The sequence below is a fragment of the Paenibacillus sp. FSL R5-0908 genome (assembly GCF_038006245.1).
In the GTDB taxonomy this organism is placed as follows: Bacteria; Bacillota; Bacilli; order Paenibacillales; family Paenibacillaceae; genus Paenibacillus_AQ; species Paenibacillus_AQ odorifer.
The window spans coordinates 3,748,140-3,805,810 of sequence record NZ_JBBOUV010000001.1 but is presented as its reverse complement, the minus strand read 5'-3'; the positions used below and the strand labels follow the sequence as shown (position 1 = coordinate 3,805,810).

49 protein-coding genes and 1 pseudogene (2 of these 50 cut by a window edge) are annotated in these 57,671 nt (G+C 41.7%); 10 read left to right on the top strand and 40 right to left on the bottom strand.

Features of this window, described 5'->3' with window-relative positions; translation table 11 throughout:
* From MKZ09_RS17365 to MKZ09_RS17355, 3 genes are all read right to left on the bottom strand, one after another.
* Nucleotides 1-669, bottom strand: partial view of a hypothetical protein gene (locus tag MKZ09_RS17365; protein WP_256715047.1) — the 5' portion only. The gene continues 237 nt to the left of window position 1, outside the view; the window shows 669 of its 906 coding nt (coding positions 1-669); it begins with the start codon at nt 667-669; its stop codon lies off the left edge, out of view.
* Nucleotides 666-1,223 carry an RNA polymerase sigma factor gene (locus MKZ09_RS17360; RefSeq protein ID WP_076099234.1) on the bottom strand — a complete coding sequence of 186 codons (558 nt, stop codon included), beginning with the start codon at nt 1,221-1,223 and terminating at the stop codon, nt 666-668. The genes MKZ09_RS17365 and MKZ09_RS17360 overlap by 4 nt, the downstream gene beginning before the upstream one ends.
* Before the next feature lie 216 nt (nt 1,224-1,439).
* A complete protein-coding gene (locus MKZ09_RS17355) occupies nt 1,440-2,072 on the bottom strand; it encodes a hypothetical protein (RefSeq protein ID WP_076203842.1) in 633 nt (210 codons plus the stop codon).
* 176 nt (nt 2,073-2,248) lie between these two features.
* Here MKZ09_RS17355 and MKZ09_RS17350 point away from each other — a divergent pair, with 176 nt between their 5' ends.
* Nucleotides 2,249-3,028: a GNAT family N-acetyltransferase gene (locus MKZ09_RS17350; RefSeq protein WP_076204140.1), complete on the top strand. Its 780-nt coding sequence runs from the start codon at nt 2,249-2,251 to the stop codon at nt 3,026-3,028.
* 68 nt (nt 3,029-3,096) lie between these two features.
* Here the strand turns inward: MKZ09_RS17350 and dhaK are convergent, their stop codons facing one another.
* Together dhaK and MKZ09_RS17340 are read right to left on the bottom strand one after the other, a co-directional pair.
* Nucleotides 3,097-4,857: a dihydroxyacetone kinase subunit DhaK gene (dhaK, locus tag MKZ09_RS17345; protein ID WP_076203846.1), complete on the bottom strand. Its 1,761-nt coding sequence runs from the start codon at nt 4,855-4,857 to the stop codon at nt 3,097-3,099.
* Nucleotide 4,858: 1 nt separating this feature from the next.
* Complete coding sequence (locus tag MKZ09_RS17340; protein ID WP_076099237.1) at nt 4,859-5,995, bottom strand: glycerol dehydrogenase; 1,137 nt, start codon at nt 5,993-5,995, stop codon at nt 4,859-4,861.
* 203 nt (nt 5,996-6,198) lie between these two features.
* Here MKZ09_RS17340 and MKZ09_RS17335 point away from each other — a divergent pair, with 203 nt between their 5' ends.
* Nucleotides 6,199-7,257 (top strand): PocR ligand-binding domain-containing protein, encoded by a 1,059-nt coding sequence (locus MKZ09_RS17335; RefSeq protein WP_076203850.1) that lies wholly within the window; start codon nt 6,199-6,201, stop codon nt 7,255-7,257.
* Nucleotides 7,258-7,281: 24 nt separating this feature from the next.
* On the opposite strand, the gene MKZ09_RS17330 is transcribed toward MKZ09_RS17335, so the two are convergent.
* From MKZ09_RS17330 to MKZ09_RS17320, 3 genes are all read right to left on the bottom strand, one after another.
* Nucleotides 7,282-8,208 (bottom strand): VanZ family protein, encoded by a 927-nt coding sequence (locus MKZ09_RS17330; protein WP_076203853.1) that lies wholly within the window; start codon nt 8,206-8,208, stop codon nt 7,282-7,284.
* 159 nt (nt 8,209-8,367) lie between these two features.
* Entirely contained in the window at nt 8,368-10,326 is a 1,959-nt protein-coding gene (locus MKZ09_RS17325) for an RICIN domain-containing protein (RefSeq protein ID WP_081394236.1), read from the bottom strand.
* Between the two features lie 229 nt (nt 10,327-10,555).
* A complete protein-coding gene (locus MKZ09_RS17320) occupies nt 10,556-11,407 on the bottom strand; it encodes an aldo/keto reductase (protein WP_076203859.1) in 852 nt (283 codons plus the stop codon).
* Nucleotides 11,408-11,529: 122 nt separating this feature from the next.
* Between MKZ09_RS17320 and MKZ09_RS17315 the strand changes: the two genes are divergently transcribed.
* Nucleotides 11,530-11,931, top strand: a complete 402-nt coding sequence (locus MKZ09_RS17315) for a MerR family transcriptional regulator (RefSeq protein WP_076099241.1) — start codon at nt 11,530-11,532, stop codon at nt 11,929-11,931.
* Between the two features lie 59 nt (nt 11,932-11,990).
* Here the strand turns inward: MKZ09_RS17315 and MKZ09_RS17310 are convergent, their stop codons facing one another.
* A complete protein-coding gene (locus MKZ09_RS17310; RefSeq protein ID WP_076099242.1) occupies nt 11,991-12,416 on the bottom strand; it encodes a MerR family transcriptional regulator in 426 nt (141 codons plus the stop codon).
* A 169-nt stretch (nt 12,417-12,585) separates the two neighbouring features.
* Between MKZ09_RS17310 and MKZ09_RS17305 the strand changes: the two genes are divergently transcribed.
* Together MKZ09_RS17305 and MKZ09_RS17300 are read left to right on the top strand one after the other, a co-directional pair.
* Nucleotides 12,586-12,906, top strand: a complete 321-nt coding sequence (locus tag MKZ09_RS17305) for a carboxymuconolactone decarboxylase family protein (RefSeq protein ID WP_076133295.1) — start codon at nt 12,586-12,588, stop codon at nt 12,904-12,906.
* A gap of 18 nt (nt 12,907-12,924) precedes the next feature.
* On the top strand, nt 12,925-13,320 hold the full coding sequence (locus MKZ09_RS17300; protein WP_076133297.1) for a cupin domain-containing protein: 396 nt from the start codon (nt 12,925-12,927) through the stop codon (nt 13,318-13,320).
* Between the two features lie 50 nt (nt 13,321-13,370).
* On the opposite strand, the gene MKZ09_RS17295 is transcribed toward MKZ09_RS17300, so the two are convergent.
* Complete coding sequence (locus tag MKZ09_RS17295; RefSeq protein WP_076203863.1) at nt 13,371-14,540, bottom strand: MFS transporter; 1,170 nt, start codon at nt 14,538-14,540, stop codon at nt 13,371-13,373.
* A 185-nt stretch (nt 14,541-14,725) separates the two neighbouring features.
* Between MKZ09_RS17295 and MKZ09_RS17290 the strand changes: the two genes are divergently transcribed.
* Complete coding sequence (locus MKZ09_RS17290) at nt 14,726-15,274, top strand: TetR/AcrR family transcriptional regulator (protein ID WP_076133301.1); 549 nt, start codon at nt 14,726-14,728, stop codon at nt 15,272-15,274.
* Between the two features lie 58 nt (nt 15,275-15,332).
* Here the strand turns inward: MKZ09_RS17290 and MKZ09_RS17285 are convergent, their stop codons facing one another.
* From MKZ09_RS17285 to MKZ09_RS17165, 25 genes are all read right to left on the bottom strand, one after another.
* Nucleotides 15,333-18,503, bottom strand: a complete 3,171-nt coding sequence (locus MKZ09_RS17285; RefSeq protein WP_076203866.1) for an ATP-binding cassette domain-containing protein — start codon at nt 18,501-18,503, stop codon at nt 15,333-15,335.
* Nucleotides 18,504-18,605: 102 nt separating this feature from the next.
* Nucleotides 18,606-19,022: an SRPBCC family protein gene (locus tag MKZ09_RS17280; RefSeq protein WP_076133304.1), complete on the bottom strand. Its 417-nt coding sequence runs from the start codon at nt 19,020-19,022 to the stop codon at nt 18,606-18,608.
* Between the two features lie 2 nt (nt 19,023-19,024).
* Nucleotides 19,025-19,345, bottom strand: a complete 321-nt coding sequence (locus tag MKZ09_RS17275) for an ArsR/SmtB family transcription factor (RefSeq protein WP_038571021.1) — start codon at nt 19,343-19,345, stop codon at nt 19,025-19,027.
* A 216-nt stretch (nt 19,346-19,561) separates the two neighbouring features.
* Nucleotides 19,562-21,067, bottom strand: a complete 1,506-nt coding sequence (locus MKZ09_RS17270; RefSeq protein WP_076203870.1) for a glycoside hydrolase family 1 protein — start codon at nt 21,065-21,067, stop codon at nt 19,562-19,564.
* 41 nt (nt 21,068-21,108) lie between these two features.
* Nucleotides 21,109-22,422 carry a PTS cellobiose transporter subunit IIC gene (celB, locus tag MKZ09_RS17265; protein ID WP_076133308.1) on the bottom strand — a complete coding sequence of 438 codons (1,314 nt, stop codon included), beginning with the start codon at nt 22,420-22,422 and terminating at the stop codon, nt 21,109-21,111.
* A 51-nt stretch (nt 22,423-22,473) separates the two neighbouring features.
* Nucleotides 22,474-22,797: a PTS lactose/cellobiose transporter subunit IIA gene (locus MKZ09_RS17260; protein ID WP_076105685.1), complete on the bottom strand. Its 324-nt coding sequence runs from the start codon at nt 22,795-22,797 to the stop codon at nt 22,474-22,476.
* A 41-nt stretch (nt 22,798-22,838) separates the two neighbouring features.
* Nucleotides 22,839-23,156, bottom strand: coding sequence for a PTS sugar transporter subunit IIB (locus MKZ09_RS17255; RefSeq protein WP_076203874.1), 318 nt, complete (start codon nt 23,154-23,156; stop codon nt 22,839-22,841).
* 126 nt (nt 23,157-23,282) lie between these two features.
* Complete coding sequence (locus tag MKZ09_RS17250) at nt 23,283-25,205, bottom strand: BglG family transcription antiterminator (RefSeq protein WP_256719185.1); 1,923 nt, start codon at nt 25,203-25,205, stop codon at nt 23,283-23,285.
* 222 nt (nt 25,206-25,427) lie between these two features.
* Nucleotides 25,428-26,318, bottom strand: a complete 891-nt coding sequence (locus MKZ09_RS17245) for a hypothetical protein (RefSeq protein ID WP_076203881.1) — start codon at nt 26,316-26,318, stop codon at nt 25,428-25,430.
* Nucleotides 26,319-26,530: 212 nt separating this feature from the next.
* A complete protein-coding gene (locus tag MKZ09_RS17240; protein ID WP_076203884.1) occupies nt 26,531-27,451 on the bottom strand; it encodes a metal ABC transporter substrate-binding protein in 921 nt (306 codons plus the stop codon).
* Entirely contained in the window at nt 27,448-28,290 is an 843-nt protein-coding gene (locus tag MKZ09_RS17235) for a metal ABC transporter permease (protein ID WP_036677866.1), read from the bottom strand. Before MKZ09_RS17235 ends, MKZ09_RS17240 begins: the two co-directional genes overlap by 4 nt.
* Entirely contained in the window at nt 28,283-29,026 is a 744-nt protein-coding gene (locus tag MKZ09_RS17230) for a metal ABC transporter ATP-binding protein (RefSeq protein ID WP_305953768.1), read from the bottom strand. Before MKZ09_RS17230 ends, MKZ09_RS17235 begins: the two co-directional genes overlap by 8 nt.
* A gap of 239 nt (nt 29,027-29,265) precedes the next feature.
* Nucleotides 29,266-31,068 carry an alpha-L-fucosidase gene (locus tag MKZ09_RS17225; RefSeq protein ID WP_076133317.1) on the bottom strand — a complete coding sequence of 601 codons (1,803 nt, stop codon included), beginning with the start codon at nt 31,066-31,068 and terminating at the stop codon, nt 29,266-29,268.
* On the bottom strand, nt 31,062-32,228 hold the full coding sequence (locus MKZ09_RS17220) for a glycoside hydrolase family 88 protein (RefSeq protein ID WP_076133320.1): 1,167 nt from the start codon (nt 32,226-32,228) through the stop codon (nt 31,062-31,064). Before MKZ09_RS17220 ends, MKZ09_RS17225 begins: the two co-directional genes overlap by 7 nt.
* A gap of 47 nt (nt 32,229-32,275) precedes the next feature.
* A complete protein-coding gene (locus MKZ09_RS17215) occupies nt 32,276-33,307 on the bottom strand; it encodes a glycoside hydrolase family protein (protein WP_179088850.1) in 1,032 nt (343 codons plus the stop codon).
* A gap of 16 nt (nt 33,308-33,323) precedes the next feature.
* Nucleotides 33,324-34,523, bottom strand: coding sequence for a glucuronate isomerase (locus MKZ09_RS17210; protein WP_076133322.1), 1,200 nt, complete (start codon nt 34,521-34,523; stop codon nt 33,324-33,326).
* Nucleotides 34,524-34,582: 59 nt separating this feature from the next.
* Nucleotides 34,583-36,145, bottom strand: a complete 1,563-nt coding sequence (locus tag MKZ09_RS17205) for an extracellular solute-binding protein (protein WP_076203889.1) — start codon at nt 36,143-36,145, stop codon at nt 34,583-34,585.
* Between the two features lie 208 nt (nt 36,146-36,353).
* Nucleotides 36,354-38,180 (bottom strand): cache domain-containing sensor histidine kinase, encoded by a 1,827-nt coding sequence (locus MKZ09_RS17200; RefSeq protein ID WP_076203892.1) that lies wholly within the window; start codon nt 38,178-38,180, stop codon nt 36,354-36,356.
* Nucleotides 38,180-39,205: a response regulator transcription factor gene (locus tag MKZ09_RS17195; protein WP_076203895.1), complete on the bottom strand. Its 1,026-nt coding sequence runs from the start codon at nt 39,203-39,205 to the stop codon at nt 38,180-38,182. Before MKZ09_RS17195 ends, MKZ09_RS17200 begins: the two co-directional genes overlap by 1 nt.
* Before the next feature lie 170 nt (nt 39,206-39,375).
* Complete coding sequence (locus MKZ09_RS17190) at nt 39,376-40,239, bottom strand: carbohydrate ABC transporter permease (RefSeq protein ID WP_076125649.1); 864 nt, start codon at nt 40,237-40,239, stop codon at nt 39,376-39,378.
* 18 nt (nt 40,240-40,257) lie between these two features.
* Complete coding sequence (locus tag MKZ09_RS17185; protein ID WP_051491014.1) at nt 40,258-41,151, bottom strand: ABC transporter permease; 894 nt, start codon at nt 41,149-41,151, stop codon at nt 40,258-40,260.
* A 179-nt stretch (nt 41,152-41,330) separates the two neighbouring features.
* Nucleotides 41,331-43,691, bottom strand: a complete 2,361-nt coding sequence (locus MKZ09_RS17180; protein ID WP_256719186.1) for a glycoside hydrolase family 95 protein — start codon at nt 43,689-43,691, stop codon at nt 41,331-41,333.
* A 170-nt stretch (nt 43,692-43,861) separates the two neighbouring features.
* Nucleotides 43,862-45,676: a hypothetical protein gene (locus MKZ09_RS17175; RefSeq protein ID WP_143767318.1), complete on the bottom strand. Its 1,815-nt coding sequence runs from the start codon at nt 45,674-45,676 to the stop codon at nt 43,862-43,864.
* A 290-nt stretch (nt 45,677-45,966) separates the two neighbouring features.
* On the bottom strand, nt 45,967-46,950 hold the full coding sequence (locus MKZ09_RS17170; protein WP_076203901.1) for an aldo/keto reductase: 984 nt from the start codon (nt 46,948-46,950) through the stop codon (nt 45,967-45,969).
* 15 nt (nt 46,951-46,965) lie between these two features.
* Nucleotides 46,966-47,556, bottom strand: coding sequence for an NAD(P)H-binding protein (locus tag MKZ09_RS17165; protein ID WP_076203904.1), 591 nt, complete (start codon nt 47,554-47,556; stop codon nt 46,966-46,968).
* A 156-nt stretch (nt 47,557-47,712) separates the two neighbouring features.
* Here MKZ09_RS17165 and MKZ09_RS17160 point away from each other — a divergent pair, with 156 nt between their 5' ends.
* Complete coding sequence (locus MKZ09_RS17160; RefSeq protein WP_076133338.1) at nt 47,713-48,621, top strand: AraC family transcriptional regulator; 909 nt, start codon at nt 47,713-47,715, stop codon at nt 48,619-48,621.
* A 490-nt stretch (nt 48,622-49,111) separates the two neighbouring features.
* On the opposite strand, the gene MKZ09_RS17155 is transcribed toward MKZ09_RS17160, so the two are convergent.
* A complete protein-coding gene (locus tag MKZ09_RS17155) occupies nt 49,112-50,608 on the bottom strand; it encodes a glycoside hydrolase family 43 protein (protein WP_076203908.1) in 1,497 nt (498 codons plus the stop codon).
* A gap of 142 nt (nt 50,609-50,750) precedes the next feature.
* Here MKZ09_RS17155 and MKZ09_RS17150 point away from each other — a divergent pair, with 142 nt between their 5' ends.
* On the top strand, nt 50,751-51,614 hold the full coding sequence (locus MKZ09_RS17150; RefSeq protein WP_076203911.1) for a helix-turn-helix domain-containing protein: 864 nt from the start codon (nt 50,751-50,753) through the stop codon (nt 51,612-51,614).
* Between the two features lie 459 nt (nt 51,615-52,073).
* Here the strand turns inward: MKZ09_RS17150 and MKZ09_RS17145 are convergent, their stop codons facing one another.
* Complete coding sequence (locus MKZ09_RS17145) at nt 52,074-53,054, bottom strand: aldo/keto reductase (protein ID WP_076203914.1); 981 nt, start codon at nt 53,052-53,054, stop codon at nt 52,074-52,076.
* A 353-nt stretch (nt 53,055-53,407) separates the two neighbouring features.
* On the opposite strand from MKZ09_RS17145, the gene MKZ09_RS17140 reads away from it, so the two are divergent.
* The gene (locus tag MKZ09_RS17140; RefSeq protein WP_081394237.1) at nt 53,408-54,538 is read left to right on the top strand and encodes a glycosyltransferase family 61 protein; all 1,131 of its coding nucleotides are present in this window, start codon (nt 53,408-53,410) and stop codon (nt 54,536-54,538) included.
* Nucleotides 54,539-54,637: 99 nt separating this feature from the next.
* On the opposite strand, the gene MKZ09_RS34470 is transcribed toward MKZ09_RS17140, so the two are convergent.
* On the bottom strand, nt 54,638-54,841 hold the full coding sequence (locus tag MKZ09_RS34470; RefSeq protein WP_076203921.1) for a dihydrofolate reductase family protein: 204 nt from the start codon (nt 54,839-54,841) through the stop codon (nt 54,638-54,640).
* A 67-nt stretch (nt 54,842-54,908) separates the two neighbouring features.
* On the opposite strand from MKZ09_RS34470, the pseudogene MKZ09_RS17135 reads away from it, so the two are divergent.
* A pseudogene (locus MKZ09_RS17135) lies at nt 54,909-55,448 on the top strand (TetR-like C-terminal domain-containing protein).
* Nucleotides 55,449-55,765: 317 nt separating this feature from the next.
* On the opposite strand, the gene MKZ09_RS17130 reads toward MKZ09_RS17135, so the two are convergent.
* Entirely contained in the window at nt 55,766-57,625 is a 1,860-nt protein-coding gene (locus tag MKZ09_RS17130) for an ABC transporter ATP-binding protein (RefSeq protein WP_076203924.1), read from the bottom strand.
* On the bottom strand, nt 57,612-57,671 hold the 3' end of the coding sequence (locus tag MKZ09_RS17125) for an ABC transporter ATP-binding protein (RefSeq protein ID WP_076203927.1). Its footprint extends 1,680 nt past the window's final position; the window shows 60 of its 1,740 coding nt (coding positions 1,681-1,740); its start codon lies beyond the right edge, outside the window; its stop codon occupies nt 57,612-57,614. Before MKZ09_RS17125 ends, MKZ09_RS17130 begins: the two co-directional genes overlap by 14 nt.

The following is a 57,671-nucleotide window of genomic DNA, read 5'->3' as shown; positions in this document are numbered from 1 at the left end:
TGCGCTGTACAAACCTTCGATAATGGACTCAACAATAGGATGATCAGTGATAGTCTTTTGCACGTCATTCCCCACATGATTCAGAATATAGATATCTTTTGCATGCTCCTTCAGATTAGCCAGATCTAGATACTCCTTCGCGCTCATTGCAGAATCGTCTACCTTCGCCACAATTTCAGCTAGATAATAATATTGCTCATCCTTAACTGCAATACGAAAATGGGATGGGTATGTTGGGATTTCATACAGCTTTCCACCCATAGCGAACGTAGCGGTATAATCCTTTTCCGCATTCTTATCCCCGTCATTCTTTCCGGGCTCTTGGTTGAGATCAAACTCTAATGCACCAAGCGATTTGTCAGGCTCCATACCTGTGAACTTAAACTGAGCGCCATCTGCTACGAATGCATAACGGTATCCATTGTAATTCAGAATTTTGCGAACCCCTGTGGGAGACGAGACTGGTGTCTGCTGCGATATTTGTGGTGAATTAGGTAACGGCGTCTGCGGAAATTTATAAACGGCCACACCTAATACCAATGCAGCACAAGCTGCGAGTGAGCCCCACTTTACATAAGCTTTTTTATTAGTGCTTCTCGCGGAGTTGGCTTTTTCTATCAGATTTTCGTCTATGTAACCGATTGTTTTGAAGAGCTCTTTATTATTCAAAGGAAATAACCCTCTTTCTGAAGATATATTTGGAGTTTTTTGCGTGTTCTGAAAAGAATTGATTTGGTTTTGCTTTCACTGATTGAGAAGCGTGCGGCAATATCGGCCAAAGAATCAGAATACCAGTAACGCCTCAAAAAAATATTCCGCTGATCTTCCTTAATGTTGTGTAGAAATTTACTTATAGATTCGGCTATTTGTGCTTCCTCGTATTGGGTTTCAACGTTGTCTGAAGAGGATAAACAATCGTTTAATTCATCAAGAATCGTATCGAATTTTTTATTCCGTTTTTTAGCCATGTAATAATCATATTTGTTCAAAGCAATATTTCGTGTGATTCTCCCCAGAAAAGAGGACAGCTTTGCAGGAGACTTCGGCGGTATGGCTTCCCATGCACCAAGAAAGGTATCGTTAACACATTCTTCCGAATCTTCAGCATTAGACAAAATGTTATGAGCGATCCGAGTACAATAATTTCTATATTTTTTCGATGTTTCTTCTACTGCCCTTTCATTACGTGCAAAATACAATTGTATGATTTCACTATCTTCCACTCCATCACTTCCGTTCGATTTGATTAAGCATTCACTTATAAAGTAGGAAAAGAAGTGTTTAGGTTGCATAAAAATATAATTTTCTATAAGCTTCGGCATTCAACGCTGATAATATGACATAAAAATACAAATAACCCCTCATCCTATGGGATAAGGGGAAGTTATAATATCTTCTAATTTTTAATTAATTCTACTTCCTTCATTGGAGCCTTTGTCTTACGTAGCATCATCCAGATCCCCCCCAGACAAAATAAAAAGCTGCATCCCATGCCAAACAACGCGCTGGCGTTTAATGCCTGAAGGTGAGCCTTTCATCGTAAGCACAGCCATTTGAGTGACAACAATGGAGACTACGGCATCAGTAAAGCTAATCATTTTTAATGTTGATATAATGGGATTATTGAGATGACGGTTAACAATGTTTCCATGAATGGCAAAACCAAGTTTTGTAAAAGCGATCAGTGCTACCAGATATACAATGTAACCTTCATAAACCAAAGCGTCCCCGACTAGATAAATCCGCAGGCAGACCAACAGATATGAAACACCTAGAAGACAAAGAAAAACACCGCCACGCTTATAAACATAAAGCTCCATGGAATACCTTTGCTGTGGTGAACTGACTTTTTTAGCTAATGTATATTTATGAAGCACCTGTCCTTTGGCTATACAAAGGATCAGATAATAAAGTGCATTTGTGATGAACCATCCGGACAATAGATATAACCCAAGAATTAACTTGCCTATACCAATAAAAGCATTGATGACTAGGGAAGCAGCGTTGAACATGGCGGTTCGATCTTGCGGATTTCCGAAGTACCGAACTAAGATTGCCTTAATATATATCATCCTTTCAAGAAAACCTTCATATCTCATTTTATGTTTCTAAGGGGACAATAGTATCATACTTGGCTCAACCCAGCAATAAAGCAATTAAAGTTCTGATTTATGATATATTAGAAAAGGTTGTGCTAATTCGGCAAGAGGAAATAGCAACAGCAATTGTTAATGGAGGCAGGTCGTATATGTATAGAAAATTAACAGCAGCAGAGTTGGATGTTATTTTAAGCTCGATTAATAAGGAACAGCATTTTTTATATTATTCATACCTCACTTTTCGCAGACCAAACACAGTGCATTACGGTCAATATTCTGACCAGGGCGAGTTGCTTGGAGTATTAGCCTTTTTAAGTGGCCTTCCGTTTAATGCTTTTTCTGTATATCCAGTTCAGCAATCCTTTTGTCTCAGCTCAATGTTGGCGTTCATGAAAGATGAATTACATCTACATAACCATGCGGTGGGTAGCTTTATTATTAACGAACAAGAGCTGCAGGTCTTTGCTTCGCAGCTTGAGTTCTACAGCCCTCCCAAAAAATTGCTTCTTATGAAACATATTCATGAAGATGTTCTACCAACAGCGGACAAGCATGTTATGCACTTAGGACCTGCTCATTTCCAGCGAATTGAAGCAAAGATGAACGAGCTGCAAACCATGGCTTTTTCAAAAGAAGAATTACAGAATCCGTTCTATGGTGTGATGGCACAAGACGAGCTGATTGCTGTAGGAGGATACCACATATATAGTGAGGATTACGTTGAACTAGGAAATATCGGAACGGATGTGGCCTGGAGAAGAAATGGATATGGAAAAAAAGTCTGTGCAGAGCTAACACGCCAAGGACATGCCATTTCAGCTAACGTATATTTGAATGTTTTTGAGGAGAATGTTGGAGCCATTTCTCTATATCAATCGCTGGGATATGAACTCATTTGCCAACAATACATCGTTGAATTTATTATTTAATCAAAAAACGTACTGCATAAGCTGCAGTACGTTTTTTTAATTTTAGGTGATACGCCAATTAACCTTGTTTATTTCATTGCTTTTGCCAGCTCTGTGAAAATAACCCCCAGCGCATGAGCACCCGCATCTGGATATCCTATGCTGCGTTCCCCTACTGTGCCGGCTCTTCCCATACGGGCAACGATTTCTATAGTATTTTTTGAACCTTGGACAGCTGCTTCCGCTGCTTTACTTGCCGCCACTTTGATATCGTCGCCTTGTTTTGCACTCTGAGTCCAAGCATCAGCGAACGGTACGAGTGCATCAATCAATGTCTTATCTCCGACAACAGCCCCTCTGCCAAAAGATCTTTCCCCGGTATCTTGAATCCCTTTGACAACAGCTTGCATCATATCAGCAAAATCCTGAATGGTCAGCTCTTCCTTCTGCTGAACATTTTTACTCGCTGCGCGGAAGCCTGATCCCCAGATCGGTCCGGATGCTCCGCCGCAGTATTCCATAATGACCATGGAGCAGGCGTCAAGGAACTCACCGATATTAGTGAGATGGTGAGCTAAAATATCCTCCCACTCGACTTTCAGCTGTTTAAAGCCCTTAGCTACACTCATCCCGAAATCGCCGTCTCCAGCGTGGGAGTCAAGCTCACAGAACGGAACCTCTTTCTCGATAATGACCTGGCTCATTTGATCGAGCAGATAGACGATATTTTGCAAAGTAAACCGATTGTTCTTAATCACCGCTGCAGCAGCATCCGTATTATTCTTAAAGGATACATTGCTGTCTGTTTTCTCTTCTTGGATTACTTCAGTATAGTTCACAGGCTCAAAAGGGCCTTTAATCGACAAGGCTGGTGTATCACAAGGCGCAGATAACCATTTCTTCAGTGTCTCATCCAGCTTCATTATCGTCACCGATGCACCTGCCATGTCAATGCTGGTCATGTAGTTACCAACAAACACTTTAAACACTTGTTTATTCTTAGCGGTTAATTCGCGGATGACAGAATTGTTCAGCAAATATAACTCTTGCAGCGGGGTGCCGCCAAATCCATTAATTAATACGGCTACTTCCTCCTGCTTCTGATCATTCATTTGGAAGTTGTCTAGCAAAGAGGTAACCATTCGCTGTGCTAATTCATCTGCGGGTACAATTTTCTCCCTGCGTATTCCAGGTTCTCCATGGATGCCAACCCCGTATTCCATCTCGTTCTCTTCAATATGAAATGTCGGAGTACCTTTGGCAGGCACGGTACAAGAGGTATAGGCGAAGCCTATGCTGCGCACATGATCAATTGCATGTTGCGCCGCTTCTTTCACTTCCGCTAAGGACAATCCAGCTTCTGCTGCTGCTCCGGCTACCTTATGAACAAGCACTGTTCCGGCTACGCCTCTTCTTCCTACTGTATAAAGGCTGTCTTCAACGGCAATGTCGTCGTCTACTTTGACATAATCCACTTCGATGCCGTCTTCAGTGGCTAGATGGGCCGCATTTTTAAAGTTCATGATGTCACCGCTATAATTCTTGATAATAAGCAGCGAACCTTTGGTGCTTGCTGTGCGGCGAATCGCTTGATAAACCTGAATTTGGGATGGAGAAGCAAACACATCACCGCATACAGCTGCATCCAGCATCCCGGTTCCTACAAACCCGGCATGAGCCGGCTCATGCCCGCTTCCGCCACCACTGATCAGGGTAACTTTATCTTGATTAATCTCTTTCTTAGAAATCACTTTGAATTTAGGATCGAAATCCAGCTCGGGATGCGCCAAGACAAGCCCGTTACACATTTCCCTAACCAGAGTCTCCGGCTTGTTTATGATTTTTTTCATTTTAAAGCTCCTTACTTGATTTATATTGACGGCCTAATTGATCGGCTGCCATAATTGCTGATGCAACCGCATCCTCCGTAATTGGGAACGGCATCGAATGGATAGATTCCTCAGCAATGCAAGCTTTTTTAGCAACCTCAAGCAGTTCCTCATAGGTTACATGCTCAACGCCAATATCCGCTAAGCATACTGGGAGACCAATCGAAAGACAGAAGTCCAACACTTCTTTTAATTCAGTCCGGTCTGCGTTTTCAAGAACCAGTTGAGCAATCGTGCTGAAGGCTACCTTTTCACCATGATAATAATGATGAGTTCCTTCCAAAGCAGTTAACCCATTATGAATCGCATGAATCGCTGCCAAACCACCACTTTCAAACCCAAGACCCGATAAAAGAATATTCGTCTCAATTATATTCTCCAAAGCTGGGGTTACGATATTCAGATCGCAAGCTTGCTTCGCCTTGAATCCATTCTCAAGTAATGTCTCATAGCAGAGCTTCGCAAGTCCCAACGCTGTTACTGTCCCTTTAGCTTCACCGCAAACCCCTTCACGAACTCCGCAAGGTAAACCTGCATTCACGTTGGAATACGAATTTGCAGTAGCTCTTGCTTCAAAATAGGTTGAAAGTGCATCTCCCATGCCTGCCACAAGAAATCTTGTAGGTGCATTGGCAATAACTGTTGTATCAATCATGACTACACTCGGGCTTTGCTTGAAATAAGCATAATCATCGAATTCACCTTCCGGAGTATAGAGCACCGCTGAGTGGCTTGTCGGAGCATCAGTTGCTGCTATCGTTGGAACGATAATCAATGCTTCTCCTTCAGCTACACATTTTGCCGTATCAATCGCCTTACCTCCACCCAAGCCAATCGTACATGCACATTGATGCTCTTTGGCTAGCGCTTGTAATCTGGCGACTTCTTGTCTTGAGCATTCCCCGTGGAAGCCGCTTTCAACAAGAGTGATATTAAATTTCTGTTTAGTTGACTCCAGTTTGTCTTTCACACGTGTTACATCATCTGGATGGGCAATTAACAAAGCAGAATCACCGAATGTTTTTACGAAGTATCCTAAGTTCAATAATTCATTTTCACCTTGTACATATTTCGTCGGACTGATAAACGCTCTTCTCATTTTTCGTTCCTCCTCAGTTGTTTATAGTTATCATTATAGATTGCTCTAATTTAAGAAACATGAAACAATAAAAGCTTATTAAAGCGTTTTCTTATCGTATTTTTTTGTCATAATCGTGAAAAATCGAACTTTCATGTCATTCTGTTGAATTATTCTGTATAATGTTCATTAAGATTCTATAACTTACATAGGAGAATTTTGTGATGTCAAAATCCCGGTTCAATCTAGAAGAAATTATTGATTTGAAGAAATGGGAAAAGCTCCAGGATTCCTTATCTCTTGTAACCAAAATGGCTATTCTTACTGTTGATTACAAGGGTGTTCCCGTGACCAAGCACAGCTATTGTCAGCCTTTCTGTCAAGGTGTGCGCCAGGACTCCCATCTCTCTCAATATTGTCAAAAATGTGATGCCCGCGCTGGGATTGAAGCAGTTCGCCAGAACAAACCGTTTATTTATTTATGTCATTTCAATATTATTGATATCGCGATTCCGATCATTATAGATAATCAATATCTAGGTGCAATTATGGCCGGACAGCTCAAGCTTCGTGAACCTGACGTGCCACAACTGGAGCAGATTGTCTCTCGGCCGCCGAATGTGGAGACGAACATAAAGTTTAAAGCACTCAAAGAGGATTACCAGGCACTGCCTGTTTTATCCTACGATGAAGTAACAAAGTGTGTTGAGCTGCTGCTGCAGTTAAGTACCTATATCGTGGAGGAAGCCATTCAAAAGCATACTACCGTGGATTTGTACAAAAAGGTTCTGACCACCAATATAGAAGAACCCGCTTCTGCTGAAGCTATGGACGAGTCAGACCGTACGTACCGAAAAATCCAATCCATACAGCAGGAGTTATCCGGGGCTTTGATCGAGACCAAATTGAAGAATGGTGTTCAAAAGTTCGTCTCAATAAATTCTGTGCTTCAGCCTGCTTTTAATTACATTTATGCACACAAAAATGAGAATTTCAGCCTCAAAGAAATGGCTAAGCTTTGTCATATCAGCCCCAGTTATTTCAGCCGTATTTTCACAAAAGAAACTGGAGAGAATTTCTCCGTCTTCATTGCCAGACTCAAGATTGAATGGGCTAAGCAACTGCTGGAAGCCACGGATTCCCCGATCAATCAAGTCAGTGATGATTTGGGCTTTTGCGACACGGGCTATTTCATTAAAACCTTCAAAAAATACGAGAACCTCACCCCGGCTGTATATCGCAATATGTATATGAGACGATCAGCAAAAGAAACCCTCCGTTAATATAATTAACGAAGGGTTAGTTCCTCATTCCCACCAATGCTTCATTTCACTAAATCCTACATCCCATAACTTCACATTCCCTTTAAGGATAAAGGTTATTTCTTTTACGGTAACTAATGCCGTGTTGTTGAGTTCAGCTTGGGAACTATATGGTTCACTGGATTGAAGGATCATGTTGCCATCAGCTATAATCATTAGTTCACTGCTAGAATTTTCATTCTGCGGGAATCCAAAGCTGAAATATAACCATACCTCTCTTTTATCACCCAAAGTATAGGTGTATTTTTTAATTTCTTCACCTTCACTGCTGTACAAGTTCATTTTTGGTATTATATTTTCACCAGCGATAGTGAAACTGGGAAGATTATGCGTGATAGGCATGCTTCCCGTAAGCTTTTCCAACGTTTGTAATCCCTGCACAGGTCTTTCACTTTTCTTCAGAGTTAAATCAATGATCTCAGAGATTCCCATGATTCCAACCAATAGCACAACAACAGATAATGCCGAAGTAAAAAGCGATCTCCTGGTGATTTCCGCTGAAAATCCAATCTTATATGCACAAAATCCTATCATTGCCCCTAACGTATTGGAGATGACATCGGCTACATCAAAGGAACCTAAAAAAGTTAAAGCTTGAAGAGTTTCCAGCCCAAAAATGGTTAAGATAAACAAACAAATAAACTTCTTAAAATGTGTACGATACAGCAAAGGGAATAATACGCCAAAAGGAATAAAAGCAGCGATATTCCCAAAGTCATAAACCCAAGAAAAGGATAGGTCAAAGAGGTCAGGAAAAAGAAGCGGAACACTTTCTGGAATCAACATAAACGTGTATTCATACTGGCTTGTTGCATGCTCTACTCTATTGAAAGCAAAAAACAAAAAATATAAGATCAACAGTGTATAAAAAATAGTTCCTATAATAAGAATCTTTCGTAATTTCACTCCCATAATAACTTCACATTTCCCTCCATATGTCGATGGAAATAGTATATCTCTCCAAAGTGACATTCCCGTGACACTGAAGGTGACGATTTAGTCATTCAAAGCTTATTTCGATAAAAAAGCCATCACCCTTAGTTTAAGGCCGATGACTTTTTGTTACATAAATTATCTATTCGTGACTAGTTTCCAGTGCTGACCAGCAGAACCTGTATTATTTGCTTGAATAATATTTGCCCCCTCTGTCGTCGAACCCTGATCTACTGCCAGAACTTTTCCACTGTTACGATTAATAATATTGTAAAACTCACCTGAGGGTTCCAAAGTCCATTGCTGGTCATTCGATCCGTTATCATTCCATTGGACACTTTGAGCACCATTAGCTAATGAACCTCCTAAAATGCCCAAGTTTTTACGACTATTAGTATTGACCAGTTTCGTATAACCATCAGCTGTGCTGACTACAAACCAATTTTGGTCATGTGATGAAATTCCGCTGGTCCACTGAACCGCCTTCCCTCCATCTGCCATCGATCCCTGATAGATACCCAACACTTTACCACTATTCACATTAACCATTCGATAACTGTCCACCATAATATGTCCTTCATCTGGAACCAACCCCCACAGCTGATCAGTGCTGCCTGCATCAGCCTGCTGTATAACTTGGGCACCCTCTTCAGTAGAACCCTGCGCTATACCTAACGTCTGACCACTGTAACGGTTAACAATCTTGTAGTAGTTACCAGAGGCTTGTAAAGTCCACTGCTGGTCATCGGAATTGTTATCAGTCCATAATACGGCTTTGGCTCCTTCTGTTGTTGATCCTTCTAATATTCCGGCGACCTTTCCACTCTTTGCATTCACAATGGATTTGTAACCGTTAGGAGCATAACCACTTTCCGCAGTGGAAATGAGCCAATATTGATCCAAAGAATTAGTCCCGCTGCTCCATTGCACGAGATGATTGCCATTCGCAGTTCCGCCTTCCAATACACCTAAAGCCTTCCCACTTTTCACATTAATTAATTTGTAGTAACCTACGGACATATCACCATAATTCACCGTGTTTTTCCCACTAAAAAATCCGGCTTGAGGGATAAATAAGCGGCCATTGCTAAGCGGCAGTAGTTGGCGGTTATACCCTGCATCTACGGGCGGATTATATGGAACCCAGCTTCCGGATGCATCCACTCTAGAAGAGTTGATCAGCACTTCTTTTTTCCCTGCAACGTTTAATACGAGTCTTCCATCTCCCAAAGCAGAAATATAGGGACTTCCTCCGTACCCTACAAAATTTCCAACTTCAGTTGGATTCCAGCTCTCAGGATCTGCTGAAATTTTCAAATAATTGGGCACGCCCGGGTATCCTACCATCTCATAGGTCATTGCGTATTTATCATTGCCCATCTTAGCGATTGTAGGCATTCCTGGACGTAATTTGCTGTCTGCAAATGCCACATCAACTACCACAGGTCCCCAGTTCGTACCCTCCAACGTAGTCTGATGAACTAACTTCTGGGCATGGGCAGGATCACGTTCATCTGAATAATAAACAATGAGTTTGTTGTTGTGAACCAAAAAGAAAGGCTCCCAAATGGGATCGTAACCAATATCGTTTCGTCCACCTTCAGCAATGGTGCTTACATATGTCCATGTTCTACCTAAATCATTGCTTTTATATAATTCCAACTTGGTAGCTGCTTTGTTGCTTGGTACAGAGTTTCCTGCAAGAAGCATAGTACCCGCAGGCATGTTACCTATAGGTTGGGGGAGTTCAAACAATTCTGGGCAATTTAACATTCCCCAACCATTTTGAGTATCCTCCACTTCTCCAACCTGATTCCAAGTGACGCCATTGTCAACGCTTTCATAAATAGGGAAAACAGGGGTGGTATTAGAGGTTTGTTCAAACGTAGCATACATTTTGTTATTGTTGATGCCACTATATTTAAGCTGGATTGCCCTAGGTGATAAAGCCCCATAGGATGGTGAATCTACTGGTGGTACATATAAGACAGTAGGTCCGAAAGCGTTTACAATATTGCCGTTAAAGCTAATCCCTGTGCCAACCACTGTCACTAAAACCAACAAAAAAGACAAAACCTTCCTCAGTTCTCTTCTCAAAAGTAATTTCTCCTTTACTCTGGGATTTTTTAAACGAATACAGCTTCAATATAATTAATAAACGGATAAATGAGAATGTAATATCTCGACCGGATCATGCAATATGATTACTCAAGTAGATTATCATCCCCTCAATTAAATTTCGGGTTTAGATCTGATTTATAAAATAAGGGTGCCCCTTAGCCTTTTTATGGCTTTTAGGGCACCCCTTGGATGTGCTATACAAATGTTAAATGTCAAATTTATGTTTGGCGAGTCCTTCTACGATTTGGGGATCATTATGCGAGAAGAAAACACTCTGTTTCATATCTAATGTAGCTATTGTCTCTAAATCTTCTTGGTTTAATTCGAAGTCAAAAATATTAAAGTTTTCGATGATCCGTTCTTTATGCGTAGACTTTGGAATAGCAATCACGCCTCTTTGAGTTAACCAACGTAAAACTACCTGAGCAACGGATTTCTGATATTTTTCAGCGATAGAAACTAATACTTCATTATTGAAAAGGTTGTTTCGTCCTTCCGCAAAAGGTCCCCATGACTCGATCTGCACATTCTTTTCTTTCATATAATTCGCACTTTCGATTTGCTGTTGAAAAGGATGTGTTTCAATCTGGTTGATTGCAGGTGTAATTTCATTGTGGCTAATCAAATCAATTAGACGATCCATTTGAAAATTGCTGACTCCAATCGCCTTGATCTTACCCTCACGGTACAATTCCTCCATAGCACGCCAGGAACCATATACATCACCAAATGGCTGATGAATTAAATATAAATCTAAATAATCCACTTGTAATCGACCGAGCGATTTGGCAAAAGCTTTCTTAGTACGCTCATAACCGGCATCCTGAATCCAAAGTTTAGTAGTAATAAATATTTCTTCTCTTGGTACACCACTGCGTTTGATGGCTCTACCGACGGCTTCTTCATTTTGGTAAGCTGCTGCAGTATCAATCAGGCGATAGCCTGCCATAATAGCTTCATAAACGCTTTGTTCGCATTCGCTAGCATCATTCATTTGATAGACACCAAAACCAAGGATAGGCATCTCTACACCATTGTTCAGAGTTACTGTTTGCATATGAAATCCTCCTATTTACATGTTCTGTGATTAAGATTACAATAATTAGCCTAACAGGTTCGAGTAACACGAAGTCAAGCGACACTGAGTTCTTTTCGCATTCTTTTTAAGGAGGAATTACAATGTATACTGTGAAGGAAGTCGCCAAGCTACTGGGTTTGACTGAACATACCATCCGTTATTATACGGATAAGGGTTTAGTTCCAACAATACAACGGGACAAAAATAACATTCGTCTTTTTGATGATGACTCCATTAATTGGCTAACAGGTGTAAAATATCTCAAACAATGCGGAATGTCAGTAGAAGATATTAAAAGCTATGTAGACTTGTGTTTACTAGGCGATTCTACCATCCACGAACGTTATCAAATCATAATGGAGTATAAAGCTGCTGCTGCTGCTCAGTTGGAAGAGGCCAAACTTAAAGTCAAATATATGGAAGACAAAGCTGATCATTATCTAGATATTATCAATCAGGTAATCCCGGATGACACGAATCCAGCTAAATGGACAAAATCATGAACAAGAGGCAGATGAACAACCTTTGATTATCAAAGGTTGTTCATCTGCCTCTTAACTTGTTAGGAATCTACTTTTTCTTCTTGATGTGATATCTTTTCATTGTGATAAAGGACGAATTCGTATTTATTCCCCGTTAGTTGATCATTATAAAATACAATTTTACGGTTCAGTATATCTAAGTTTTGTTGCAATGCCTTAATTTCTTGTTCCACTTGTTGCTTACGCTGTTCAAGTAAATTTTTCCGTTCAGGAATTGTCTCGTCCCCCATAGCCCGCCACTCGGTATATTGCTTCAATTCTGCCATCGTCATTCCTGAATCTTTTAAATGAAGCAAAAATTGAACCCATCCAATATCCTGATCTGTATATTCGCGTAAATTATTGTCACTTCGATGTGGAGTAAGTAAACCTTCCATTTCGTAATATCTGAGCGTGCTCTTGTTAACACCGACGATTTCTGCAAATTCTCCAATGGAATAAGGCATGATCCCCACCTCTATTTCTAATTTTGTTTCTATTCAAAGGATATACTTAAATTAATAAAAAACCAAATGTCGGAGTATGAATCCATTTTTATGGCTTGCCTTAAAGTGTACTTTAAGGTCTATACTTCATTTTGAAGCAGTTAATCATCGATGAAAGGGATGTTCTTACATGGCTGAAAAACAAACAGCAGGCCGAGACTTATTAGGAGAATTCGCTCCGAAATTTGCTGAACTGAACGATGATATCTTATTCGGTGAAGTGTGGTCAAGAGAGAAGGACTTATCTCCACGTGACCGCAGCATGATTACAGTTACAGCATTAATCTCAGGAGGAAACTTCGAACAATTAACCCCACATCTGCATAAAGCAAAGGCAAACGGAGTCACAAAAGATGAAGTAGCGGAAATCATCACGCACCTTTCGTTTTATGTAGGGTGGCCTAAAGCTTGGTCGGCATTTAATATTGCCAAAGAAATTTATAAAAATTAAAGGAAAGAGGTTTTTATTATGGCTAATGAGCAACTAAGCAACAGTACTATCTTTCCACTCGGACAAAAGGTTGAAGCAAATTTTATAGGTGACGCATACTTGCAGATGATTTATACTGACACGACACCTTTGAATGCACCTATTGGGAATGTAACCTTTGCCCCGGGAGCTCGCAATAACTGGCACTCCCATAAAATCGGACAAGTATTATTAGTTACCGGTGGTGAGGGTTGGTATCAAGAAGAAGGCAAACCAGCTCAATTCCTCCAAACCGGGGATGTTGTGAATATTCCAGCGAACGTAAAACATTGGCATGGTGCTACAAAAGACAGTTGGTTTGTCCACTTAGCCATTTCACCCGGAGAAACAGAATGGTTAGAACCTGTTGATGCTGAGCTTTATAATCAATTGTAAAAAACCGCATCGGGTCTATGGATTCGATGCGGTTCTTCTTTTTCTAATGGCTATCTTGACTTCAATTTAGCCGGATTAAAGAAGTGAATTCTCAGAAAAATCGAGAATAAACTCAATGCCAAAAATAACACTCCTCCTAAAACGATGTATTGTGTACCCATTCCTGTTATGAATAATCCACCTACTGCTGTACCCATGGTTATTCCTAAGTTACCACAGGATAGGAATAAACCATTAGCAAAATCTGGCGCCTCAGGAACCGCAGATGTAATCCAGTATTGACTGATCGGATTACCTATTGCATAGAACAAACCCCATAATAAAACTGTTATGATCATAGGTCCTGTGAACGCACCCGTTACAAATGATAATAGATAAATGATTCCTAATATAATTGGGAATGTTATGACTGTTTTTATCGCATTTTTAGAGAGTAATCTTCCCCCTGCAAAGTTTCCAGCCAAGCTGGCTAATCCATATAGCAATAACACTAAGCTTAACGTCTTCCCCGAAATATGTGTAATAGACTCAAGGTATTCTGCGATGTAACTATTAACGCTAGCTGTTGCGGATCCAATAAGTACGACTGCAATAATGGCTAACCAAACAATTGGCTTTTTTAATAAGCTTATTTGAGATCCGTATGAAATTCTTTCCTTCACTGGCATGGAGGGTACAAATAATAACGTCGCTATGAAGGCTAGAGCGTTTACGATTGTAAAAAAGAACATCGCCATATCTACTGAGCTCTGACTAGCAATATAATTAGTGATGGGTACGCCAAGAACCATTCCTCCTGTCACTCCCAGCATGACTTTAGAGACAGCTTTTGGAGCTTCTTCCTTACTGACTGAAGTAGAAGCTACTGTCAAAGCCAACGAACAATAAACTGGATGAAAAAAGGCGGGAATCACACGAGCAATTAACAACATATTAAAGTTTGATGTGAAAATGGAAATGATATTCCCAAGAATAAAAATACCAAGTACAAGCAACATGACTTTTTTACGGTTTAAACTAGAGAATAATAACGGCATCGTAGGGCCAGCAATAGAGACAGCAAGTGCGAAGAGACTAACTAACAAACCTGCTTTGGAGACTGAAACATGATAGTTATCTGCAATTAAAGGTAACATTCCTATTACCCCCATTTCAGTTGTTAAGATGCCGAAGACTCCTATAATTAGAATGAGTAAATACAGATGATTTTGTTTTGCCATGTTAACCCCTTACCTATATATAATTTTGTTTTATACTCGAAAGTAAACACTGGTGAATTATTACCCTCATGTGTATTATTATAGATGAGCTGATTTTCTTCAATTAGCAAATATCAGTGATCCGTGTAATAATTCACACATTACTTCGATCTGTTAATTTTCTGCAGGAAAGTTGGTAAAGCTACGTGACAAAGGTTGATAGAAGAATACTTAAATCTCAGGCAGCCATAAAAAAAGCAATGACTGAACTGATGTCTGAAAAGAATTTCGATTCCATAACGATAAAAGATATTTCTGACAGAGCAGATGTTAGCCGAAGAACGATTTATCTACATTACGAGGATAAATACGATTTATTAGACAAGTTAATTGAGGAACATATCCATGAACTTAGAGAATCCTGCAGCACTGAGTCTGAGGTTAACTCAGCAAATCGTAAGTTGACCTGGTTCGAATATTTTGAACAAAACTATTTATTCTTTTCAGCGATGTTATCTAGTAAAGGAGCTCCCTTCTTTCGGAGCCGGTTTCTTGAGTTTGTCATTGAGGATATCAAGAATGAATGGGAGATGACAGAGGGGAAAAAACAGGGATTATACGAAGACATTATTCTTCAGTTTATTGCACCAGCGTACGTAGGGATCGTGGAATGGTGGTTTACTAACGAAATGCCTTATCCACCTGACATTATGGAAAATCAACTGGAAATTCTATTAGAAAATAACCTATCCTAAATTTCCAAATACCAAAAAAGCCCAACTTCTCCATAAACCGATGGAGGTTGGGCTTTAATTAATTATTTTGCTCAAGAAATTGGTAAACTGCCATCATCTCTTGTTTATTCAACTCACGAATACGATTGAAAATTGGAATTTCAGCAACAGCCTCAATATTTAAGCTTTCAGAAATAACGTCACTTACTTTACCCGTTAGCCAAGTTTGCACATCTATACCTTCAACAATTTCCTTACGCCCTTCATCATTGATGCCACTCGCATAACAACTAACACAAGGAATCGTTAATTTATATACGCCATCATGAAGTCCATCTTCCGAAATAACTTTTTTTCCTTTACAGAATGGACAGGGATGGCTTGCTTTAATCTTATTAATTAAGGTGACGATTTTTTTGTAACCAAACGCTTCATAGACATAAGTCAGCTTTTTATATTTTCCATTAGTGAAATACTTATCTATGATATTTTCTCTTGTTTCGTGGATATTGGCAAAATCACAGATCGTAATCCGGTTATTCCTGCTGATGGATTCGATACTGCCGCTAATAATGTCCCAGAATGGCAAGGCGTTTTGTAACACCATTTCATATTGCGCAAAACTTCCTAACTCTAGTTCAAGCATTTTTAGAGCGACTTGTGTTTCCCTGGGTAATAGAGAGACCTCTTCTGTCAAAACCATATCTCCGCCCACGATGGCTTTCATTTTTTCTAGTACCTGTAATTCACCAACGGTGCTAATGACTTGATCAAGGGGCATCCCAATAAGCTCGCGAATATCAGTGTCGCCGAATTTAAGCTTTTTATGATGATTTAACACCGTTCCTTGACAGATTGGACAGGTAATCGTTTTTTTGGACGCTTTAATATACTCTTTAATAATTGATTTCGAGATGACCATATAGTTCCCGATAATGGTATTAAAGCCTTCCCAAGTTCTCGAGGCTTTAGCTGCTTTATCATAGAAGGACTTTTCCCAATACCCGTATAAAAAGGTGTGTTTTTCAGCTTCTGTCATCTCATTATAACTTTTGCTAATATCCTGTCCGAGCTCATTCTTTAACTCATCAAAGATGAATTTTATTTTTGGTAATTGATAGAATTTCAGAATCTCCATCGCATCTGGATGTAATGAGCCGTCCCAAAAAGGTACGTTCTTGTCCTGAAGTACAATATCAAAATCAAATTCTTCAATCACACGGCGACCCTTACAGCTTGGACAATGATTGTCTGATTGATAGAAATCAAAGCTTTTTGTATCCTTATTAGTGGGATGCGCTGCCACAATATGGTTGATCAAGCCACCCATTTCATAAAGGAAAGTAAACTGACTATACAAGTGTCGTTCCAGATCAATGGCGATGACAGGTGCAATCGTATCCGATTCATATTCACCATAAATCAGGCGGGCCATGGAGGATAAGCTTTTTAATATGCCACCTTTATAGATGTTTTCTGCATTTTTAAAATAGGCGATCTGATCTTCTTTTAAATAGGCAATTCCATTTTGTTGCTGGAGTGTTGAAGAAATGTGCGCAGGCGCCACGCTATCTGCACTGTTTTGTTGACGATAATAATCATCATGACTGAGAACATCAAGATGCTCCACAGGTGCAAGCTGTCTTTTGCCAAAATCAACGATAAAATCAGAGTTATCTAACATATAAGAATTATGTTCAATCATGATTATGGAGACAGATTCATCCTGCAAAATGTCCCTAATACTGTCAATGAATTGATTTAAAATATTTTGTGATAAACCTTTGGAGGGCTCGTCAAAAATAAAAAGTGTATGTGGATTTCTGGAGCCCGCAAACAGCTCAGAAACTAAATGGACACATTGAAATTCACCCGTGGATAAGGATTGTGTTTTTCGCTCCAACGTCAAATAACCAAGTCCAAGCTTGATCAATAAGCTTAGTCTTTTATGAGCAATGTCCTCATTTGGCAGTTCAACAATAATATCTTCAATCGAGCGCTCAAAAATATCATCAATATCCTCACTGTACTTTGTGAGTTTCCTTTTAATATCAAGAAAAGTGGCAACGGTCGAGCGACTGGTAATCGACTGATTTCGATCTTGCCCTACGATCACCAGCTTATCTTTGGAATAACGCTTTAGAAAATCTTTGACCATACATTCATTAACCAGCGTAGATTTACCACATCCGGACTCACCAGTAAAAGTTACCAGTCTATTTTGGGGAATCTGAATCTCGACCATTTGAATATTACGGCAATAAAGATCATGAAATTGATAATATTCTGCAGGTGCTGCCTGATTTAGTTCTTTATTGATGGGCTCAGGACGTGGTGATTCCTCAACTATTTTCCCGCCGTATTTGCCACTACCAGGTCCAAAGAACAAGTGTTTATCCGCTGTATCCAGCACCGTGTCAGAATGGTCAATGAGCCAAATTTGATTTTTATATCCCAATTGTTTAATCTCCGCTAAAATCTTCAATAGCGTTTGGTGATCGAGACCCACGGAGATTTCATCAATGATAATCACGGTATTTTCACTTGTTGCCATGAATTCTGCCAAGTAAAGTCGTGTTAATTCTCCGCCTGACAATGTACCCATAATACGATTTAATGTTAAATAACCAATATTCATATTGATTATATTTTTCAGAATTTGTTGTTTACCCTCACTTATATTAAGCTTTTCTGCTAGTTTAAAAATGGTTTCGATGCTAAAGTCGTTTAGATCGGAAATACTCTGTGATTGATCCAATAATTCAATTTTATATTGTTCAGCTGCTTGATTGTAGCGTTTTCCTTGACACTTTTTACACTCGATATTTTTTGTAGTTCCACGCCCCTTACAATCAGGACACCAACCTAATTCATTATTAAATGAAAAAACCTCTGGAGAGAGATTATATTTTTCAGCAAGAGTGACACGAATTTCAGTAAACACACCTGTATGTGTGCCAATGGTTGACCGAGGATTTGAAGATATGGATGACCTACCAAGAAAAAGAACAAGGGGCATTGCTTCCATTTTGATCGCACTGAAATTAGTCTCCATAATATTTGGGAATAAATACTGGTATTCAGCTTTTGGCAATAAGGAAACGAGACGTTTTTTTGATTCTTCCCCAATCGTTTGACAAAAAGTTGTTTTACCAGATCCAGACAAACCAGCAATTCCTAACGACTCATCCACTGGCAGTACCGTTTCTAATCTGTTAATATTGTTCGCAATTAATTGATTTATTTTCATAGTAAGCTCATCTCATCTCCATTCTCTTCATCTAGTATTGCCATGATTTATTCCATTAAATAGGGCACTTTCCCTGTTCCAGAAAAGCGCCCTATTCTTGAATTACAATTCTGCTAATACCTTTTCGAGCTGACCACCCATATTTGTCCAAGCATATTTAGCACCCTCGATGGCTCCTTGGCGGGCTTTCGTCTCTTCACTAAATCCTGATTGATCTAGATGGAGATTAACCTTCCCCTCTGAATCTTGACTCACAGTCCAAGTAACAGTAGTACTTTCTCCCACACTATTCCAAGTATAAGATAACGTATGAGGCTCATCCACGATGAGTACTTCGCTATCTACAATTCCATCCCACCATTCATTTGGCTCAGCACGGAATTGAAATTTATGACCAACGACGGGTTTAAAATCATTACTCCAAATCCATTTCGCAAGCGTATCCGAATCCGTTAAAGCATTCCATACCTTCTCGATCGAACTTGTAAATTGAAAATCTAATGATACATCTGGTTTCATAGTTATTCCTCCAATATAAGTTTTAATTTATCAATTCTTTGCTTCCAGAATCCTTCATAAAAAGATACCCAATCTTGAATTTCTTTCAAAGGATTGGCATTCAACCGATACCTCGTCTCTCTGCCAACCTTTCGAGCAATTACGAGACCAGCATCTTTAAGTATATTTAAATGCTTCGAAACGGCTGTACGACCCATTTCAAAATGAATCGTTATCTCATACAGAGGTAATTCATCAACATCAGCCAGAATTTGAAGAAGCTTTCGTCTTGTTGGATCCGCAACAGCGTCATAAACATCCCTCACTTGACTATTGTCGCTCACAACCACCCCCACCTTTTCCGTAATATTTCCTGTAATGTCACCTAGTATCCATCTTTATTACCTAATAGGACACCATTTGGTGTCTAATTGATTATAAGACACCAAATGGTCACATGTCAACAATCCAGAAAAAAAAGCATTACCAAGAGCAAGTCCAGCTTAGGACTGCTTTTGATAATGCCTCCAGATGAATCCTTTCGTTTTACGATTTAATATTTAATCTAATTGTTCTCCATTAGTAGCGATAACATTTTTGTACCAATAAAATGATTTTTTCTTCGAACGTTTAAACGACCCGTTTCCTTTATCATCCAGATCGACGTGAATAAAGCCATAACGCTTTTTCATTTCACCCGTTCCAGCAGAAACAATGTCTATGCAGCCCCAAGGTGTGTAACCTATCAGATCCACATGATCAATTTCGATAGCGTTTTTTATTTCTTTGATATGATTTTTTAAGTAGTCGATACGTTCATCATCATTGATACTACCATCTTCTTCAACCTTATCTATGTTGCCCATTCCATTTTCAACAATAAACAGAGGTTTTTGATAGCGATCATATAGCTCATTTAATACAAAACGCAGACCTTTTGCATCGATTGGCCAACCCCACGGTGTTGCTTTAAGATACGGGTTAGGCGAACCTTGTTGTCCACCAGTTGTTGTTGTGTTAGGTGAAAAACGATCAAATACAGTTGTACGGTAATAAGAAAACGCTAGAAAATCGGAAGTATACTGCCTTAGGATCTCTTCATCACCAAACTCTGTTTTTAACTCGAAATTATATTCATCAAAAATGGCTTGGGCATAATTTGGATAATAGCCTCGTAAAATTACATCTGAGAAAATTAACGCTTTTCTTCTGAATTCATAGGCCCCAAATACATCATCTGGATGACATGTTGCTGGATAGATCCCTGATAATGCCAACATAGCTCCCATCTTAAAGTTAGGATTAATCGTTCGTGCCAGTTTATTAGCTAAAGCCGAAGCAACCATAAGATGATGGATAGATTGTAATTTGTCACCTGCATCAGCGAGGGGAGTTTCGCCTTGATTAGAATGGGTTCCTTCCTTGATATTATTTGAAGCTAACCCCAAAGTCCAATAGCCTCCAAGCACATTCACTTCATTAATAGTGACCCAATATTTCACTTTGTTTTTCCAACGCACAAATATAGTTTCGGCGAATCTTAAATAGAAATCAATTAGCTTACGGTTGGTCCAGCCCCCATACTTATCAGCCAGATTAAGAGGCATATCAAAATGCAATAATGTTACCAGAGGTTCAATGCCGTATTTCAGCAATTCATCTATAACATTGTCATAAAACTCCAGTCCCTTTTCATTAGCTATTTCATCATCACCATTTGGAAAAATTCTCGTCCAAGAAATGGATAATCGATAAACTTTAAATCCCATCTCCGCAAATAAAGCAATATCTTCCTTGTAATGATGGTAGAAATCCGTCGCATTATGACTTGGGTAATAATATCCTTCTTTTAAAATGCCTTTAGCTCCGATTGGTATGCAGGCACCTTGTCCAATTACTCCTTCGCGGCCATCGGGAAATTGATAAAATATTTTGCGCGGAGAATCTTTTGTGCCATCAGTCATCAGATCAGAAACGGCTAATCCTCGACCTCCTTCATTGTAACCACCTTCATATTGATTAGCTGCAGTTGCACCACCCCACAAAAATCCCTGTGGAAATCCCATGCTGTTACCTCCTTCTTTTTACTCAATCTAATATTTTGCTACTAAGCTAAAACGCTTTCAGTTTCATTACTACGGTTATCCTGTTCTTCTTTATATTTCTGGTTATCTAAAACTTTGAAGAACGGGAAGTAGATAAGAATCGCTACCACGAAATTAACCAGCTGCAAGACAATTCCCGAGATACTTTGAGTTACTAAATATCCTGAAATAAATATCGGCGTTGTTGGAGGTGGCAATGCTCCGATTGGTTTGGCCACGATTCCTAAAGACATGGATAGATATGCGAGCAGAACAGTAACGATTGGAGTGATGAGAAACGGAACTAACATAATCGGATTCAATACAATCGGTAGTCCGAATAGAACGGGTTCATTAATGTTGAATAAGCTTGGTCCAATACCTATTCGTCCTATTTGCTTCATCTGCTTACTTTTGGAGAACAGGAACATTAAAACAACTAGACTTAGCGTGGTACCTGCGCCACCTATCCAGATAAAGAATTTGAATTCTGCAGTAGCGATATTCTCAAGAGGCATGCCTGCAGAGAGTGCAGAGGCATTGGCTGCTGACAGCTGAAGCCAGACGGGCAACATAATGGTGCTGCCGATAATAGAAGAACCGTGCAGACCTACAGCCCACAATAAATTGGCAAGTAAGAAAACAATAATAGTTCCTACTAAGCTTGTCCCAACAGCAGTTAAAGGTTCTTGGAGAAGTTGTGCCACAATTTTGTGAACGCTCTCAAAAGAGGTGAAGTTCTCAACGAGCAAACGAATCGCGACAACGCTCATGACTGCTACAAACCCCGGAATTAGTGCTGTAAAAGATCTCGCAACTGTTGGCGGAACTCCGTCCGGCATTTTGATAACAATATCCTTTTGGACAATCTTGCGGAATATTTCTGTTGTCAAAACGGCAATGATCAATCCTACGAACAATCCTTGGCTAGTGAAATAAACAACATTCACCGCTGTGGTAGTCACATTATCTACCGTAAAGGTTGAATTAGGTGTGATAATAAAGAACGAACATAAGGCTACTATCCCAGACGATAGCGGATCGACTTTATAACTCTCTGCTAATCGGTATGCCACGCCAATAGTAGCAATTAAAGCAATTAGGTTAAATGTGCCACCGTAGGGATACAACAAGGCAGTTTTGATACCTGGATGAGCAGTTAAATAATCTAAATAGGCTGGAATGGGCAGATAAGCTAGTATTAAGAATACTGAACCAATAATTATAAATGGGATAGTCAAGACCATCGCATCACGGAGTGCAGATAAGTGCCTTTGTGCAGCTATTTTCCCCGCAACAGGCATTACCTTTTCTTCTAAGAAGTCCGTTATTTTCATATGTGCTACACTTTCCTTTCTTGAAAGGGGTATTTTGCAGCGTTAATTTATTTATTTCGCACGCTTATATAGTTCAATCATTTCTGTAACAAGCAGAGAAATGGTTTCTACACTCATTAGTTGATCTTCAGCATGAACAAGAATCAGTGAGAATTGAAGTTGTTCTCCATTTGCTTCTCTTTTGATTAATGATTTATGCATTTTATGGCCTTCTCTAAAAAATTGCTTTGATTCTTCTAACTTCTCTTCCGCTCCTTTAAAGTCTCCCTCTTTTGCTGCATAAAGCGCCTCCATTACTGAGCTTTTAGCTGCGCCAACGTTGCTTATGATGTTAAATGCTACAGTATAGTATTCCTCTTTCACTTCATCTACCATTACTTACCGCTCCCTTCGTTTCTCTCTATTTGCTTAATTGCTTATTTGCTCTCAATTATCTTTAATGCTTGTTCTAGTACTTTATCGCCGTTCATCATACCGTAATGCAGCATATCAATCGCTTCAATCGGAATATTTTTACCGACCAGTTTAGCTTCTAATTGTTTTTTCATAAATTTCACTTGAGGACCTAATAGGATGACGTCTACGTTTTTTTCTTGTAAAGTAAGTTCAATTTCAGTAACTGGTTTCGCGAAAATATTAGCTTGTATTCCTTTTTCCTCAGCGGTCTTTTGCATTTTAGTTACTAATAAACTTGTACTCATCCCTGCATTACACGCTAACATAATTGTATTCATTATTGTTCTCCCCCTTAAATACTGTTGTATTTACTAACAACCTCAGTTTATCGCTAAACAGCTTTCTTTTTAAGCGAACCTTTTTCCAAAAACAATAGGAAACGTTTGCAGTGTAAAAACGCAGATTCATTTCAGTAACTCTAAGATTTCTTCCGCAGAATCTTTAACAAGAATTTGCTCAACGATCTCTTTATCATCAATAAGCGAACCAAGTTTCTTATACATGCTATCTAGATCGCCACTATTTCCTTCTTTTATATTTAACAGACATATTAACTGCACCATCTGCTTATCATTCCAACGAATAGGCCGCTTTAACGTACATAACGTCCAAAAGGTTTCTTTCGTTACGGGAGTAGTTGGATGAGGAATGGCCACCAGATTACCAAAGCTTGTTGGAGCCAGTACCTCCCTTTCTAATACTAAAGATTCATAATGGTCGGGAACAAGACCTTGCTTAATCAGCTCACTACTTAAAAAATGAATAACACTTTCCTTTGTTGTTAATTCTTTTTTCACAAATATCCGGAACGGATCAAGATAAATATGAGCTTCTCCCGGCTGTTCTGAAGAAGATAAGAGATTCCTGATCTGATCCAGATCCGTATCGTCTAGAAAGGTTTTTACTACATGAACAGGTATTCCTATATTTTCCTTGATAGGGATTGTACTGATGACTAAATCAATAGAGGATAGATCGGTTTCTGCTAATTTATAATAGCTAATTGTATTTACAACATGAATCTTGTTTTCGAATAGATTGATTAAACGGTAATAGAGTAATTTTGCACTTCCGACACCTGAGGCACATACAAGAATAACTTTTTTGACCTTTTTATTTTTACTTTTCATTCTTTCTAAAGCAGCACCAATGTGTAAAGCAATAAAAGCCACCTCATGTTCCCCAACTTCTAAATCTAAAAAGTTGTTAATACACTTGCTGGCTATAAGAGCTCCTTCAAAAGCCGCCGGAAAATTTATTTTAATTTCTTTTAACAAAGGATTTCGAATATTCATTTTATACCTGATTCTGTTCATCGCAGGCCTGATATGAAGGGTCAGAGCTTGAATAAATTCAACGTCACCATTAAAATCCCAATTAGATTCGTTTTTTAATCTATTCAGTATACATCTTACAATGGTTCCCACTTCATCCAGCTTACTGTACTCTGACAAACTTTCTTTTGGAAGCAACTTCGTACCCACCAAATGGATAATAACATAGTTGATCTCCGAATCAGGAAACTCTAGTCCGGTAAAGTCTTCTATTTCTTTAACAATTTCTTGGCTCACTATTTTTTCAAAAGGATAATCTTCTTTTAGATGTACTGAAGGATTATCAATTAGAAAACCCTCTTCAATTCTCTTGCAAGCTATAATTAAATGGACGGCAAGGTTATCTAAAGAAATATCAGATATTTCGATTTTGTAGTTGTTTACTTTATCAACGATTATTTCTTTTACTTTTTTGTATGTATCTTTATCAAATAAACTAGAGCTCATGTGAGTTGGATCGAGTTCTTCTTCTCTTTTGTATAAATAATTGGACAAACATATTCGTTTCATAAATTCATCCCCCTCTATATACAAGCCGTAATGGGGGCGGTTTACTATACTCAGGTTGTAATTTTCTAGTATTTTACGCACTTCTTTTAAATCATTTTGTATTGTGGATTTAGAAACAAACATCTCATCTTCAATCGTCGCTAATTTGATATAGTTATTTTTCAACAAGAAACGGTTCAGCAAATAAAAGATCCTATTGTCTTGTTCAGAAAAGTCAATCGTAGTATAACTGATCTTATCACTTGTTAAATCACCAAATTCCTGATGAAATAGATTTATATCAGTAATTTTTGCTGCGAAGCCTTTCCCACGAATCAATTCTATTTTCAGGCCTAATCCGGAAGATATATTTTGTAGTTCCTTTAAATCATTACGGATCGTTCGATCACTAACATTCAGTTCTTTAGAAATCCATGCAGCTGTGACAGGTTGATTAGAATTAATTAAGTATAAAAGTATTTCTTTTTGCCGCTTTGAAAACAATTCTATCCCTCTTTCTTATCCAGAGTATGAATATGAGCTAATATTAACTGAAGCATACATTTACATACATTTGCTCATTTTTTTATATCGGTTACAATATCACTTCCTAAGAAAATTTGATAGTGTTCTTACAGTACCAAACGAAACAGGCGTCCTCATTTAAGAAGACACCTGTTTGAATTTCAGCTTCGTTTGACGAGTTATGGGCAAGAAATATGCGGGTTAACTCAACTTCTGCTGCAGTATAATTGCTAGTTCTTCCGCTGAATCCCACACAATAGGACGAATATCCTTAAGCTGTACAAAAAGTTTATCCGCCTCAATACTGTTTACGGTCCATAATACGGGTATGTTTAAACCAAGTGCATATCCCGCCGAAAAATACACCTCTGGGGATTGCCCCGTTAAATCTGCGATAATCAGTTTGCTTTCTGCGATTTGATCCAACTCGTATTTTTCACCGTTCTGAGTTTTCGTATGTGTTAATAATCGCGGCAGGAAACCACACTGCTCTATTTTGGGCAATAACTTCTCCAGCCATGTTGTAGACAAATTCTCTTCATCCGACACGAGCACGAGGCAAGGTTTTAGTTTCTTCCCTCCAGCGCTTTCCGCAGCTTCATTCCAGCCGGTTTCAGTAAGCTTAAAGGTCATGCCTTCCCTGATCAAAAGCTGATCACTTATCAACTTGTCTATGATGTATACCAGCTCTTGCAGATTGGGAGAATACGTCAAGTTATAGCTGCTTGAGAGGGGTTGAATGACAACCGCTTCCCCCGGGCCCTCAGAATGTCTATATAAATATTGCAGTAGACGGTTCCCTTTATCTTCAATGCTCACAGGTATTTTGGGTGAATTTACAATGGACTCTAAATCTTCAGCAGATATAATAATCTTTTCATCACAATCAGTCAGCTCACGTATGTAAGCCGATACTACATGCAGCATGTCGCGTTTCTTTTGATGCGGGAGCGAATTAATGGGTTCGTAGCTGTCTCTACGTAGACTATAAAACCCGCCTGGTGAACAAGAACAGCCTATATATCTATCATTATCGCCTTCTGGTTCAATGGAAACAATCTCATCACAGAACAAACAGTGTTTCTTAATCATGACAACTCTTCACCTCTTATTAAGTGTTAGCCTCTACCTTACCAATATTTTTTTGAAAAGTAGACAAGAAGATATTTCCTGTAGCAGGTTATCCCAAGGCGTAAACGTAATATCTCGAGGCTCGAATGTAGATTTTATTCAATAAAAAACCGACATAGGAATCAGCTGTAAACTGAACCATCTGTCGGTTGATATAACCTTGGAGCCGGCGTTTAGGATTGAGATAAACCTTCTATAACTTTATCAATATTCCATTTGATCATCTTAATGTATGTGTCGCCTTCTTCGCCTTTCTTAGCTAAAGAATCGGTGAAAATCTTAGAATGTATCGGTACTCCCGTTTCATTTGCGATAGTTTCCATTGTTTTTGGATTTACGCTAGTTTCCAGAAATAATGCAGGCACTTGATTTTCATCAATGATGTTAATTATGTTTTTCATTTGTTCTGGCGTCCCTTGACTATCCGTATTGATCTCCCAGATAAAAGCTGATTTAAATCCGTAAGCTTTAGAAAAATATTTGAATGCTCCTTCGCTGGTAACAAGGATACGTTTCTCTTGTGGAATTTTTTCGACTGCTTCTTTTGCATATTGATCTAATTCATTCAGTTTCTTAACATATTCCGATTGATTATTAAGATAAAATTCTTTGTTGTCGGGATCTTTTTCGATTACACGTTTTGTGATGATATCTACATATTTTATTGAATTCTGTATATCCAGCCAGGCATGAGGGTCTACCTGAGTTTCTTTGCCTTTTTCTGTTAGATACATTGGAGATACTTCATCTGAGACTGGAAAAGCAACATCTTTTTTATTAGTCACATCAAGAAGATCTTGAAACCACCCCTTACCTGTTTCTAGGTTCAAACCGTTATAAAATACTAAATCTGCACTAGAAACCTTACTTGTATCCTTGGGTAATGGATCGTACATATGCGGATCTGTTCCGATGGGTACCATACTGTAAACTTCAGCTTTCTCCCCTACAATGTTTTCGGTCATATCAGCGATAATGGAGTATGTTGCAACAATCTGCAGCTTATCATGGTCTGCTTCTCCTTCACTAACCTTTGAACATGCAGTAAGAAGTACGATAAACATTGTCAAAGAGAGTATTTTTATGGTCTTCATCCTTGTTTCAACCCTTTCCTGAAAAAATTATTTTTGGGTGAGATTATAAATGAAATTCCGAACATGCTTACGCCGACCAGAACAATCGTGGCACTTGTAGGTAAATTGAATTTAAAGCTTACAATTACACCTATAATTCCGGATACAGCACCGATTGTAGAAGCCAGGATAATCATGTGGAACAGCTTATTCGTCCAGAGATAGGATGTAGCAGCCGGAATAACCAGCATTGCAATCACAAGCACAATTCCTACTTGAGATAACGAAGATACGGTAACCACAGATAGGAGCATCATCAATAAATAATGATAGAACCCTGTTTTTAACCCATAGGCTTTGGAAACAACCGGATCAAATGAACTCATTAAAAGCTCTTTATACAGCAATGAAATGATGGCAATCACAACAATCATAATAATAAAGGATTGCATTAACTCCGACTGTGGGACGGCAAGAATATTACCAAACAGAATGTGAGTTAGGTCAAGCCCGCTTTTGGCAAAAGTAATTAGGACGATACCTAGCGCAAAAAATGAGCTAAGAATAATGCCGATAGAGGTGTCACTTTTAATATTGCTGCGACTTGTAATAAATTGAATGAGAACTGCTGCTAATAGTCCAAATAGTGAAGCTCCAAGAAGAATGTTGATTCCTAAGATATAAGATAAAGCCACCCCGGGTAACACCGCATGTGATAACGCATCTCCCATTAATGACATCTTTCTAAGTACAATAAAGCTTCCTAAAACCCCTGATACAATTCCAAGAATGATAGCAGATAATCCCGCGTTAAGTGCATATATCGGAATATTTAATACCCCTGAGAAATAATCAATCATGATCTGTCGCCCCCATCCCTTTGATCACCAGATTACCTAAGGAGGCACCATAGGCGCTGAGGATATTCTCTGGCGTAAAGGTGTCTTTAACATCACCAAAAGCAATTAATTTCTTATTGAGAATGATGACTTTGTCAAAATATTCTTCGACCTCATGCAAATCGTGATGAACGATGAGTATGGTTTTTCCTTCTTCGCGAAGTTGTTTTAACAGCTTTACAATGATTTTCTCACTGACTAAATCTATGCCTACAAAAGGTTCATCTAAAAAAAATACATTTGCTTGTTGTGCAAGCGCCCTGGCGATAAAAACTCTTTGGAGTTGTCCCCCGGACAGATTGCTAATTTGTTTATTCGCAAGATCACTTATATCCACCATCGCCATACATTCCTCGACTCTTTGCCGCTCTGTTTTTCCGGGACGCTGGAAGATTCGCAAATTTGGGTAAGTTCCAGTCAGTACTGTATCCCTTACCGTGATTGGAAAAGAAAGATCAATGTCATTCTTTTGCGGCACATATGCGATCTTCCGTTTGTACTCTGAAATATCTTTTCCCTCCACCATAACTGATCCTGTTCTCTTCTTTATCACCTCTAACAATGACTTAATAAATGTAGATTTCCCGGCACCATTTGGTCCGATAATTCCGATTGAATACCCAAAGGGAATATCAATATTTACATTTTCTAGTGCAGAATTACCGAAATAATCTACGTTTAGGTTTCTGATTTCAATCATAAAAAAACTCCTTATCTCTGTTAAGTTCATATGTAGCACTGTTCTGTTCACCTGGTTAATTTATTTCCTAATAGAAACAATGATTCCTTTGGTCCAATTTGTTTCCCTAGGTAAACTTTTATTCTTATATACAATATATTTACCCGAGGGCAATATGTCAACAACATTCCTTCAATCAACAAAAAAAAAGAACCCAAGTGATTTGAGTTCTTTTTCATTATTTCAATATAAAAATCTCATAGTTGCAGTAGTTTTAAGCATCTAGGCTGCATCAGATATCCCCCAGAAATATGCTCTGCCTGCAATCCAATCATATATTCTCCTGCCGTGGGGAAATACAGCTCACCTACTTGAAAGCTTTGAAAATTGCTAACCCCGTCGGTAGAAATAACTTTCGCTTGCAAAATTTGATCCGCAGCCTTGATGAGGTAGACTCCTCCACCGCCATTCTCTCCTTCTTCGCTGCGATATTCGATACTAACCTGAAATCTTACCGGAACTAATGTCCGGACATGCCAAACTGCGGTATCCTCTCTATCCTTCCAGTCCAACAGATTATCATGGTCTTTTTTTCCTGTATCGTAACGAAGGGTTGGACCAAAGATCTCACTTTCAAATACCCCTAATTCTAGTAAGGTATCTTCTCCAAAGTCCAATAATCGGACTGGATTACCTTCTACAGGTTCTGCACAGACAATTGCAATGACCAGCGGCATGTTATTAGAATTTTCGGCAAAGTTCGGTAAACTGGGGAGTTCGACTTCCAGATCCTGCTCAGATAGCTTTGTGAAAATCAGCTCCTCCCCTCCATCTAAAGCAAATACCTTTTGAACAGCGGTCTTCAGACCGGGGACGATTAGCTTATTTCCCTTCTTAAGATCGAAAACATGTAGATATAATGTATTTCCTTTCAGAGTGCATCTGCCCCAAGACGGTTTGGCTGTGGGCGATTCTCCAGCACCGTAAATGCTATCCCCATTGGTATTTAACCAATCTCCTACTTCAAGCAAAATCGATTCGGATACCGGATCCCATTCCCCTGTTGCTGTTGGACCGATATTGATAACCAGATTCCCATTTTTGCTAACCACATCGATGATCTGGCGGATGATAGTTACAGGGGATTTCCAGTGGTGATCGGACCTCTTATACCCCCATGAGTCATTTAACGTAATAATATTCTCCCAGTACTTACCAAGGTTACGAGTCGTAAGTTGATTATCAGATGTATTTGAATAATCTCCAAGTGGTGCTTTCCATACTCTGCTATTGATCAAACAATCTGGCTGAAGTGCATGAACCGCCGCCAAAAACGCTTCTCCTTGCTCACGGGTCAGTTTACCTCCGCAATCAAACCACATTAAACCAACTTTTCCGTAGTCCGTCAGCAGTTCACGGACTTGAGGGATTGATTTGCAGTGCAAATATCGTTCAAAGCGGGTGCTTTTATCGGTATCATTTATCCACGTTTGAACGTCATCATAAGCGCCGATATTCAGTGGATAATCCCAGGTATTCCCTTGAGAGTCTGGATCATGCCAATCCATCGCATGGGAGTAGTAAATTCCGAATACCATTTCTTCCGCACGACATGCCTCCATTAGTTCCCGAAGGGGATCACGGCCCAATGAGGTGTGCTTAACGATCGAATATTCGGATACACTCGAGTCATACATCGCGAAGCCGTCGTGATGTTTAGCTGTAAAGATGATATATTTTAGACCAGCACGCTTGGCAGTCCGCACCCACTTCATTGCATCAAAAGCTGATGGATTGAACGCCGCGGCCATTTCCTCATATTCAGCAACTGGGATCTTCGCGCGTAGCATAATATGCTCACTATAAGAAGCTTGTATTTCTTTTCCCTTCCATTCACCCGCAGGCAGGGCATAAGGGCCCCAGTGAATAAACAAGCCTAGCCTGGCTTCCTGCCACCATTCCATACGCCGAGCCTGCTCGTTATCTATCGGAGTATCGACCGACTGTATACTATATGGATCATCGAGAAGGTTTTCTGTTGTTTTTTCGTCCCTTACCATAACTGAAGAACGGCTCCGCGGAGTTTAGATACAGCCTCGACGAAGAAATAATCGCCATAGATCAGTGGCGTATCGATGTGCACACCCCCTGGAAGATTGGATGTTCCAGAAAGAATCAAGCCCTCCTCTTCCGGAATGTCCCAAGTCCCATAATTCTCATAAAGTGAGCGAACGATTTGTTCTGCGGCTCGCAGGTAAAAAGAGGCTTCCGCCTGTGGTACGATCTTTGCCAGCTCGATCAAGCCACATGCCGCACATGCACCAGCAGAGGTATCACGCGGATTTTCGCCTGCATCAGGTGACCTGAAGTCCCAGTGAGGTACATGATCCTCCGGAAGATTAGCCAAGAAGAAGTGCGCAGCTCTTTTAGCTCCCGATAGAAACTTGTTCTCTCCGGTATAGTGGTAAGACAAAGCAAGGCCGTAAATCATCCATGCGCTGCCCCGTGCCCAAGCGGATTCTTCCGCGTAACCCTGACCGGCCATAGCTCCGATTTTTTCTCCTGATTCCGGGTTGAACTGCAGAATATGATAACTTGATCCATCCGGACGTAAAAAATGCTCCACTACCGTTTCCGCATGCGCAGCGGCGATATGCCGGAATCGCGGATCCTCTGTAACTTCCGATGCCCAGTATAATAAGGGCAGATTCATTACAGTATCAATGATGGACCATCCCGCCCGGTTTATCTTCTCCGTGTCATGCCAGGCTCTGATAAATGACCCTTTCAGGTTAAAGCGGCTGGCCAGTTGAGCGGCAGCCATCAACCCGCGCTGCTTGGAGCGTTCATTACCAGTCACTCGGTAATTGGCCAAAGCTGAGAGTGTCCATATAAAACCAGCATCATGATGTACGGTAAGGGCATAAAGAGGTTCATCCAATTCCTCTTCAATTTGCTCGGCGATTTCTTGCAGTGCCGGATGATTACCTTCTGCGGCAATCTGCCACAAAATACCCGGCCAGAACCCTGCTGTCCACCACGATGGACGCATGTTATCGTATACTCCGCTCACGGAAGCATGCGGAAAACTAACACCAATTCGCTTACTAGTCTTTTCCACTTTATTTACAATTTGTTGCCATGCGCTATCCGCCCATTCCAGAGTAGACTCCGAAATCAGCAGTTCGCGAGTTTGTTGAGTTGGCAGTACTTCTCCCATTTTAGTTCCTCCTGTTAACACTGATGATATTTATAAAATTCAATTTCTTAAAACGTTGTCCGTAGTGGAATGACCATATTCCAAGTGTGCTTCGCATTTCGGAACCCTCCCGGTCCATCTGCTACTGCAGCGAATAAATGGGTAGGAACCCCTTCCTGAAATAATAGGAACGGACGTTCAAAGCTGCCCATCCACTGCACAGTGCCGTCCTCCCAGAGAACCCGCCGGGAATACGATTGCGTTGAATCAGCCAACTGCCAGTAGGTTCCATCCGTAGATGATGCAAATATCCCACCGTGCTTTTCTCCACATATCCGGCCATCCATATCCTTGGCGATCATTTGGTACCCGTCCGCGGACCGCCAGATAAATGGATCTTCAATATGGGACCGCTCTGGTGGAAACAGAGGTGCGTTGTTAATTACTCTATATGGCCCTTCGTCCTTAGATGAACCGGCAATGCCAAGCGTCATCTGTCCATAGGAATTGCCCTCGTATTTGCGGGCTTTATATACCAATAGCAAGGAGCCATCTTCGCGGATACAAGGAGACGGATTGGATGTGAGGAAGCTGTCGAACCTGCCCGGACGTGTAGGCAGAATAGGTGCGTCCATCCTTGTCCATGGTCCGAATACACTGTCGGCTATAGCTAGGCCAACACGTTTGTTGGCACGAGCGGCAATCACCCGATAGTCGTCAAGTTCCACTGTTTCATTAGGCTGCGGCTCAGCAAATGGATGAGTTGAGCCCATATAATATAACAAATACTTATCACCATAACGAAGGATATGCGGATTATGGGTGCTTCGTCCGTCCCAGTATTCCGTTCCCCTTGCGGGTAGTACGGTTTCTTCGTACGTATAGGGTCCTTCCGCGTTATCGGCAGATGCGCGGACAATTTCTGAACGGAGTAACCATCCCGGATGCATCGGCAACCACTTCGGCCAACGGGATGCAAATAAATGAAAACGCCCATCCTCGCCACGCACAGCTGATCCGCACCACACCCACCAATCCTCCATGCGGAACCCTCCGTTCAAAGGAGCAGGCAACATTCGGTCCATCAATGAAAAAGTCATTTTCTCCCTCCACGGCTTATTGCTTTACATCTGTTAGTCCATAACGTTTAGCAGCACTGCCATGTAGCCATTCCGCAGCAATATTCAGTGCCTCCTCCCGGCTGATCCAGCCTTCCGCTATTTGGCTTTCCAAAAAGCGCGCAAGTATTTTTTTAACGATCAGCAGCTTGCCATATGTCCATTCGATACAGCGCGCATCCGAGACAATGAGCGAACATTTGAGCGGAGCGAGTGCCTCCAACCGATACTGCATGCTCTGCAAATAGGTACTGGGTCTGAAGTTATACCACCACATTCCGCCTACATGAACGTTAGGGAAATTCCATGCAGCCTGCACAACATCCAGGTTATTTAATTCCGAAGCCACCACCAGCTCAAATGGAATGGAATACCGTTCGAACAAACCGTACAATTTAACAATCCTTAGCGGATCGTTAACCGGCGCAGCCGATGTATTACACCATCTGCGTTCAACGCCGAGAAACAGCTGCAAAAACATTCCGCTTGCTTGCAGTTCCGAACAAATATGATGAAGGAGCAGCATCATGATTTCATCTCGTCCAGTTACGTTGCTAAGATTGTAAACATCATGAGCTTTGGCTTCAAAAGCTGGCAACGTAGTCATGATTCCCGGACAGCCTATCGTCTGATAAGACCACAACTGCTCGCTAATAAACTTTTTCGCTTGAGTATAAGCCCCTTCCCGGCTGGGATTAGAGGCATCTGCAATATTATTAGCCAGCTCAGGCAGCCAGGAGTCAATTCGAGGAATCAGTAGAGCATTTTCTCTCATGTGTGCAAAGTTGGCATGCTCCGGACGGTTTACAATAAACCGCTGCACATGCAGGCGGTCAGCTACGTTTTGCGCCCAGCCGGCATCGTTACTTTTCTGTTTAACCGTTATATCCGCTTTGAATACCGACTCTGAATCAGTGATGGAGATCCCGTACAAATCTTTCATGATTGCTGTAAAAGCACGATTCATCATCGTATTACGGGAAGCGTGGTAAGCTCTAACAAAAGAGTCAGCCCGTTTCTCTTTCGAAAGTTGATCCGCATCCGCCGGATATCCTGCTGACTGAAGCTCTTGGTTCAACCAGAAATAATCGGCTATTTCCCAGAAGTCAGCCGCGTTTAGCTTATCGCCGACGAGATGGGTATGTGTATCGATTACAGGCAGACGCATGATCTCATCACACAAAGCAGTTTGACCCATCGTTCTCCCTCCTAACTGGCAGGAAGCCCTTCGAATGAAGAGGCTTCCTGAGAATCTATCTATTTCCGGCTTTGCTGATTAAGGATTCCCTCATTATTTTTGTAGCGTTCTGTTGCTTCTTTTAAGATTTCTTCGCCGCCCTTTTGCTTATATTCCTCGATGACTTTTGGGAAATCGCTAATCGGTTCTTTGCCATAAATCATTTTGACCATATGGTCTATGATCAGTTTTGGTGCCTGATCTGGACGTTTGGAGGCAAGATCAGGAAATTTGCTGAATGACTCCAGATCAGGTACAAATCCGATGCCCCCTAAGCCTTCTTTACTCAGAGTTTCATCCAATGCTTTCAAAACATCTTTACCACCCGTAAGCAGCTCAGTTCGTTCGCGGTTGATTGTTCCGTCCCCTACCCAGCGCAGCTGTGTGCGGAATTTCTCTTCATCTTGGGCTGCCTTGTTCTCAGGCAGCTTATAATCAACTTTTCCGTCTTTTACCGTGTAATTCTCGCCTTCAATCCCAAAGCTATAGAAATTACTGGCTTCCGGGGTTTGCATCCATTCAAACATTTGGACAATCCGGGCAGCCTTTTCTTTACTGACTTTATTGTTGATATACAGTGAGGTATTGACCGAACTATACAAGCCGTATCCTTTTTGTCCATGGTCACCGGTTGGCGACGAGATAATATCCACTTTCGCTTCCGGATTGGACGCGGAGATCTGGGTCCGGAAATCCAGTAGATTCTGCGCATTAGCTGTCCAGATCCCTGCATTGCCTGCAGCAATATTTTCACCATACTGTGCCGTCTGAATTGTCGCAAAATCTTTTTGAATGAGCCCTTCGTCATACATCGTTTTGTATACGTTCAGTGCTTTTTCCATATTCTCGGAATTATAAAATTTGGGTACGATCTCTCCATTATCCTCTGTAAACTGATAGCCAAGCGCGTCATATGCACCAAATGCGATATCTGCATACTTGAAGTTCTCACGCATCTGATAAGGAGCGCTCACACCGAGTTTCTTAAAAGCGCGCAGCACATTCAAGAAATCTTCAATCGTTACAGGTACCGGAAGGCCAGTTTTCTCCAATAAATCAGTTCGGATAAAGGTAGCACGTCGAGACGGATTGCTGAGCCAAGTCGGAATGCCATATATTTTTCCGTCGTAGCTGACTTCATCCCATGCTTCCTGGGGGACAACCTTCATCAGGTTAGGCGCATTCTCCTTCAGCAGATCATCCAGCGGCATAAAAACACCAGCCTGAACCGACCCAGCCATCGATTTATCCGTAGCCCCTCCGACATTTTGAACCACATCCGGGATATCACCGCCGGCAAACATAACCGCCATTTTGGAATCAAAGTCCTTCAAAGGAATTAACTTAATGTCTAAATCGACATTCGCCCGTTTCTCCAACTCCTTGACCCACTTATCAGTATTAATATCTTTAGAACTTTCCGTGTAAGCGTTTCCGCTTGTGTTTAACGAAATACTAAATTTAAGCGGTTTTGATTCGCCTGCTGCATCGACGTTACCGTCCGATGTTTCATTGCTTCCGCATCCTGCGACGAGACTTGAGACAAGCGCCGTGGATAGGATCAGACTAACCCATTTTTTCATCTGGATAATCCCCCTTATTAGTATAAAAAGGTATTTGGTTTACCTGTACCCATCATAAAGCTGTATCATCAGCACTCCCATGGGGTGGATTATTGTGGGATGTGTTTTTTTGTGATCGGTTGTCGTTATAAAAAAAGGTCATCCCAAAAGTCCGCGGCTCGGACCTCAGGACAGCCTTTTGATCCTCGTTCTCTTCGGCGAGTAGCGCCTATGCGTTAAGCACTTGATGTTCCTTCCTTCCGGAAATCGGCATTCTCATGATCATGCGTGTTCCCCATTCTGGACTGCTTTCTACGTCAACGCCGAATTCTTCTCCGAAGACAAGCTGAATCCGGCGATGAACATTTTGCACACCAATGCCGCCTGGGCTTCCTTTACCTTCCTCCACATCGGCGAGTCGATTTTCGCTCAGTTTAAGGCGAAGTTCTTCAAGCCGCTCCGGGGTCATTCCGCTGCCATTATCCGTAATGCTGACCCAGAAGATATCGCCATCCTCTCCAGCATCAATCGTAATCGTGTGATAATCTTCAACACCATAACGAAAGGCGTGCTGGAACACATTTTCCACAAGTGGCTGTAAGGTCAAACGGACCATTTTGCGCAGAAGCATTTCAGGCTTTATCCGCACATCGATGTCAAACGGTCTTCCGATCCGGTGATTGATAATGACCATATAATGGATGACATGCTTCAGCTCATTGGCCACGGTTATCTCTTCAAGATTGGTGCGCACCGAATAATGCAGCATGTAGGACAGGGCTCCGACGATTTCTGATATTTCATCTGAATCCTGAATTACTGCATAGCAGACCACCGTTTCGAGCGTATTGTATAAAAAATGGGGGTTGATCTGCAGCTGTAAGGATTGGAATTCGGCCTTCTGCCGCTCGGCCTCCATTTCCTTGTTCTTCAGTTCTGACTGATACACGGTGTCCACAAGCTCTGAAAGGCGGGTTACCATCAGATTGTAACGAACGATAAGCCCAGTGACCTCATCCTGGCTTTTCGGAAGGGAGATTAATTCCCAATTTCCTTTTTCGGTCTGGCTCATTCCTTTCATCAGTATACGGATTGGTGTAGTAACGGACTTACCAAATCGGCTTGCCAGAAACAGCGCTATCATAAATGTCAAAATCGCGACAATAATAATATAATTCCGGATGGTAATTAGCGGCTTTTGCAGCTGAGTGTCTGGAATGGATACAACCAGATGCCAACCGGAATATTCCGCATTACGGCTGATATAAGATTTTTCCACTCCCTCTGCCGAGCTGCGGAACATCACCTCTCCTGCTTGCTCAATTTGCTTGCCAAGACTATTGGGAATCAATGTCCCTACTTTGTTTTGATCGTTATGATATTGAATCCTGCCTTCGCCATCTACAATAAAAAAATAGCTTTCGGGACCAAGATCGATTCCTTTCCATAACGTAGAGAGCTCCTCCGCTTTGACTTCGATGCCTACAAATCCTTTCATCTCTGGTGACTGAAGACCGCGGATGCTGCGGATTAAGGTCAACATCGGCGTTTGATCCCCACGGATACTGTAATTGATTACATTCAACTGTCCACTGACATCTGTATGTTCTTTGAAATACCGGATCTGTTTAACGGTGTCTTCCTGTGTAAAAGATGGCGCTGAACCGCCATTATAATAATAAAGCGCATTCCCGGAATACCCGATAATATATAAGGCTTCAATCTCGGGATTGCGAATCCATACAGGTTCAACAATAGCATCGCGAATATCGGTCGTGTAGCGGTAATTTTCATATTCCTCACGGTCTGCTGATAGATCAATATATCTTTTAACTCTCAAATCCGTTAGTAGCGCCACGGTCGACCGTTGATAGGATGAAATATAGAGATTGGTATGATGAACTGCATTATTTACGATCTGAATCATTTGGTTTTCAGTGCTTGCCTGCAATTGCTTGGCAGAAATGCTGTAGAAGGAAATCCCCAGCGCTGACAGGGAAAGTAAGATGACAATGGTAAAATAAAATAGCAGCTTCCGGCTGAGGGTTGCTCTCATTATTCAATGCCAAACGAAGCACGGTATTCCGAAGGTGATACACCCACGAGATTTTTAAACGTCTTCGTAAAATGAGGATAATCCTCGTAACCTACATGAATCGAGATGTCACTGATTGTCATGGTGGGTACAGCAAGAAGTCTGCGCGCTTCCTCCATTCGTCTCCGGATCCGATAGTGTACGAAGGTTTCCCCCGTCATTTTTTTGAATAATGCGCTGAAGTAGGTGCGGGCAAGTCCCACCCGTTTGGCTACTTCTTCTAACGACACATCCTCAGCCAAATGTTTATCAATGAAAGCTTTTGCTTCTTCAACCGGGTCCTTATAGTTGCCTTTGCGAGTAAGTTGCAGCTCCGCAAGTATACCGTTTATTATCGCGGCAAATGCTAACATCGTTTCTTTTTTCGTATTGGCGGCTTTCACATCTCCGCAGCACCGGGACTGAGGCTTCCAGCCTCGGCGTTCCAAGCGATCTACGATCATTTGCAGACAATCATTCAGCACTGCATCCATGCTAAAGACGTTCAATCCTTCAAATAAACCGGATGTTTCTCTTTCATCAAGCAGACGGTTTGTCTCATCACGTTGCAGCAGCCAGATGTGTTGTTCCAGCTGTTCGGCCCAATCCACGTATTTATGAACAGGAATAATGCTGCCTGTCATGCCGGATATCAGTTCTCTCAGCATATCATGCACATCCTGCTGGAGAACCGGCTTCAGTAAATACCGCTTAACGCCATAGGCCATTGCTCGTTGTGCATATTGAAAGTCATTGTACCCGGAAATAACTGCCACCTGGACATGACTGTAATCACGGTGAATTCGTTCACATAAATCAAGGCCATCCATCCGCTTCATGCGCAAATCTGTCAGCACTAAATGCGGTTCAAGCTTCTGGATGGTTTCTAAGGCTGCTTCGCCGTCGTCGGCTGTATAAATCGCGGTGAATGAGACCGGATAACGCTGGACCATCTTCACCAATCCTTTTTGAATGACAGGCTCATCTTCTACAATCAATACTCGCACTTGTATCAAATCCCTTCCGAAATGGAATCAGAATCAGTTGTCTTGTGGTATGAAATTGATTTGAAGTTGCGATCATTGGCAACGCTTCCATTTTTGAGTTTGGAATATATCTTACCATATTTTGATAAGCAGATGGCTGTTTCTTTTAAAGGATGATGCAAGCTGGTGATTTAAGACTTAATAGATCCGATTAACATTCCTTTGATAAAATACTTTTGCAGAAACGGATACACGATAATAATCGGGATGACGGAGACTACAATAACTGCCATTTGCACACCTGCCGGAGATACTTCATTTACGTTTTCTAATAAGCTGCCCGCTTGCCCAAGGTCGTTACTCAGTACGATTTCCCGAAGCCGTAGCTGAAGTGGATAAAGCGCTCGTGTATTGATAAAATACAATGCCGATGAATAAGAATTCCAATGGGATACCGCATAGAACAAGCCCATAGTTGCCATAACAGGTTTGGACAAAGGAAGGATGACGCTCCACATCGTGCGCAGCTCTCCCGCTCCATCCATTCGCGCGCTGTCTATCAGCTCAGTAGGCAGGGCTGAGAAAAAAGAACGCATGATGAACAGGTTATATGCACTGATGGCCGATGGGATGATTAATACCCATAAAGAGTCGATTAAGTGCAAGTTTTTGATGACCATATAGTTCGGTATGAGCGGAGCGTGAAAAATCATCGTAATTAGGATTAAAATCAGAACTCCCTTGCGCATCGAATATTCGGATCTGGATAAAGGATAGGCCAGTGATGCAGTTAAAATCAGATTAATAAGCGTTCCGACGACTGTAATGAATATACTTACCATAAAAGCTCTCCAGATGGAGGTATCCCCAAGAATAACTTGATAATTCATCAGCGTCCAATCTACAGGGAATAGCTTAACCTCGCCTGCATTAATGGCATGAGTGCTGCTAAATGATTTGGCGAGCACATGCAGCAGAGGGAAGACCATCAAGCACCCGACCAGCATCAGAAATATATAGTTAAAAACGTCAAACAGGCGACCTTTATTTTTCATTTACTCTTCGACTCCTTTCTAGTAAAGTCCATCCCCTGATGCTTTTTTGCTAAGCGTATTCCCGATCATGACTAGCAACAGTCCGACGACCGATTTAAAGAGGCCTATGGCTGTTGTATAGCTGTATTGCTGATCAATAAGACCCACTCGGTATATATAAGTATCGAGAATATCTCCATTGGTCTCATTAAGCGAATTGATAAATACAAACACTCGCTCAAAGCCAAAATCAAGGAAGTTACCGATATGAAGCAGGAACATAATCATAATAGTGGGCAAAATCGTCGGGATCGTTATAGATAAGGTTTGTTTCCACCGATTTGCTCCATCAATCCGGGCCGCTTCGTACAGCTCGGGATTCACAGCAGCGAGTGCGGCTAAATAAACAATAGTTCCCCATCCACTGTCTTTCCATATGCCTGTTCCAACCAGGATGGTACGAATATACGAGTCCTCACCCAGAAAATAAACGGAGTCGAGCCCAAAAGCATTTAAGATTTGGTTCACGATACCTGTCGTCGGGGACAAAATGCCGATCATAATCCCCCCAATAATGACCCATGAGAGAAAATGGGGCAAATAAACGACGGTCTGCAAAATCCGTTTATAAAAAGCTTTTCTCACTTCATTAAGAAGGAGGGCGAAAATTATGGGAACCGGAAACGCAAAGACCATATCATATAGGCCGATCAAGATAGTATTTTCAAGAATTCTCAAAAACTCTGGGTAGGTGAACATCCGCCGGAACTGATCAAGACCAACCCACGGACTGCCTGTAAAACCTTTGAAAATGTTGTAGTTTTGAAAGGCCATGATGGAACCCGCCAAGGGTAAGTATTTAAATACGATAAAAAAAATAATGCCCGGAAGTGAAATGAGATACAGCGCTTTATATTTGCGCAAATTGGTCATTCGTCTTTGGAATGGGGAAAGATCTGGCCTGCTCGCTGGCAATGCGGCTGGCACTTGTTGTGGCATAAATATCGCTCCTTTGGTTGCAGTTTGGATTTTGTTGTATGGCTAATGTTAATCCAATATCCAGTTCTTCAAAATGGAGATTTTTCGGCTTGCCTGTGTTTTATTACGATTGATTATTGTGCACGAATCTTGCGGGTCTTCCCTGCAACCGAAGAAAAAGTATATTCGAAGCCCTGACCATTGCCAATAAGAAATTGTTCTGGCAGATCGAGCGGAACAGCAGACCAAATTCGATATTCAGCAGTAACCGTAGAGTGAATCGTCGCTTCATCAAGCTTTCCTTGGCTCCAAGAAAGATCAACGGTAAAACCACCTCTTGCTCTCATCCCCTTTATGCTGCCTGAAGCCCACTCCTTAGGAAGGGCAGGTAATAGTCGAAGTTCTCCTCGATGGGATTGCAGCAGCATTTCTGCTACCCCAGCTGCTCCACCAAAGTTTCCGTCTATTTGAAAGGGTGGATGGCAGTCTAAAAGATTCGAATACGTGGAGGAGGTTAACAGTTTAATTAAATGCTCATAGGCTTCCGCACCCATACCGAGACGGGCATAAAAATTGACGATCCATGCCCTGCTCCAGCCGGTATGACCTCCACCTCCGTTAAGGCGGCGTTCAAGCGTTCGCCGGGCTGCTGCGGCAAGCTCAGGGGTGTGCCTCATGTCAATCTGTTCACCCGGATGTAATGCGAACAACTGAGAAATATGCCGGTGACCTGCGTCTTGCTCTTTGTAGTCAAACAGCCATTCCTTAATCTGTCCATGGCTGCCCACACTCGGCTGTGGAATGTGTTCAAGCGTCTCATGTAGTTCAGAGAGAAACATTGTATCTTCTTCTCCGATAATTAATGCCGCTTCCGAACAGGCTGATAGCAATGTATATGCGATTTGCAAATCCATGGATGGTCCCATACAGAGGCTGCCGCTGCTTTTGTCCGAAAGAAGGAAGCGGTTTTCCGGGGAGACAGAAGGCCCAGTAATTCGTAAGCCACCTTCCTCTACCATGTAATCAAGCAGAAAAAGCGCTGCTTCCTTCATCACTGGATAGGCCCTTTCCTTGAGAAAAGACAGGTTCAGTCCAAACCGGTAATGTTCCCACAAATGAAGGCATAACCAAGCAGCCCCCATTGGCCAGACCGTACAGGTAATTAGGATGCCTTCTGGTCGGGTTTCCGCCCATAAGTTAGTGTTATGATGAGCAACAAAACCGCGACAGCCGTACATTTCTTTTGCCGTTTCTTGACCGTTCAACTGCATCCGTTCGATTAGATCAAACAGTGGTTCATGACATTCAGCCATATTTAGGACTTCGGCAGGCCAATAATTCATCTGGAGGTTAATATTAATTGTATATTTTGATTCCCATGGCGGGGTAAAGCTATCACTCCATATGCCTTGCAGATTAGCAGGCAACGTACCTGGTCGAGAACTGGAAAGCAGTAAGTAGCGCCCATACTGTACATATAGTGCAACTAGTCCCGGATCACCAGACTCATTGGGATTGCTGCTTTCATCTTTTGCTTGCTGTAACCGCTGTAATCGCTTATCGGTAGGAAGCTCCGCGTACGGGTCTCCATCCCTTGTTAAATCGATTGAAAATCGAGCAAACCGGGACTTGTATTCCTCCTTATGCTGCTTTATTAGAGTTGCAAAAGACTGAGCCGTAGCTTGATCTAATTGCTCTAGACAGCCTTTTTCAGGTTGATCTACGTGGAAAGTACTCTGCGCTGCCAGCATAAGGGTGACGGAGTCTGCCCCCTCAATAGAGATGAAATCCCCGATGAGCCTCTGGCGGCCTCCTTGTTGAACTGCCCTTAGTGCTGTGCAAAAGCGAACGCCATCCGCTCCGCATTCCCCATTCATTAGAACTGTGTTTGCAGGACCAGTCCTACAGCCGATATCGAACGGACGACGCATAAGATTCGCAGCCAACGTGATCTTGCCAAGTCTGTCAGCTGTCAAACGGACTATTAATACACCGTCCGGTTCACTTACAAAATATTGCCTGTAATAGCGAACCCCGCCACAACGGTACGATACCGTAACGACTGCTTGCTCTAAGTCGAGCTCCCGCTCGTATTCTTCAATAACCTCACTAGAATCCAGAAACTTCAAAATTAAATCGCCAAGTGGCTGGTACGGCTGCTCATATTTTGGTGAAGCAGTCATAGCCATTCTTGCCAAATGTTCTGCCTCCGCCTGCCTGCCGTCTTTCAACATTTGCCGAATCTCCGTCAAAAATGGCTGAGCTGCAGGATTAGCTGCGCGTCCAGGGCCGCCATACCAGATTGAATCTTCGTTAAGCTGGATTTTATCTTGACCGATCATACCGGACACCATTGCCCCGAGGCGCCCATTTCCTATGGGAAGAGCCTCATTCCAATTTGACGCCGGGCTTGTATACCATAATCGAAGACGTTCTGATTCTCGCATGGTTGCCGGTAATGCCACCTCTTGTTTCGCTCGTCTTCTTTCACTCAACTCTTGTTCACCTGGCCTTTCCTATTTTCAGGTCATATCATTCGTCAGTAACTCCACTTCCTATGCTACTCTTGATCCTAATGTCTCTCCATGGCATAGATTGTTAGGGGTTGTGTTTTTTTATGATCCAAACTAAAAAGGATGCGGAAGATTCCGCACCCTACTGTAAATTATTTTTTTATATTACTGAGCGCATTTCGACCTAAACGTTCCATCAATTGCTGCTTGTAGAGACTATTAATGACGACATGTTGACCGCAACTGCACCAATATCCATCTTCGCGGGGCCGGGGATCATAATCGTTAGGAACCAGTCCGGGTACCTTGCTACCAACATGGCCAATGGCGTAGTTTTGAGCGGTTGGTGGCCTCTGTAAAGTAAGCTCTCCTTGCGTATTCCAGGTTACATAATTCGCGCCTGCCCAGCCATGTCCGCTGCCTAACCACGCCCTATCCCGAATAGAGATGGAAGCTTTGATATTATCGAACAGGCCTCCGACTGACCAGCGATGATGAGGTTCACTGGTGTTATAATTTTTAACAGCTTCTCCATCCAGAAATACATTCGGCCCCGGTACCCAGCTATCGACGGTGAACGCATGCCGCGCCGTCTCTGTATAAATACGTTGAGCGAGATTTAGCTGGCCCATCTGATGTATGACATAACGGCGCCCCCCTGTAACCACACTGATCATATCGTACATTTGACTGTCCTGAACCGTAATCCATTTGGAATAACGCTTCATTTGAACGAGAGAATAGGACAGATGGTAACCTCTCACTTCTCGAACCCAGCCATTCTTCACACTGTTGAACACGACGAAGCGTTCAGCATGCTTTTCGTCCGCATAATAAGGATCCGTTGTATCGTTATCCATCTTAATATCTATAATGCTCGGGTCAAAATCGGACTCTACCCTCATATTCTCTACCCCCACCTGCTGAATGCGGGCATGGTCTGTATATTTATAGATCTCTCCGCCGCCCCACTGACGTTCGATAGCATTCGCTAATGGGGCATCGACCGTAATCGTATTACCTACAATAGCAGTAATGACTCGGTCAAAATCCAGATTGAACGGTGACCATTGGGTTACGGTTCCACCCGGGCGCTTATATATGTTATCCATACCAATTTCGTGAATCCAGTTTTTATTACCTATTCTGCGGACTATGATCTGTTCTCCAACATGATAAGTACTCGCGTCTTCTACATGGAAAGAACGCGAGCCTGAAGGTACATACAAATCTGAAATCATCTGCTTCGAGTTGCTGTCCAGTATAAGATCTGCATTCTCACCAATTTCAACTAGATTTCGTTGTTTCGCTCCGGTACCATAGAGAATGGTGCCCTCTTTGTCCTGACCTTCGCCGCGAAGGACGATCCCGCTTGCTTTAATGAACAACGTGCCTCCGACTTCATATCTGCCTTTTTTCAAAAGGACTGCCCCGCGGAATCCGTCCTTATCGAGCGGGAGCATGGCCAACTGATCAATCGCCACCTGAATACGTTCCGTCGCGTCTCCGTCCAAGGGTAGAACGATCGACTTAACGGGAATATTCGGGATCTCAACACCACCACCTCTATAACCCGCATTAGAAAAGTCCAAGATCCGATTACCTCTATAATCCCCGATATACATCATCATTCCATCGTTACCAAGGAAAGCAATTGTGCTCTGTCCCGCGGGGATGCTCTTTGGATCCAGCACGGTAAAATAATATGAGTCATACTGAGGAGCTTTTCCATCCTGCTTGAGGGTCATTCGCAGTTCATAAGTACCCAGTAGATCAGCTGTGCCTAACGGTGTCCATTCCATTAACGAGTCTTTAACCATAGGAGTCTCAGGCAACTCAGTCACCAGTTTCGTTCTATCAAAAATCAATTCACCGGCAACCCTTCCGTTAACACACGGTGTGAAGGAAACCGTCGGGTAAACCTGACTTGGGTTGAGGATAGCTGGTTGGCCAATTTCAGTATTCATGTGCGTATGCTTCATTGTGGAATTAATAATAAAGAGTTCATCTCCTTTTCTATATTCACTCTCACATGTCGGATACATATTACCTTGGCTAAAGAAGAATGAACATGTCATTTTTATCGATTGGAATGTGTTTTCTTATTCACCTATTTAAGCAAACCCTTACACCCGCATGGCGCTGAGCAACGATTAAGCCAAACTAAAGACAAGTTTCTAAAGGCACTAAATGGTAGATGAAAGTTTGGCTTAGGTAAAAAAAAGGCGCAATCCCCTAGGGCATCACGCTTTTTTATCTAGCTTAGATTTCCTATAACTGGGTGTGGCACATAAGGCTCTTCCAGACTCGCTATTTCACTTGGCTCCAGCTTCACTGATAACGCTGCAACGGCGTCCTCCAGATGATTAGGTTTGGTTGCACCAATGATAGGCGATGTTACTGGCTCTTTTTGCAGAACCCAACCAAGCGCTACTTGTGCTCGTGGAATCCCGCGCTTAGCCGAAATTTCGGCAACTACCTCAACAACCTTGCGGTCAGCCTCAGCCATTTTTGCATAAAATGCCTTTCCGACTTCGTCTATCTCTGAACGAGCCGTTTGTTCATTCCAATCACGGGTTAGTCGACCTTTAGCAAGCGGACTCCATGGAATCACACCGATTCCTTCTTCCCGGCAAAGAGGCAACATTTCCCGTTCTTCTTCCCTATAGAGTAGATTCAAGTAATTTTGCATAGAGACAAATTTAGTCCAACCGTTACGCTCAGCAACATGCTGTGCCTGCAAGAACTGCCAAGCATACATAGAGGACGCTCCAATATATCTAACTTTACCTGCCTTTACTACGTCATGAAGAGCCTCCATGGTCTCTTCGATAGGGGTGTCATTATCCCAACGATGGATCTGGTATAGGTCCACGTAATCTGTGCCCAGCCGTTTTAGACTGTTATCTATTTCGGTCATAATCGCTTTGCGTGAAAGTCCTGCTCCATTTTGTCCCTGATGCATCCGGAAAAACACCTTTGTAGCAATGACTACCTCATCGCGGCGAGCGAATTCTTTTAAGGCACGTCCGACAATTTCTTCACTTGTTCCGTCAGAGTATACATTAGCCGTATCAAAGAAGTTGATGCCAAGCTCCAATGCTCTTTTAATAAAGGGTCTGCTCTGCTCCTCATTTAGCGACCACGGAGCCATTCCACGTTCAGGTACTCCGTAACTCATACAACCAAGACAAATTCTAGAAACATCCAAACCCGTACGACCAAGTTTTGTATATTCCATTACTTTGTGCCTCCTTTAGATTTTGGGTTTGTTTACTCCTAAACTGCGTCGAATTTCCATATCTGGTGACTCGGCCAACTTAACAACTAATGCAGCCACACTTTTTCGCGACACTTCTCTCCCTTTAAAAGGTTCACCTTTCTGAGTTGTTTCGTAGTCTATCTCATCTTTATAGGTAAACCATCCAGGTCTTAAAATTGTATAGTTAAGATTTGAAGCTTCAATGATCTCTGCTGATTTACGATATGGATCCAATATACTACTGTACTTCTCGCCAGGAACTTCATCGTAAATGCCCATTGAGCTGATAAAAATCAAACGTTTAAGACCAGTGGTGTTCATTGTTTCAACGATAGTTTTAGACATTTTCTCCAAATTACCTGCCAGATTAGCATAAATAACATCTTGCCCGATCATTGCTTCTTTTAATTGCTCACCATCCAACACATCTCCTTCAACTATTCGAGCACGGCTGGATGTTATATGGCTTAATCTGTCCGAGTTGCGGAGATAAAGTGTTAACCGGGCATCGGTTTCGTTCAAAAACAAATCAATCGCATGTTGTGCAATTCCGCCATTAGCGCCTAAGATCAAAACATTGCTCAATTTCAAAACCCCTTTCTTAGTTCTAATTATGCGATAAATGAAGTGAACGCCGTTATCTCAATTATCTTAAATGATTGCCTATTCCTCTCACTATCACTAACACAAAAGATGTTTTTACTTTATAATTGAATAAGAACAAAACATTAGGAGGAGCACATGTCTAAAGAATTACTAGAGCGGAAAGAAGAACTCGCCAGATTGATTGAACATCATTCGAGCCAGGATGGAGTGTATGAGACCGCTATCCCCTCATTGTTTGTGATTCGTAACTCCAATGTGACCGAGCCAGTATACAGAGTATACAAACCTTCTTTATGTTTCATTGCGCAGGGAACAAAAGAGATCTTATTGGCCAAGGAGCGTTTTGAGTATGGTCCCGCAAATTATCTAATATCATCAATGAATTTACCCGTTATCGGTCAGATTATAAAAGCTTCTCCCAACGCACCCTATTTAAGCTTCAAACTAGAATTTACGCAGAGTCAGATATTGAAGGTACTAAATGATTCCGAATTTAAACTCGCTCCGAAAGAAAATGCTAAGCGAGCTATGTATGTCGGACAAATAGAGTTATCACTATTGGATGCGATCCTGAGATTGGTACGTTTGCTGGATGATCCCCAAGACATTCCGTTTTTGGCTCCGATTTATACTGATGAAATTCTATACCGGCTTCTGCAGGGACCATATGGAGTTACACTCGCTCAAATTGCGATGGAAGGTAGCAGCACCTACCGCATTCGGGAGGCCATCGAACAGATTATCGAGAACTGTGATAAACCTTTGCGGATTGAAGAGCTTGCTGAAACAGCCAGTATGAGTATTTCTTCGTTCCATAGACACTTCAAAGAAGTAACTGCCATGAGTCCTATTCAGTTTCAAAAGCATCTGCGCTTACAGGAAGCTCGCCGCCTTTTATTATCTGAATCAGCGGATGCAGCGGATGTCGCGTTCCGTGTTGGCTATGAAAGTGCATCACAATTCAGCCGCGAATATTCTCGGATGTTTGGTTCACCACCTAGAGCAGACATCAAGCGTTTGAAGGAAAATATGCTCATAGGATAAAAGAACGTGTTCTTTATTCACAATGTGGAACTATCCGCTAAAGACCAACATGTATAGGTAACCTTTGCGCACACACTGAATCTATCGGGCTTATCGCTATTGAGCTTATTACTATCGGACCCAGAGGACCTTAAACGCAGTATTATCTCACATTTGGGATGCTAAAGGACCGCATAGCCGCTATTGGCTCCAAAAACACTCAATCTGAATCGCTTTCGAAGTAATAGCTGCACTGGGGTCCGAAACTATGCTCAAAAAGGGATAAATACGCAAATAACGTCCTCTCGGTCCTTAAGCCCAAGAGGTTGATAAATACAAGCCGAGGCAGTCAACCAACTACGACAAAAAAACAACGATATCCAAACAACAACAACAACAACAACAACCAAAAACCACAAAGCAGCGATTCATCCATACTTGGAGAATCGCTGCTTTGTGGTTTTCACAAGATCACACTGCTTTTTCTGACCATCACGTAGCCGAACGCCTTTTATTTCTTTTGATAGCTAAACCAATCATAATAAGCAGTTGTCCGATTAGGAGAGTAGTTATACATACCAAAGAATACTCCAGTAAATCCGCCTACGACTTCAGTAGATATCAAGTGTGTCTCGGCTTCGCCAAGCAGATGCCATATTTGATCCACACCTCGATAGTAAAACATATATTTTTCAGGTAAAGCCTGGATTCTCAATTCTACCGCCGTGCCTTCGAAAGGCGAAGAATATGCCACATCACTAATGCTCCCTACCTGTCTGCGCAACGCTATAACCTTTATACCTTCCATCTGCGTTAGTCCAATTGCGTAGTGATACTGCTGATCCATAAAAACTACAAGACCAGCTTCGTCACCATCAAGAGGGCTAAATTCCATTTTGGTGGTAATTTCACAATTCAAATGCCGTTGTCTACAGCCAATAAAAGCAGGCGTTCCCTTTTCGTTTAATCTCACATCTGATCCTCGTAAAGCTAGCCACCCTCCCCGTTCCTGCAATGACCAATCCACCTTATTAGCATTACGAATAAAATTCCAGCTCATTCTTAGGTCAGATTGATTAAAATCGTCTGTTTCAGGCTCTTCTTCCCACGGCGTTGGTGAAGGCAGGTCCGCTTCCATTTCTAATCCAACCACTCCGTTATCACCAATCATTGGCCACCCCTCCTCCGTCCAATGAACCGGAGCCAAGTATGTCTCTCTGCCAAGATGATGACGGTAAGGATAACCTACTGGTCGAATCCCCAAAAATACTGCCCACCAGCTACCATCCTGAGCTTCAACTAAATCGGCATGCCCTGTAGCTTGTATGGGGTAATCTGAACTTCGATGAGTCAAAATCGGATTGTGAGGAGACGATTCATAAGACCCGTATGGCGATCTACTTCTTGCTATAGTCTCCATATGTCCATATTCTGTCCCACCTTCTGCACACATCAAGTAATAGTAATCGTTTATTTTGTAAAGATGTGGACCCTCAGGGAATTTCCCTCCGCTGCCAGTCCAGATCAAGCGTGTATCGCTAAGCTTTTGCCCCGTTTCAATATCAATCTCACATTGGTAGATCCCCATCCCTTGTTCAGAGCCTGTGCTTGTGAAATAAACCTTTCCATCATCAAAAAACAAGGAGGGATCAATGCCTTCCTGCTCCACATAAAGTGGATCCGACCATTCGCCTGCCGGGTCATCTGCCCAAACGTAGAAATGACCTCCGCTATCCTGATTTGTCGTAACCATATAAAAACGTCCGTTATAATAACGAAGAGTCGGCGCCCAAACACCTCCGGACACCACGGATTCATCAAATTGAAGCTGATTCTCACGAGTCAAACAGTACCCAAGCTGCTTCCAATGCACCAAATCCTTGCTGTGCCAAATGGGTATTCCCGGAGAATAAGCAAATGAACTGTTTACCAGATAATAATCCTCGTCTACTCTGCAAATGCTTGGATCTGGATAAAACCCCGGGATAATCGGATTCTTATATTTCATGTAGTATTCTCCTTCTCTATCTTAATCACTGAAACCTATGTCAAGGATTATATGCTTCAACTGGATAGAAAGCCTTGATTATTCGGTCCTAAAATAGCATGATATAGACATTCATCTAGGCAAGCTTTTGGAGGGTAACGAGTTGAGTGAATTTTATTTAAAATGGTTTACATCTGATCGTCAATTACCATTTTTTATTCAATACGGCTATCACGACGAAGACACAGATCTACATAGACATGCGGACTTTTCAGAGCTCGTAATTGTAATGAGTGGCACAGCTACACATATTGTTAATACTGAGGAGTCTTTTATCAAAAAGGGAAATGTGTTTATAATTAATGGTTCGACCCCGCATGCTTTTAAAGATCCTCAAGATTTCAAGATCTGCAATATTATGTTCCAGCCTGAAATGCTATCGACAGCTGGAGCAGATTTGCGGACATCCAACGGCTTTCAAGCATTATTTGTGTTGGAACCCCTGTATCGCCATAAACATTCCTACACAAGCAAACTCAGCTTGCCGATTCCTAACCTGGAGTATGTCTCTTTTCTCATAGCGGGCATGATTGAAGAATATCACAACAAGCTACAGGGTTATCAGACCATGCTGGGCTCCAAGTTTATGGAACTGGTCGTCTATTTGTCCAGACATTATGACCAACAGGAAAAAGGGATTCAGGGGAACCCTCTGATACATTTGGCGATTGCACTCTCATATATGGAAGATCGTTATCTTGAGCCCTTAACACTGGATCAAATCGCCAAACATTCGGACATTTCAGTCAGACACTTAAACCGGATCTTTCGCTCCTACTATCAGACAACCCCGATCGCTTATCTTCATCGTTTACGTCTGGAACGGGCTTGCGGGCTATTAAGGCATTCTAACCTCAGTATCACCCAAATCTCACATGAATGCGGGTTTAGTGATAGCAATTATTTTACCCGCCAATTCACTAAAATCTATGGGATCTCACCTAAGGTCTATAGGAACAAGCTTTGAGAGTAAAAAAGAACACCAGGCAGCGATTCTCCTATTATTGGAAAATCACTGTCTGGTGTTTTTGGATTAATGCGGCTTACCTGATCAGATTATGGGCAAGTGAATATAAACAAACTAATGGTCGATAATCGCTTTTAACAAACCTTGGACTTGAAGCGATCGGAAGTTCCTCTCCGCATTCATGTAGCTCCACGTTTTAATGGAATCTGGGAGATAACTGCATTCTATACACTTATTCCGTACGCAAAAGGAAACTTCATACTTTAACTGCATTCTATACAACTAAAAACAACCAAACCCACCTAATGGGTAGAAAATCAAGGAAATAGATGTACGAAGTACACTTATATCCACGAGCTGAGTGATTTGAAGGAATATAGTTGTACAAAATACAGTTAAACGTTGGTAAACATCGCTGACTTCGGCTCTACGGGATTATCCTCCCTCATTGATTATTTATTAATTAAAACCAACGATGGAATGTGGTACATAAGGCTCCTCTAAAAACGCAATTTCTTCAGAGGTTAAAGTAATGGATAACGCATTTACGGCATCTTCGAGATGCGATGTTTTTGTAGCCCCGATGATAGGTGCTGTAACCGGTTCTTTTTGAAGCAACCAAGCAAGAGCGATATGAATCCGTTGAACACCGTGTTTTTCCGCGATTGTTGCAACTCGTTCCACGACTAATTGATCGGTATCGGCAGTTCCATCATATTTAGATTTTTGAATCTGATCAGTTTCTGAACGATGAGTTGATACCGCCCAGTCTCGTGTAAGTCTTCCTGATGCAAGGGGACTATAGGGAATAACACCAATATTCTCTTCCTTACAAAGCGGCAGCATCTCTCGTTCTTCTTCACGATAGATAAGATTGAGATGATTTTGCATAGATACAAATCGGGTCCAACCGTTTTTCTCCGCTACATATAACGCTTTTTGAAACTGCCAAGCATACATTGCTGAGGCACCTATGTATCTTGCCTTACCAGCCTTCACTACATCATGAAGAGCTTCCATCGTTTCTTCGATAGGTGTGTGATAATCCCAACGATGAATCTGATATAGATCTACATAATCTGTTCCCAATCTCTTGAGACTCTTATCAATCTCACTCATAATTGCTTTCCGGGATAATCCAGCTCCGTTCGGACCTTCATGCATACGGTTAAAGACCTTAGTTGCTAAAACAATCTCGTCTCGATTGGCATAATCCTTAATCGCTCGTCCAACGATTTCTTCACTCGTTCCATCGGAGTATACATTCGCTGTATCAAAAAAATTAATACCCAGGTCAAGCGCTTTTTTTATGATAACACGGCTCTGCTTCTCATCAAGCACCCATTGATGGATCCAACGTTCGGCAACACCAAAGCTCATACAACCTAAACACAGTTGGGATACGTCCAGCCCCGTTTTTCCAAGTTTTGTATACTTCATATATCTCGAATCCACACTTTCTAATTAAATTGTAATATCCTATTGCGCTGTCTTAAAGTGGTAAATATTAATTCATAAAAAAAGGTCCAACGCATACCGATTAAAAGGAACTGGGGAATAGTTAACACTTCCGGCAGTACATTGGACCTAATCGATGATTTAAACAGCGTTTGAATAAACTGAATTTATATTCAATCCTGGTCCATGTCAAGCCTACTAATCAAGTAATAACAGCATTTGAATCAAATCTTGTTCATCCGCCTCTTTCCGAGTAAGCCTGTGTCCGAAGATTCTTCATTTCATAAAATAGCTTAATAAGGTTTCTGCGCTTCTACTTGGGAATATGAGGTGACATGATGTTATTTTCTGCACAAGGGGTACCACCCCAAGGATATTACCAAAGCATCTGGGACTTTACTTCCCACAACGAAAACAGTACAAAGGAAGCTGGGAATGTCGTTCCTTTTGACTTCGGACGGGCGGCTGAGTTCAAAGCGCCCAAAAGCATTGAAACGAGCATTGCTCCAGCACTAACACCTTATTGTTTAGAACCCTTTGGCGGATACGTAGCCGCCATTTCCAGAGGGAAGGTATGGGGAGAATCTGGTGCTGTTCTAACACCAGAAGGGAAATTGATCTTTGATCTTTCCCAAGAATATGATGCTGAACAATACAGGATGCTTGAAGCAGATGAGCACCCAGTGTTTCACCGGTGGAACCATCCTCAGCTTCAACATTTTGCCGGGACCGCGGCGTTGTTAACATTTTGCGGAGCCCATAACTATTTTCATTGGATGTATGATGTACTTCCTAGATTAGCTATGCTTCAATCGAGCGGAATCACTTACTCCACTATTATCATGAATCCAAATCCGTACGGACCCTTTGTGGAACAAACGTGGGCCATGCTTGGGATATCCGAGTCATTGGTGATCCGGACGAATTCAGAAGCATATGTTCAAGCTGACCAGCTACTTGTCCCTTCCTTAATGATGAATTCACATTATCCTCCTTGGACCACGGATACACTGCGGAGATTTTTGTTACCGCATAGAGAAACAACACTAGCCACTCCGGAACGTTTTTATATCTCACGAAAAAAAGCAAGCTCAAGAAGGTTGGTTAATGAAGATGATGTCATCCGCTGCCTAGAGAAATTTAATATCGTACCGATTTGTCTAGAAGACTGGACGGTTGCCCAACAAATCCAATTATTTGCCTCAGCGAAAGTAATCTTAGGTCCGCATGGTGCTGGACTCGCTAATCTGGCTTTTTGCCAGCCTGGAACACAGGTCATTGAAATTTTCCATGCCCAGCATGTTGTTCCAACCTATTGGATGATCAGCAACCATAATAATCTCGAATATTATATGGTGTACGGGCAAGGTGTAGCAGATCCTGCGATTCGTTTTCCAGGACTGGAAGACATCTATGTAAACGTAGATCGTCTGAAACAAACGATGCATCTGGCAGGCTTGGAATGAGAAGTTTGCTTACTACTTTCTCAAATTCAAAAAGCGCAAAGCATATTTTGCTTTGCGCTTTTTAAGAAACATAGATTTAATCACGCTGTGTTACATACTTCAACCACAGCCTATCATTCGCAAGTTTTTTTTCACTTTTAAGCTGAAATTTGCTGGGGGCTGCAGTTTCATAGATGCATCCATTTCATATAAGGTCACAGAATTAGAGGAACCATCTGCGATGGGAACTATAACCAAGCTCAACTCATCAATTAAATCTTCATTCAGGAAAGAGCCATATAAAACGCCCCCACCCTCCAGCATCAATCCATCGATTGGAAATAAATGAGTACTTCAATGATATGATCCTCTGTTCTATTGTGACTTCCTTCTGAAATTCAAAACTCAAGATGCGCTTAAAAAGGCTGTTATTGAACTAACGTTTGAGAAATATTTTGACGACATTACCATACAGCATCTTTCCGACATAGCAAATGTAAGCCGCGGAACGATCCACCTTCATTATCTGGATAAATATGATTTGTTAGATTAGCTTATAGAGGAACATATAGAGGAACATATAGAGGTCTTAAGATCACTTTGTGAATCCGCGTCTGAATTGGATTTTATCGAGACAACGTTGATCTGGACGGAATACTTCGATAGAAATTATTCTTTCTTCTCTATGATGTTAGCGAGGTAAGTTGCTCCTTATTTTCGAAATCGTTTCTTAAACTTTCTTCTCGATGAGTTTCGGCATGAAGTAAATGTCACCGCAGGAATAAACCAAGGGTTAAATGAAGAGGTTATTATTAGTTTTGTTGCATCGGCTTATGCAGGGGTAGTGGAATGGTGGTTCAAGAATGAAAGACCTGTAACCTATCAAGTCTTGGCTGAACAACTCGGAACATTATTAGAGAGGAATTTATAAAAAAAGCGGCGATTCTCCTATAATAGGTGAATCGTCGCTCTTTTTTATCGGGCATTCATTACGCAATAGATTACACATTTTTTAAGGACTTCGGACCCAGATGACGTTATTTGGTAGTTTTCGGCTCTTGAAGCAGGGCTTCGGACCTCAAGGACGTTATTCCTTAGAAAGTGACTTATATTTGGTGTTTTTCACACCAAATAGCTGCAGTGGGGTCCTTTAATCTTCTGAAAATCAGAAAATCTCGCCTTTACGGTCAGATGAGTCCGATAAAAGCATCTACTTACAAATGTTATCGGTTCAAGTAAATGATTCTTTTAAATCGCACGTTTGAACTGGGTATTGTACAGCTCGTAATAAACACCTTGCAGCGCAAGAAGCTCTTTATGACTGCCTTGCTCGGCAATTCCGCCACCCTGAATAACGAGTATACGATCAGCATCCTGAATGGTACTAAGCCTATGAGCGATCACAAAGCTTGTTCGTCCCTTCATTAGCTTTTCCATCGCCTGTTGAATATGCATTTCCGTACGCGTATCCACACTGCTGGTTGCCTCATCTAGGATCAAAATAGCTGGATCAGCTAGAATGGCGCGGGCAATCGTTAAAAGCTGACGCTGGCCGTGGCTCAAATTACTGCCTTCCGCATGGAGAATAGTCTCATATCCATGCGGAAGTCTATTGATAAAGGCATCTGCATTGGCCAAACTTGCCGCTTCCTCTACCTCTTGGTCTGTCGCATCAAGACGGCCAAAGCGAATATTTTCCCGAATCGTTCCCGAGAATACATGCGCGTCTTGCAATACCATTCCCAATTGACTACGAAGTGCATTTTTATCTAGCTCTCCAATCTCGCGCCCATCAATGAATATGGAGCCGCTGCTCAAATCATAGAATCTGATCAGCAAGTTAACAATGGTCGTTTTTCCAGCACCCGTTGGGCCAACAAGTGCAATTTTTTCTCCGGGTTTTGCTTCAAACGTAACCCCACTCAGAATTGGTGAATCCGGCTTGTAAGCAAATGAAACGTCTTTGAAAACAACGTTCCCTTTTAACCTAGGCAGATCGTCACTTTGTTCATCACCGTCACCATATTCGGATGGCATATCCATTACTTCAAACACACGCTCCGCACCAGCAATTGCCGACTGAATTAGATTGTACTGGTTAGCAAGATCGGAGATCGGTCGTCCGAACTGTTTGGAATACGTAAGGAAGCTAACGATTACGCCAACCGTAGCCATGTTATGAAAAGCCATCCAGCCGCCCACCCCGGCAATGATCGCAAATCCAAGGTTATTAATCATATTCATGACCGGTCCCACTAATCCGGATACAATTTGTGCCTTAATGCCGACTTTATTCAACTCTCCGCTGATTTTGCGGAACCGTTTCACTTCTGTCTCTTCCCTGCTGTATTGTTTGACCACTTTTTGTCCGCTGATGGTTTCTTCGATAAATCCACCCAGCTCACCTAGATGGCGTTGCTGATTTTTAAAATAAGTTCGACTTAAACCTATGATTTTACGGCTGGACAATAACACAAGAGGGATCGTTATCAGTGAAACTACGGTCAACGGAACGTTCATCATTAACATGATCACTAGTGAACCACTTAGTGTGATCAAACTGTTTAATAACTGGGTCACACTCTGATTAAGTGTACTGGATACGCTCTCTATGTCGTTTGTTGCCCGGCTCATTAGTTCTCCGTTAGCTTGCGTGTCAAAAAACTTAATCGGTAGCTGTTGATATTTGCTGAACAGATCACGACGCAGCTCAAACACGGTATTCTGTGAAACAGAGGTCATAACATAGGCTTGCACCCAAGCAACTACACTGCTTAGCCCATAAATACCTATTAGGAGTAGACAAAAGCGAATAAGACCCTGATAATCGTGGGGAATTACGGCAGTATCAATCGCTTTACCGATTAGATAAGGCCCAATCAACGAAAGGATTGCATTCAACACTGTAAATACATATACAATGATTAGCCCGAACCGCTGGCGGTTCAAATACGTCCAAATGCGTTTGAGTGTGCCCGCTTGATTCTTAGCGCGTACGATTGGCACAGCTCCGCCCCGTCCAGGGCCAGATCCAGGCCCAGATCCAGGTCCGAATCCGCCTGATCGATTAAAAGGAGTGGTGTTCATGCCGTTATTAAGCTTTGACATAAGGCACCTCCTCTCCCTTCATCTGTGATCTCCAAATATCTCTGTA

Excerpts from the sequence above, each read along its gene's own strand:
- celB (WP_076133308.1), bottom strand. The coding sequence starts at position 22,422 with ATGAAAATAACGGACTTCTTAGAAGAAAAGGTAATGCCTGTTGCGGGG.
- MKZ09_RS17220 (WP_076133320.1), bottom strand. The coding sequence starts at position 32,228 with ATGGGAGAAGTACTGCCAACTCAACAAACTCGCGAACTGCTGATTTCG.
- MKZ09_RS17215 (WP_179088850.1), bottom strand. The coding sequence starts at position 33,307 with ATGACTTTTTCATTGATGGACCGAATGTTGCCTGCTCCTTTGAACGGA.
- MKZ09_RS17295 (WP_076203863.1), bottom strand. The coding sequence starts at position 14,540 with ATGGCAAAACAAAATCATCTGTATTTACTCATTCTAATTATAGGAGTC.
- MKZ09_RS17130 (WP_076203924.1), bottom strand. The coding sequence starts at position 57,625 with ATGTCAAAGCTTAATAACGGCATGAACACCACTCCTTTTAATCGATCA.
- MKZ09_RS17350 (WP_076204140.1), top strand. The coding sequence starts at position 2,249 with ATGTATAGAAAATTAACAGCAGCAGAGTTGGATGTTATTTTAAGCTCG.
- MKZ09_RS17235 (WP_036677866.1), bottom strand. The coding sequence starts at position 28,290 with ATGATTGATTATTTCTCAGGGGTATTAAATATTCCGATATATGCACTT.
- MKZ09_RS34470 (WP_076203921.1), bottom strand. The coding sequence starts at position 54,841 with ATGCTGGAGGGTGGGGGCGTTTTATATGGCTCTTTCCTGAATGAAGAT.
- MKZ09_RS17305 (WP_076133295.1), top strand. The coding sequence starts at position 12,586 with ATGGCTGAAAAACAAACAGCAGGCCGAGACTTATTAGGAGAATTCGCT.
- MKZ09_RS17255 (WP_076203874.1), bottom strand. The coding sequence starts at position 23,156 with ATGAATACAATTATGTTAGCGTGTAATGCAGGGATGAGTACAAGTTTA.
- MKZ09_RS17205 (WP_076203889.1), bottom strand. The coding sequence starts at position 36,145 with ATGAAAAAATGGGTTAGTCTGATCCTATCCACGGCGCTTGTCTCAAGT.
- MKZ09_RS17190 (WP_076125649.1), bottom strand. The coding sequence starts at position 40,239 with ATGAAAAATAAAGGTCGCCTGTTTGACGTTTTTAACTATATATTTCTG.
- MKZ09_RS17310 (WP_076099242.1), bottom strand. The coding sequence starts at position 12,416 with ATGCCTTATTCCATTGGAGAATTTGCAGAAATCGTCGGTGTTAACAAG.
- MKZ09_RS17300 (WP_076133297.1), top strand. The coding sequence starts at position 12,925 with ATGGCTAATGAGCAACTAAGCAACAGTACTATCTTTCCACTCGGACAA.
- MKZ09_RS17140 (WP_081394237.1), top strand. The coding sequence starts at position 53,408 with ATGATGTTATTTTCTGCACAAGGGGTACCACCCCAAGGATATTACCAA.
- MKZ09_RS17210 (WP_076133322.1), bottom strand. The coding sequence starts at position 34,523 with ATGGGTCAAACTGCTTTGTGTGATGAGATCATGCGTCTGCCTGTAATC.
- MKZ09_RS17200 (WP_076203892.1), bottom strand. The coding sequence starts at position 38,180 with ATGAGAGCAACCCTCAGCCGGAAGCTGCTATTTTATTTTACCATTGTC.
- MKZ09_RS17260 (WP_076105685.1), bottom strand. The coding sequence starts at position 22,797 with ATGGTAGATGAAGTGAAAGAGGAATACTATACTGTAGCATTTAACATC.
- MKZ09_RS17340 (WP_076099237.1), bottom strand. The coding sequence starts at position 5,995 with ATGAGAAGAGCGTTTATCAGTCCGACGAAATATGTACAAGGTGAAAAT.
- MKZ09_RS17270 (WP_076203870.1), bottom strand. The coding sequence starts at position 21,067 with ATGGGATTTCCACAGGGATTTTTGTGGGGTGGTGCAACTGCAGCTAAT.
- MKZ09_RS17285 (WP_076203866.1), bottom strand. The coding sequence starts at position 18,503 with ATGAAAATAAATCAATTAATTGCGAACAATATTAACAGATTAGAAACG.
- MKZ09_RS17245 (WP_076203881.1), bottom strand. The coding sequence starts at position 26,318 with ATGATTAAGAAACACTGTTTGTTCTGTGATGAGATTGTTTCCATTGAA.
- MKZ09_RS17355 (WP_076203842.1), bottom strand. The coding sequence starts at position 2,072 with ATGATATATATTAAGGCAATCTTAGTTCGGTACTTCGGAAATCCGCAA.
- MKZ09_RS17280 (WP_076133304.1), bottom strand. The coding sequence starts at position 19,022 with ATGAAACCAGATGTATCATTAGATTTTCAATTTACAAGTTCGATCGAG.
- dhaK (WP_076203846.1), bottom strand. The coding sequence starts at position 4,857 with ATGAAAAAAATCATAAACAAGCCGGAGACTCTGGTTAGGGAAATGTGT.
- MKZ09_RS17175 (WP_143767318.1), bottom strand. The coding sequence starts at position 45,676 with ATGAATACTGAAATTGGCCAACCAGCTATCCTCAACCCAAGTCAGGTT.
- MKZ09_RS17155 (WP_076203908.1), bottom strand. The coding sequence starts at position 50,608 with ATGAAATATAAGAATCCGATTATCCCGGGGTTTTATCCAGATCCAAGC.
- MKZ09_RS17145 (WP_076203914.1), bottom strand. The coding sequence starts at position 53,054 with ATGAAGTATACAAAACTTGGAAAAACGGGGCTGGACGTATCCCAACTG.
- MKZ09_RS17170 (WP_076203901.1), bottom strand. The coding sequence starts at position 46,950 with ATGGAATATACAAAACTTGGTCGTACGGGTTTGGATGTTTCTAGAATT.
- MKZ09_RS17335 (WP_076203850.1), top strand. The coding sequence starts at position 6,199 with ATGTCAAAATCCCGGTTCAATCTAGAAGAAATTATTGATTTGAAGAAA.
- MKZ09_RS17160 (WP_076133338.1), top strand. The coding sequence starts at position 47,713 with ATGTCTAAAGAATTACTAGAGCGGAAAGAAGAACTCGCCAGATTGATT.
- MKZ09_RS17185 (WP_051491014.1), bottom strand. The coding sequence starts at position 41,151 with ATGACCAATTTGCGCAAATATAAAGCGCTGTATCTCATTTCACTTCCG.
- MKZ09_RS17330 (WP_076203853.1), bottom strand. The coding sequence starts at position 8,208 with ATGGGAGTGAAATTACGAAAGATTCTTATTATAGGAACTATTTTTTAT.
- MKZ09_RS17315 (WP_076099241.1), top strand. The coding sequence starts at position 11,530 with ATGTATACTGTGAAGGAAGTCGCCAAGCTACTGGGTTTGACTGAACAT.
- MKZ09_RS17225 (WP_076133317.1), bottom strand. The coding sequence starts at position 31,068 with ATGGTAAGGGACGAAAAAACAACAGAAAACCTTCTCGATGATCCATAT.
- MKZ09_RS17240 (WP_076203884.1), bottom strand. The coding sequence starts at position 27,451 with ATGAAGACCATAAAAATACTCTCTTTGACAATGTTTATCGTACTTCTT.
- MKZ09_RS17320 (WP_076203859.1), bottom strand. The coding sequence starts at position 11,407 with ATGCAAACAGTAACTCTGAACAATGGTGTAGAGATGCCTATCCTTGGT.